This window comes from Acinetobacter haemolyticus (assembly GCF_900406815.1).
Classification (GTDB): Bacteria; Pseudomonadota; Gammaproteobacteria; order Pseudomonadales; family Moraxellaceae; genus Acinetobacter; species Acinetobacter haemolyticus_A.
Genome location: NZ_OVCN01000013.1, coordinates 1 through 57671, shown reverse-complemented (window position 1 = coordinate 57671; position 57671 = coordinate 1). Strand labels below are relative to the sequence as shown.

General features: G+C 39.6%; 53 protein-coding genes, 1 pseudogene and 1 riboswitch (1 of these 55 running past the window's edge). Of the genes and pseudogenes, 21 read left to right on the top strand and 33 right to left on the bottom strand.

What is annotated here, in order from left to right; all coding sequences use genetic code 11:
* From rseP to rimO, 7 genes are all read right to left on the bottom strand, one after another.
* Window positions 1–818, bottom strand: partial view of an RIP metalloprotease RseP gene (gene rseP / locus DK207_RS10580; RefSeq protein ID WP_109441126.1) — the 5' portion only. It extends 538 nt beyond the left edge of the window; the window shows 818 of its 1356 coding nt (coding positions 1–818); the start codon lies at window positions 816–818; the stop codon falls past the left edge of the window.
* Window positions 819–823: 5 nt separating this feature from the next.
* Window positions 824–2020, bottom strand: coding sequence for a 1-deoxy-D-xylulose-5-phosphate reductoisomerase (gene ispC, locus DK207_RS10575; protein WP_109441125.1), 1197 nt, complete (start codon window positions 2018–2020; stop codon window positions 824–826).
* The gene (locus DK207_RS10570) at window positions 2021–2845 is read right to left on the bottom strand and encodes a phosphatidate cytidylyltransferase (RefSeq protein WP_109441124.1); all 825 of its coding nucleotides are present in this window, start codon (window positions 2843–2845) and stop codon (window positions 2021–2023) included.
* A gap of 2 nt (window positions 2846–2847) precedes the next feature.
* Complete coding sequence (gene uppS, locus DK207_RS10565) at window positions 2848–3597, bottom strand: polyprenyl diphosphate synthase (RefSeq protein WP_109441123.1); 750 nt, start codon at window positions 3595–3597, stop codon at window positions 2848–2850.
* 4 nt (window positions 3598–3601) lie between these two features.
* Complete coding sequence (gene frr, locus DK207_RS10560) at window positions 3602–4156, bottom strand: ribosome recycling factor (RefSeq protein ID WP_109441122.1); 555 nt, start codon at window positions 4154–4156, stop codon at window positions 3602–3604.
* Window positions 4157–4252: 96 nt separating this feature from the next.
* Window positions 4253–4981 carry a UMP kinase gene (gene pyrH, locus DK207_RS10555; protein ID WP_004638988.1) on the bottom strand — a complete coding sequence of 243 codons (729 nt, stop codon included), beginning with the start codon at window positions 4979–4981 and terminating at the stop codon, window positions 4253–4255.
* Window positions 4982–5036: 55 nt separating this feature from the next.
* Window positions 5037–6380 carry a 30S ribosomal protein S12 methylthiotransferase RimO gene (gene rimO, locus DK207_RS10550; RefSeq protein WP_109441121.1) on the bottom strand — a complete coding sequence of 448 codons (1344 nt, stop codon included), beginning with the start codon at window positions 6378–6380 and terminating at the stop codon, window positions 5037–5039.
* 329 nt (window positions 6381–6709) lie between these two features.
* Here rimO and glnL point away from each other — a divergent pair, with 329 nt between their 5' ends.
* From glnL to DK207_RS10525, 5 genes are all read left to right on the top strand, one after another.
* On the top strand, window positions 6710–7819 hold the full coding sequence (glnL, locus tag DK207_RS10545; RefSeq protein WP_109441120.1) for a nitrogen regulation protein NR(II): 1110 nt from the start codon (window positions 6710–6712) through the stop codon (window positions 7817–7819).
* Window positions 7806–9305, top strand: coding sequence for a nitrogen regulation protein NR(I) (gene glnG / locus DK207_RS10540; protein WP_109441119.1), 1500 nt, complete (start codon window positions 7806–7808; stop codon window positions 9303–9305). Before glnL ends, glnG begins: the two co-directional genes overlap by 14 nt.
* Window positions 9306–9452: 147 nt before the next feature.
* Window positions 9453–10112, top strand: coding sequence for a TetR/AcrR family transcriptional regulator (locus DK207_RS10535; RefSeq protein WP_109441118.1), 660 nt, complete (start codon window positions 9453–9455; stop codon window positions 10110–10112).
* Window positions 10113–10294: 182 nt separating this feature from the next.
* A complete protein-coding gene (argF, locus tag DK207_RS10530) occupies window positions 10295–11215 on the top strand; it encodes an ornithine carbamoyltransferase (protein WP_109441117.1) in 921 nt (306 codons plus the stop codon).
* Window positions 11216–11352: 137 nt separating this feature from the next.
* Entirely contained in the window at window positions 11353–11877 is a 525-nt protein-coding gene (locus DK207_RS10525) for a protein tyrosine phosphatase family protein (RefSeq protein ID WP_109441116.1), read from the top strand.
* Here the strand turns inward: DK207_RS10525 and ispF are convergent.
* Window positions 11865–12356 carry a 2-C-methyl-D-erythritol 2,4-cyclodiphosphate synthase gene (gene ispF, locus DK207_RS10520; RefSeq protein WP_109441115.1) on the bottom strand — a complete coding sequence of 164 codons (492 nt, stop codon included), beginning with the start codon at window positions 12354–12356 and terminating at the stop codon, window positions 11865–11867. The genes DK207_RS10525 and ispF overlap by 13 nt on opposite strands.
* Window positions 12357–12454: 98 nt before the next feature.
* Between ispF and DK207_RS10515 the strand changes: the two genes are divergently transcribed.
* Window positions 12455–13102: a hypothetical protein gene (locus tag DK207_RS10515; RefSeq protein ID WP_109441114.1), complete on the top strand. Its 648-nt coding sequence runs from the start codon at window positions 12455–12457 to the stop codon at window positions 13100–13102.
* 35 nt (window positions 13103–13137) lie between these two features.
* Here DK207_RS10515 and DK207_RS10510 read toward each other — a convergent pair whose 3' ends face one another.
* The 4 genes from DK207_RS10510 to DK207_RS10495 form a co-directional block, all read right to left on the bottom strand.
* Entirely contained in the window at window positions 13138–14382 is a 1245-nt protein-coding gene (locus DK207_RS10510; protein ID WP_109441113.1) for a D-amino acid dehydrogenase, read from the bottom strand.
* Window positions 14383–14559: 177 nt separating this feature from the next.
* A riboswitch (glycine riboswitch) is annotated at window positions 14560–14649 on the bottom strand.
* 137 nt (window positions 14650–14786) lie between these two features.
* The gene (locus DK207_RS10505) at window positions 14787–15278 is read right to left on the bottom strand and encodes a hypothetical protein (RefSeq protein WP_109441188.1); all 492 of its coding nucleotides are present in this window, start codon (window positions 15276–15278) and stop codon (window positions 14787–14789) included.
* 114 nt (window positions 15279–15392) lie between these two features.
* A complete protein-coding gene (gene fumC, locus DK207_RS10500; RefSeq protein ID WP_109441112.1) occupies window positions 15393–16787 on the bottom strand; it encodes a class II fumarate hydratase in 1395 nt (464 codons plus the stop codon).
* A 145-nt stretch (window positions 16788–16932) separates the two neighbouring features.
* Complete coding sequence (locus tag DK207_RS10495) at window positions 16933–17940, bottom strand: NAD-dependent epimerase/dehydratase family protein (protein ID WP_109441111.1); 1008 nt, start codon at window positions 17938–17940, stop codon at window positions 16933–16935.
* A 63-nt stretch (window positions 17941–18003) separates the two neighbouring features.
* Between DK207_RS10495 and tusD the strand changes: the two genes are divergently transcribed.
* From tusD to DK207_RS10475, 4 genes are read left to right on the top strand one after another with little or no spacing between them, the layout of a single operon-like run.
* Window positions 18004–18372, top strand: coding sequence for a sulfurtransferase complex subunit TusD (gene tusD, locus DK207_RS10490; protein ID WP_109441110.1), 369 nt, complete (start codon window positions 18004–18006; stop codon window positions 18370–18372).
* A 43-nt stretch (window positions 18373–18415) separates the two neighbouring features.
* Complete coding sequence (locus tag DK207_RS10485; RefSeq protein ID WP_109441109.1) at window positions 18416–18766, top strand: hypothetical protein; 351 nt, start codon at window positions 18416–18418, stop codon at window positions 18764–18766.
* A 9-nt stretch (window positions 18767–18775) separates the two neighbouring features.
* A complete protein-coding gene (locus DK207_RS10480) occupies window positions 18776–19060 on the top strand; it encodes a DsrH/TusB family sulfur metabolism protein (protein ID WP_109441108.1) in 285 nt (94 codons plus the stop codon).
* A gap of 33 nt (window positions 19061–19093) precedes the next feature.
* Window positions 19094–19405: a TusE/DsrC/DsvC family sulfur relay protein gene (locus DK207_RS10475; RefSeq protein ID WP_109441107.1), complete on the top strand. Its 312-nt coding sequence runs from the start codon at window positions 19094–19096 to the stop codon at window positions 19403–19405.
* Between the two features lie 5 nt (window positions 19406–19410).
* On the opposite strand, the gene DK207_RS10470 is transcribed toward DK207_RS10475, so the two are convergent.
* Window positions 19411–20274, bottom strand: coding sequence for a DMT family transporter (locus DK207_RS10470; RefSeq protein WP_109441106.1), 864 nt, complete (start codon window positions 20272–20274; stop codon window positions 19411–19413).
* 123 nt (window positions 20275–20397) lie between these two features.
* Between DK207_RS10470 and DK207_RS10465 the strand changes: the two genes are divergently transcribed.
* Window positions 20398–21795: a PLP-dependent aminotransferase family protein gene (locus DK207_RS10465; protein WP_109441105.1), complete on the top strand. Its 1398-nt coding sequence runs from the start codon at window positions 20398–20400 to the stop codon at window positions 21793–21795.
* A 1-nt stretch (window position 21796) separates the two neighbouring features.
* Here the strand turns inward: DK207_RS10465 and DK207_RS10460 are convergent, their stop codons facing one another.
* From DK207_RS10460 to DK207_RS10430, 7 genes are all read right to left on the bottom strand, one after another.
* Entirely contained in the window at window positions 21797–22279 is a 483-nt protein-coding gene (locus DK207_RS10460; RefSeq protein ID WP_109441104.1) for a winged helix-turn-helix transcriptional regulator, read from the bottom strand.
* Window positions 22280–22436: 157 nt separating this feature from the next.
* The gene (locus tag DK207_RS10455; RefSeq protein ID WP_109441103.1) at window positions 22437–23672 is read right to left on the bottom strand and encodes a molybdopterin molybdotransferase MoeA; all 1236 of its coding nucleotides are present in this window, start codon (window positions 23670–23672) and stop codon (window positions 22437–22439) included.
* Window positions 23672–24595, bottom strand: coding sequence for a bifunctional molybdenum cofactor biosynthesis protein MoaC/MoaB (gene moaCB / locus DK207_RS10450; protein WP_109441102.1), 924 nt, complete (start codon window positions 24593–24595; stop codon window positions 23672–23674). The genes DK207_RS10455 and moaCB overlap by 1 nt, the downstream gene beginning before the upstream one ends.
* A 17-nt stretch (window positions 24596–24612) precedes the next feature.
* A complete protein-coding gene (locus DK207_RS10445; RefSeq protein WP_109441101.1) occupies window positions 24613–25125 on the bottom strand; it encodes a molybdenum cofactor biosynthesis protein MoaE in 513 nt (170 codons plus the stop codon).
* Window position 25126: 1 nt separating this feature from the next.
* Window positions 25127–25378: a MoaD/ThiS family protein gene (locus tag DK207_RS10440; protein ID WP_075315532.1), complete on the bottom strand. Its 252-nt coding sequence runs from the start codon at window positions 25376–25378 to the stop codon at window positions 25127–25129.
* 25 nt (window positions 25379–25403) lie between these two features.
* Window positions 25404–26435: a GTP 3',8-cyclase MoaA gene (gene moaA, locus DK207_RS10435; protein ID WP_109441100.1), complete on the bottom strand. Its 1032-nt coding sequence runs from the start codon at window positions 26433–26435 to the stop codon at window positions 25404–25406.
* Between the two features lie 275 nt (window positions 26436–26710).
* On the bottom strand, window positions 26711–28996 hold the full coding sequence (locus DK207_RS10430) for a molybdopterin-dependent oxidoreductase (protein ID WP_109441099.1): 2286 nt from the start codon (window positions 28994–28996) through the stop codon (window positions 26711–26713).
* A 409-nt stretch (window positions 28997–29405) separates the two neighbouring features.
* Between DK207_RS10430 and DK207_RS10425 the strand changes: the two genes are divergently transcribed.
* Window positions 29406–30737 (top strand): D-serine ammonia-lyase, encoded by a 1332-nt coding sequence (locus DK207_RS10425; protein WP_109441098.1) that lies wholly within the window; start codon window positions 29406–29408, stop codon window positions 30735–30737.
* 40 nt (window positions 30738–30777) lie between these two features.
* On the opposite strand, the gene mobA is transcribed toward DK207_RS10425, so the two are convergent.
* The 5 genes from mobA to DK207_RS10400 all read right to left on the bottom strand — a co-directional run bounded on the left by mobA (window position 30778) and on the right by DK207_RS10400 (window position 39828).
* Complete coding sequence (mobA, locus tag DK207_RS10420; RefSeq protein ID WP_109441097.1) at window positions 30778–31407, bottom strand: molybdenum cofactor guanylyltransferase; 630 nt, start codon at window positions 31405–31407, stop codon at window positions 30778–30780.
* Window positions 31404–34184: a nitrate reductase gene (locus DK207_RS10415; RefSeq protein ID WP_109441096.1), complete on the bottom strand. Its 2781-nt coding sequence runs from the start codon at window positions 34182–34184 to the stop codon at window positions 31404–31406. Before DK207_RS10415 ends, mobA begins: the two co-directional genes overlap by 4 nt.
* A gap of 85 nt (window positions 34185–34269) precedes the next feature.
* Window positions 34270–35889, bottom strand: coding sequence for a nitrite reductase small subunit NirD (gene nirD, locus DK207_RS10410; protein WP_109441095.1), 1620 nt, complete (start codon window positions 35887–35889; stop codon window positions 34270–34272).
* A gap of 12 nt (window positions 35890–35901) precedes the next feature.
* Window positions 35902–38448, bottom strand: coding sequence for a nitrite reductase large subunit NirB (nirB, locus tag DK207_RS10405; protein ID WP_109441094.1), 2547 nt, complete (start codon window positions 38446–38448; stop codon window positions 35902–35904).
* Between the two features lie 27 nt (window positions 38449–38475).
* Window positions 38476–39828, bottom strand: coding sequence for an MFS transporter (locus DK207_RS10400; protein WP_109441093.1), 1353 nt, complete (start codon window positions 39826–39828; stop codon window positions 38476–38478).
* A gap of 528 nt (window positions 39829–40356) precedes the next feature.
* On the opposite strand from DK207_RS10400, the gene DK207_RS10395 reads away from it, so the two are divergent.
* The 5 genes from DK207_RS10395 to accC all read left to right on the top strand — a co-directional run bounded on the left by DK207_RS10395 (window position 40357) and on the right by accC (window position 44983).
* A complete protein-coding gene (locus DK207_RS10395; protein WP_109441092.1) occupies window positions 40357–40947 on the top strand; it encodes an ANTAR domain-containing response regulator in 591 nt (196 codons plus the stop codon).
* On the top strand, window positions 40948–41991 hold the full coding sequence (locus DK207_RS10390) for an ABC transporter substrate-binding protein (RefSeq protein WP_109441091.1): 1044 nt from the start codon (window positions 40948–40950) through the stop codon (window positions 41989–41991).
* A 715-nt stretch (window positions 41992–42706) separates the two neighbouring features.
* On the top strand, window positions 42707–43156 hold the full coding sequence (gene aroQ, locus DK207_RS10385) for a type II 3-dehydroquinate dehydratase (RefSeq protein ID WP_109441090.1): 450 nt from the start codon (window positions 42707–42709) through the stop codon (window positions 43154–43156).
* A gap of 25 nt (window positions 43157–43181) precedes the next feature.
* Complete coding sequence (gene accB / locus DK207_RS10380) at window positions 43182–43601, top strand: acetyl-CoA carboxylase biotin carboxyl carrier protein (RefSeq protein ID WP_109441089.1); 420 nt, start codon at window positions 43182–43184, stop codon at window positions 43599–43601.
* Window positions 43602–43618: 17 nt separating this feature from the next.
* On the top strand, window positions 43619–44983 hold the full coding sequence (gene accC, locus DK207_RS10375; RefSeq protein ID WP_109441088.1) for an acetyl-CoA carboxylase biotin carboxylase subunit: 1365 nt from the start codon (window positions 43619–43621) through the stop codon (window positions 44981–44983).
* A 49-nt stretch (window positions 44984–45032) separates the two neighbouring features.
* Here accC and DK207_RS10370 read toward each other — a convergent pair whose 3' ends face one another.
* Window positions 45033–45509: a hypothetical protein gene (locus DK207_RS10370; RefSeq protein ID WP_109441087.1), complete on the bottom strand. Its 477-nt coding sequence runs from the start codon at window positions 45507–45509 to the stop codon at window positions 45033–45035.
* A gap of 197 nt (window positions 45510–45706) precedes the next feature.
* Here DK207_RS10370 and DK207_RS10365 point away from each other — a divergent pair, with 197 nt between their 5' ends.
* A complete protein-coding gene (locus DK207_RS10365) occupies window positions 45707–47197 on the top strand; it encodes an amidase (RefSeq protein ID WP_109441086.1) in 1491 nt (496 codons plus the stop codon).
* A 2-nt stretch (window positions 47198–47199) separates the two neighbouring features.
* Here DK207_RS10365 and DK207_RS10360 read toward each other — a convergent pair whose 3' ends face one another.
* Both DK207_RS10360 and DK207_RS10355 read right to left on the bottom strand, forming a co-directional pair.
* Complete coding sequence (locus DK207_RS10360) at window positions 47200–48372, bottom strand: MFS transporter (protein WP_109441187.1); 1173 nt, start codon at window positions 48370–48372, stop codon at window positions 47200–47202.
* Between the two features lie 333 nt (window positions 48373–48705).
* The gene (locus DK207_RS10355) at window positions 48706–49185 is read right to left on the bottom strand and encodes an SgcJ/EcaC family oxidoreductase (RefSeq protein ID WP_109441085.1); all 480 of its coding nucleotides are present in this window, start codon (window positions 49183–49185) and stop codon (window positions 48706–48708) included.
* A 339-nt stretch (window positions 49186–49524) separates the two neighbouring features.
* Between DK207_RS10355 and DK207_RS10350 the strand changes: the two genes are divergently transcribed.
* Window positions 49525–51195, top strand: a complete 1671-nt coding sequence (locus DK207_RS10350) for an FMN-binding glutamate synthase family protein (RefSeq protein WP_109441084.1) — start codon at window positions 49525–49527, stop codon at window positions 51193–51195.
* A gap of 26 nt (window positions 51196–51221) precedes the next feature.
* Here DK207_RS10350 and DK207_RS10345 read toward each other — a convergent pair whose 3' ends face one another.
* From DK207_RS10345 to DK207_RS10330, 4 genes are read right to left on the bottom strand one after another with little or no spacing between them, the layout of a single operon-like run.
* Complete coding sequence (locus DK207_RS10345) at window positions 51222–52250, bottom strand: alpha/beta hydrolase (protein ID WP_109441083.1); 1029 nt, start codon at window positions 52248–52250, stop codon at window positions 51222–51224.
* On the bottom strand, window positions 52250–53371 hold the full coding sequence (locus DK207_RS10340) for a YdcF family protein (RefSeq protein ID WP_109441082.1): 1122 nt from the start codon (window positions 53369–53371) through the stop codon (window positions 52250–52252). The genes DK207_RS10345 and DK207_RS10340 overlap by 1 nt, the downstream gene beginning before the upstream one ends.
* 14 nt (window positions 53372–53385) lie before the next feature.
* Window positions 53386–54414 (bottom strand): UDP-N-acetylmuramate dehydrogenase, encoded by a 1029-nt coding sequence (gene murB, locus DK207_RS10335; protein ID WP_109441081.1) that lies wholly within the window; start codon window positions 54412–54414, stop codon window positions 53386–53388.
* A 16-nt stretch (window positions 54415–54430) separates the two neighbouring features.
* Window positions 54431–54943 (bottom strand): low molecular weight protein-tyrosine-phosphatase, encoded by a 513-nt coding sequence (locus tag DK207_RS10330; protein ID WP_109441080.1) that lies wholly within the window; start codon window positions 54941–54943, stop codon window positions 54431–54433.
* A 220-nt stretch (window positions 54944–55163) separates the two neighbouring features.
* Between DK207_RS10330 and DK207_RS10325 the strand changes: the two genes are divergently transcribed.
* Together DK207_RS10325 and DK207_RS10320 are read left to right on the top strand one after the other, a co-directional pair.
* Window positions 55164–56324 (top strand): iron-containing alcohol dehydrogenase, encoded by a 1161-nt coding sequence (locus DK207_RS10325; RefSeq protein WP_109441079.1) that lies wholly within the window; start codon window positions 55164–55166, stop codon window positions 56322–56324.
* Window positions 56321–56764, top strand: coding sequence for an acyl-CoA thioesterase (locus DK207_RS10320; RefSeq protein WP_109441078.1), 444 nt, complete (start codon window positions 56321–56323; stop codon window positions 56762–56764). Before DK207_RS10325 ends, DK207_RS10320 begins: the two co-directional genes overlap by 4 nt.
* 44 nt (window positions 56765–56808) lie before the next feature.
* Here DK207_RS10320 and DK207_RS10315 read toward each other — a convergent pair.
* A pseudogene (locus tag DK207_RS10315) lies at window positions 56809–57671 on the bottom strand (DNA polymerase III subunit gamma/tau C-terminal domain-containing protein); the annotation flags it as partial.

Below are 57671 nucleotides of genomic sequence, written 5' to 3'. Positions count from 1 at the left end.
TCAATATTGAGCAATTTTTCAGGCGAGTGTTGTACCACATTAACCACATCAAACCAGTCATTCATTGCCACATTATTAATCGCAACAATTCGATCACCTTCTTTCATCCCTTGACGTATGGCAGCACCATCAGCAGTCAACTCTTTTACCACTGCTGGAATCATCGGTCGATAAGGTAAGAATCCCAATGCATCCAAAGGAGATTGGCTTTGATCTTTAAGAAAGTTTTGGATCGGCAAATTGAATTGTTTTTCAGATCCCTCACGCTCTACAATAACTGAAACTTGTCCAGTCTCACCAATACGGTTAATTAGGGCAAAGTTTAACTTTTCCCAAGTTGGTGTTGATTGGCCATCAACTGCAACCACCTTGTCACCCACCTGTAAATCAACCTGTGCAGCAACAGTATCCGGCATGATCTTGCCAATACGCGTATTCAATTGTTCCTGAGCGGGTAAAAAGAGAACCCAGAACAGTAATACAGCAAAAATCAAGTTAACGAGTGGTCCAGCAGCAACAATCGCAATCCTTTTCCAAGGTGATTGTCGATTAAACGCATAAGGAAGATCCTTTTCGGCAACATTTCCCTCACGCTCGTCAAGCATTTTGACATACCCACCCAAAGGTAGTGCAGAAAGCTGATATTGAATACCTGATTTTTTTGATTGCCATTTCAATAAAGTAGGACCAAAACCAATGGAGTAAACCAAGACTTTAACGCCTAATTTACGAGCAACCCAATAATGACCAAACTCATGAATAGCGATAAGTGGACCAAGTAATAAAATCGCTGCAACAATCATAAAGAGTGCATTCATACGATTTAACCTCCTATATCCACAATATACGTCTCTGCAACTTGTCTAGCGATCATATCAGTATGCAAAATGATGTCTATATTTTCTGCTTTAGCATTTTGTACAACTTGTAAAGTATGTCCAACAACTTCAGGAATCGCTGTAAATCGAATCCTGTGCTGTAAAAATGCCGCAACAGCAATTTCATTAGCAGCATTTAAGATCGTTGGTGCCAAGCCACCCGCACGCATCGCTTGACGTGCTAAATCTAATGCAGGGAACTTAATGATATCAGGTGCCTGAAAGTTAAGCTGTGCTGTATCAAACAAATCTAAAGCAGGAACATCTGTTGCCAAACGCTTTGGCCACGCCAATGCATGTGCAATCGGTGTACACATATCTGGATTACCCATTTGTGCCAAAGTCGAACCATCCACATATTGCACCATGGAATGAATAATACTTTGTGGGTGAACCACGACTGTAACAAAATGTTCAGATATTGAAAACAAATGACACGCTTCTATCAATTCTAGCCCTTTATTCATTAAGGTAGCAGAATCAACAGAGATCTTTTGACCCATCGACCAATTCGGATGCTTACACGCTTGTTGAGGCGTGACTTTTGATAATTGTTCTAATGAATGGTTAAGAAATGGACCACCTGATGCTGTTAATAGAATACGAGACACGCCTAACTGAGGTTGTCCCGTTCTTTCCGCATCTAAATAATCGTGTGGAAGCGATTGAAAAATTGCATTATGTTCAGAGTCTACTGGTAATAACAGTGCATGATGCTGTTTAGCAGCTTGCATCATGATATCACCAGACATCACCAAAGACTCTTTGTTTGCAAGTAATACGCGCTTGCCTGCTTTGACCGCAGCTAGGGTTGGTAAAAGCCCAGCAGCACCAACGATTGCGGCCATCACAATATCAACGTCTGAATGCTCAGCTATTGTGACAAGACCTGCTTCGTCGGTCAAAATTTCAATATTATTTAAATTTTCTTGCTTGAATTTTTGCTGTAACTCCAATGCTTTTTCATTTGGAACCACAACAACTTTCGGATGAAATTGTTTACAAATTTCTAAAAGCTCATCTAAACGACTATAAGCAGAAACTGCAAATATTGAGTATTGATCTGGGTGTTGTTGTAATACTCTTAAAGTACTTTGTCCAATTGAGCCCGTAACACCCAATATACATACAGCTTGTGTCATTTAAAGATCTACACCAATAAGTTTTAAAATATACATTCCTGTAGCGAAAATAGGTGCAGCTGCAAGCAAAGAATCAATACGGTCAAGCACACCACCATGACCTGGCAATACGCGACCAGAATCTTTAATGCCTGCACGGCGCTTGATCATAGATTCAAATAAATCACCTAATACCGATGCGAATACAGTGATAATGGATAACATCAAGAACAGCATCAACTGTACTGCGGTTAGATTTAAATAGAAATATTGAACAACCAGCATGATAATGACAGTTGTTGCGATACCACCATACAAACCTTCGAGTGATTTATTTGGACTGACTGAAGGCGCAAGTTTCTTTTGACCAAACTTCCGACCAACAAAATAAGCACCGCTATCTGCACCCCAAACCAATAGGAACAAATACATTAACCACCACGGCGAACTATGCCAAACCGCATATAGCGCAGTAACCGCAGCCGAAATTAGGATGAAGCCTATAAGATGTAAGGACGGATTGTACCAATTATCAGATTCGGGATAATTCCTCACCCAATAAATACTACCTAGCCAAGTGAGAATAGACGCAGCCCAAAGTAAAAGCGCAACATCATCATAAAATAATGCAAGTGTAGAAATTAGGGCAACAAAACCACCATACACCCATGCTTTGGGTTTTGAGGCAGTCGGTTGGACACGAGGCATGAGTTTAAACCACTCATAACCTGCTACCCCCGCAGCTAAAATCATAAGCACAAACATTGGATAATGTGATTGCGTTGCAAACATGCAACTTAAAACAACTGCAACTAACACCAATGCGGTAATAATCCGCTCAAACATTATTAATTCTCTATTTTCGCTTGTTGAATTTGTTCAGAGGTTTTACCAAAACGTCTTTCTCGCCCTGAGAAAACACGAAATGCGTGATCTAACTCCTTTATGGTAAATTCTGGCCATAAAGTATCGGTAAAATACAACTCTGCATAGGCCGCTTGCCATAGCAAAAAGTTAGACAAACGATAATCACCGCCTGTACGAATCAACAAATCGACAGCTGGTAAATCATTTAGACTGACATATTTATCGAATAAATCAACATTTATCTGATCTGTTTGAATTTTTCCTGCAACCACATCTTCCGCTATAGACTTTGCAGCATGTGCCATATCCCACATACCACCATAACTAATTGCAATAGAAAGCGTCATGGAATCAAAAGCAGCTGTTTTCTGTTCCGCTTCTTGCATCAAATCACGCAACTCTTCTGACAATCTAGAACGATCACCAATAAAACGTAATGCGATGTTGAATTTTTCCATGCGAGGAAGTTGCTCATATATCGTTTCTTTGAGCAATTGCATGAGTAAATCAACCTCAAATTGTGGTCGATTCCAATTTTCACTTGAAAATGCAAAAACGGTTAAAGCACGAACACCAGATCTTTTACAGTGTTCAACGACAGGATCTAGGACATTTTTACCCTCACGATGCCCATCGCCTTTTTGCATTTGCTTTTTTTTAGCAAAACGATTGTTGCCATCCATAATGATGGCAACATGTTGAGGAGGATGATGCTCTTCTGATGAGGACATGAAATCAGACCTTCATCAATTCTGCTTCTTTCGCTGCGAGACGTTTATCAACCTCAGCAACAAACTTATCCGTAATCTTTTGGATTTCATCTGATGCACGACGATCATCATCTTCAGAAATTTCTTTTTCTTTCAATAATGCCTTAATATCACCTAAAACATCGCGACGAATGTTTCGAATCGCCACTTTTGCATTTTCTGCTTCAGTACGCGCAACTTTTTGCATATCGCGACGAGTTTCCTCAGTCAATGCTGCCATTGGTACACGAATGGCGTCAGCCGTAATAGGATTCAATCCCAAACCTGCTTCGCGTATCGCTTTATCAATTGCAGAAACCATTGAACGTTCAAATGGTTGCACGAGCAAGGTACGCGAATCTTCAAGTCCAATGTTTGCTACTTGGTTAAGCGGAACATCAGAACCATAGTAAGGAACCATCACACCATTTAAAATTGATGGGTGAGCACGTCCAGTACGAACCTTGGCAAAACCATGTTCTAACGAGTCAAGCGACTTATTCATACGGTCTTCTGCGTCTTTTTTAAGATCGTTAATCATATGATCTTCCTTACTTATTCATGAGATATTACAAAAAAATTATGCGTAGTATAAAGAGCTTTAAGGCTTACGTACATGAGGGTTTATTAACAAACCTTAATTAGTAACGTGAGTTCCTTCTTTTTCGCCCATTACGACAGAAAGTAATGCACCAGATTTGTTCATATCAAAGACTTGTAATGGCACATTATGGTCACGGCATAAACAAATCGCGGTAAGATCCATCACACCCAGCTTTTCATCCAATACTTGATCAAAAGTCAGATTGTCATATTTTACAGCGTCATCGTATTTACTTGGATCTTTATTATATACACCATCTACTTTGGTTGCTTTCAAGATCAAATTCGCTTCAATCTCAATACCACGTAAGCAAGCAGCTGTATCTGTTGTAAAAAATGGATTACCGGTGCCTGCAACAAAAACACAAACTTCACCTTGGCTTAAATGACGAATTGCATCGCGGCTAGAATATGACTCAACCACTGTACCAATCGACAAAGCCGACATTAACCGGGTTTTAATATTTCGACGAACCAATGCATCACGCATCGCCAAGCCATTCATAACGGTTGCCAACATTCCCATTTGATCGCCTGTTACACGCCCAACCAAGCCATCTTTTTGTAGTTGGCTACCGCGATATAAATTACCACCACCAACAACAATACCGACCTGCACACCTAAACCCACTAAGTGAGCAATTGAAAGGGACATTTGATCCAAAACTTGGGCATCAATACCCATATCTTTATTTCCAGCTAAAGCTTCACCTGAAAGCTTTAGCAAAATTCGCGCATAACGTGGATTCTTAGACGTTGACATACTGTTACTCCAAACCGACCAATCTCAAAAATTATTCTTTATATCTCATTCAACATTAAGCAGACTTAATCGCAATTAACTTAGCAAATAAATCATATTCATCTGCATCTGTAATTTCGACCTCAAGCAAATTACCTGCTTGAATCACACTCTTATCGATATCTTCAACAAAAACATTACCGTCAATCTCTGGCGCATCAGCATACGAGCGCGCGACTGCAACAGGAAATTCTTCTTCCAAACTATCAACCAATACGATCATTCGCTGACCGATACGTTTTTGCAGTTTAGCAGCAGAAATTTCTTGCTGAACTTCCATAAAACGTTCATAACGTTCTTGTTTTATTTCTTCTGGAACATGATCTGGTAAATCATTTGCTGTAGCACCCTCAACTGGTGAATATGTAAAGCAGCCAACACGATCAAGTTGTGCTTCTTTCAACCAATCCAAGAGCATTTGGAAGTCTTCTTCTGTCTCACCAGGGAAACCAACCACGAATGTTGAACGAATCACCAATTCAGGGCATTTTTCACGCCACAATTTAAGGCGCTCTAATGTGTTCTCACTGTGTGCTGGCCGCTTCATCAATTTTAGGATGCGCGGACTGGCGTGCTGAAAAGGAATATCTAAATAAGGTAAAATTTTGCCTTGTGCCATCAAGTCAATCGCAGCATCCACATGTGGATATGGATAGACATAATGTAATCGTACCCAAATACCGAGCTGACCCAGTGCTTCACACATGTCATAGAATTTGGTTTTTACTGGCTGACCATTCCAAAAATCCAACTTGTATTTAGTATCTACACCATAAGCAGAAGTATCTTGAGAAATCACCAAGATTTCTTTTACGCCTGCACGTTTAAGCGCTGCAGCTTCATCCAACACTTGACCTACGGGGCGAGAAACCAAGTCACCACGCATACTTGGGATGATACAGAAAGTACAACGATGGTTGCATCCTTCTGAGATTTTTAAATAAGCATAGTGCTTCGGTGTTAGACGTACACCCTGCTCAGGAACTAAATCAATAAATGGATTGTGTTTTGGGGGTGCTGGTACATACTCATGCACCGCTTCCATCACATCTTGATATGCCGCAGCACCTGTTACTTTTAAAACATTCGGGTGCATTTGGCGGATTTTGTCTTCGTCTTTGCCAAGACAGCCTGTTACGATAACTCGACCATTTTCGCTCATGGCTTCGCCAATCGCATCTAAAGACTCTTGTACTGCAGATTCAATAAAACCACAGGTGTTAATCACAACCAAGTCCGCACCATCATAATCTGATGCAACTTGATAACCTTCAGTCTTTAACTGAGTTAAAATTCGTTCAGAATCTACCAATGCCTTAGGACAACCTAAAGATACAAAACCGACTTTGGGGGTCTTCATGAATCTGCGCTCCACTTGAATCGGCGTATTGTATGTCTTTTCTTGGCTTACGCATAGCAGCAAAGCCATCTCTTTGTGTAATGCACCAAAATACAACCAAAGTTTTGATAAAAATCCCTATATGCACCATTTTGGTACATGATAAAATAATTGAAACATCCTATCTATGTGAAAAATACCGTATAAATGGATGTATTCATCAATAAGCTATTGAAAATTAGCCAATACAAAGTTGGCTTGTATTTTGCATAACATACCTTTAAGAAGTTAATGGCTATCTATTCAAATTGATATTTAATTGCGCCATTTTAAAACAGGACGATTCACAAATGGATCAACATAACACTATCGACTATCGACTCTTGGTCGATAACCTAACAACTGCCATTTTATTGGTCGATAGTCAGCTTAATATTTTTTATTTAAATTCAGCATGTGAAGCATTATTTGATATTAGTTTACTACGTGCCTCAGGTCAGCCTGTGTTAAATCTTTTACATGCACATGATGATCCATTTAATACCCATGAAGCATTATTAAATACCTTAAAAAGCGGACAACATTACACACGTCGCGAAGCTGTAATTAATGTCAATTTTAGATCCATCCATGTGGATTACACCGTTTCACAACTCAATATGAGTAAAAATCAATCTAGTTTGCTCCTAATCGAGTTAAATCCAATTGATCGTATGCTGAAAATATCAAAAGAAGAGAACCTCGTTCAACAGCATCAAGTTGCTCGTCAGCTCGTTCGCGGGGTTGCCCATGAAATCAAGAATCCATTGGCTGGTATTCGCGGTGCAACTCAATTGCTTGCACGCAGTTTAAATGATGATAGCTATGGCGAGTTTACGGACATTATTATTAGTGAAGTAGATCGATTGACCAATCTCGCTGACACTATGCTGGGTTCACGTCAATTGCCTAGTTATGAGCATGTAAATGTACATGAACCCCTAGAACGCGTACGTTCCTTAATTACCAACCAAACCAAGAAAAAAATAAAGATTACTCGCGATTACGATCTTTCGTTACCAGAAGTTATGGCGGATCGCGACCAACTGATTCAGGTCATGCTCAATATTAGTGTCAATGCCGTACAAGCCATGACTGAAAATAAAGATTTCTTTATTGATTCTGAACCTGAACTGATTTTAAGAACCCGAATTCAACGACTTGTCACAATTAATGGTGTATTAAATCGCTCAACCGTTCGAGTCGACATTGAAGACAATGGACCAGGCGTACCAGAAAGTATTCTGGAATCTGTTTTTTATCCACTGGTTACAGGACGTGCTAAAGGTACGGGTCTGGGACTCAGTATTGCACAAAACATCATGCATCAACATAACGGAATGATCGAATGTCAATCCGTTGCTGGAAAAACCGTATTTAGCTTATATCTACCTTGGGAGTCGAACCATGTCACGAAATAAAATTTGGGTAATAGATGACGATCGTGCCATGCGTTGGGTACTTGAAAAAACATTCAAAGAAGAAGGTTTTGACGTCACCAACTTTGAAGAAGCACAAACAGCGCTTGAACGCTTACATGAGGATGCACCAGATGTCATTCTGACTGACATTCGTATGCCAGGAATTGACGGTTTGACATTCTTATCAAAGGTTAAGAACTCACATCCAGATTTACCTGTGATCATCATGACCGCACATTCCGACCTTGAATCTGCTGTTTCGAGTTATCAAACAGGTGCTTTCGAGTATTTACCTAAACCTTTTGATATTGATGAAGCACTCGCACTCGTCAACCGTGCAATCCTACACATCAATAAATTGCAGCAACAAGAAGCCACTAAAGCCATATCGCCCTTACAATCTACCGAAATTATCGGTGAATCTCCTGCAATGCAGGAAGTGTTTCGTGCCATTGGCCGCTTATCTCAATCGCATATCACGGTTCTAATTAATGGTGAGTCTGGTACAGGTAAAGAACTGGTTGCCCATGCTTTACACAAGCACTCCCCGCGTCGCGCCAAACCCTTTATTGCCCTGAATATGGCGGCTATTCCAAAGGACTTAATTGAAACAGAACTGTTTGGACACGAAAAAGGCGCATTCACAGGTGCTAACACCCAGCACCAAGGACGATTTGAACAAGCGAATGGCGGCACTTTATTCCTTGATGAAATTGGCGATATGCCATTTGAAACCCAAACACGCTTGCTCCGTGTTCTTGCAGACGGTGAGTTCTACCGTGTGGGTGGACACATTCCTGTGAAAGTGGATGTACGGATTGTTGCAGCGACTCATCAAGACCTCGAAAAACTTGTGAATGAAGGTCGTTTCCGTGAAGACTTATATCACCGTTTAAATGTTATTCGCATTCACATTCCTAAACTTGCTCATCGTAGCGAAGACATTCCTATGTTGGCACAGCATTTCTTGGCACGCGCTGGCAAAGAACTCGGTGTAAGCCCTAAGATTTTGCGTACTGAAACCACTGACTATATGCAGCAGTTACCATGGCCGGGTAACGTTCGCCAATTAGAAAACACCTGTCGTTGGCTTACAGTGATGATCACTGGGCGTGAAGTTTATCCAGAAGATTTACCTGCTGAACTCAAACAAGTTTCCATTCAAAAGCCATCAAGTGATGGAGCAAGCTCAACAGTTACGAGTAATCCAAACATTATGGAAAGGATTGCTGTACATCATTGGGATGAGTTATTGGCACAATGGGCAATCCAAAAGCTAAAAAATGGTGAAATGAAAATTCTCGATATTGCCACACCCATGTTTGAGCGCACACTGATCACAGCAGCCTTACAACAAACCCGTGGTCGAAAACGTCACGCCGCAGAGCTTTTAGGTTGGGGTCGCAATACGCTGACACGAAAACTTAAAGAACTGGGTATGGACTCAACTGAAGATGATGATGACGAAGAAGTTCGTTCAGCCTAAACTCTAAACTCCCCAAGAAAAAGCGAGCTTCAAATTAGCTCGCTTTTTCTATTTCATTGCAAAACAAGACTTCCAAGAGAACACCATACAATACATATGGTTTTTGCTATAATGATTGTGCCCCCCTCACCAATAGTACCGAATACAATGACAGATATTTGTTACCCAAACTGTGAACAGCCTCAAACCCGCCGTGGTCAAGAACGTCGTCTTGCATTATTACTTTGTGCAACGGATCTATTTCTTGAAAAGGGTTATGATGATGTTTCTTTGGATGACATCGTAAGTCATGCTGGAGGATCAAAAGCCTCGATCTATAAATACTTTGGTAATAAAGAAGGACTTTTTACTGCCATTTGTGATTATAGAAGAGAAGTTTTTTTTAATGGTGTTTGTTTACCTTACTCTCCAGATTCTGTCAGCTTAAGAAATTACTTAACACATACCCTTCAACGTTTTTATCATCACATCATCAAACCAGAAAATATTGCATTTATGCGCATGTTTACTGAGCAAACCCAGAAAGATACTCAGCTAGCAAATTATTTTTATGATAAATGTGCACTGAATATACAAAATACGATTGCATGTGCCCTCCATCAGGCTCATCTCAATAATGATATTATCTGCACCCAACCCTATTACTCAGCAACAATGTATTTTGGTATTTTGCGTGATGTGGAGTGGCGTATTTTAATGGGCTTAGAAGTCCAAGAAAATGATCTTGAAATATTTGATTATATTCAATATTCAGTGGATCTATTTTTAAAAGCTCATCAAAATCCTGAGCCTGCTGCCACCTTATAAATGAATTGCGTTATATCGTCTAAAAAATTCCCGCGGTGGCAACCATAGATAAAAGGCAACAGATCCTTAATTCTTTTGCATTTTTGAATACCTGTAGTATAGTATTCAATTCTTTTTTATTCACCACCCGTTAAACAACAATTAATTATTGTTTTTATTCAATAATTATTGTGGGAGTAGCTATGGCGCTTCGGCATTTTCTAACTTTACGTGACCTATCTTCTCTAGAACTGCAACGCATTTTGGATCGCGCACAAGAACTTAAACGCATGCAGCATAGCAATACGTTGTATCAACCTTTTGCTGGTAAAGTTTTGGGAATGATTTTTGAGAAATCGAGTACACGTACCCGTATCTCTTTTGAAGCAGGTATTTGCCAGTTCGGTGGCAGTGCAATCTTCCTTTCCCCACGTGATACACAACTGGGTCGTGGTGAACCAATCGAAGATTCTGCTCGCGTTATCTCTAGTATGTTAGACATTGTCATGATTCGTACATTTGGTCATGACATTGTTGAACGCTTTGCATCATATTCGAAAGTACCTGTGATCAATGGTCTTACCGATGACCACCATCCTTGCCAACTTCTCGCAGACTTACAAACGTTCCAAGAACATCGTGGCAGTATCGAAGGTAAAACTGTTGCATGGATCGGTGATGGCAACAATATGTGTAACTCATATATTGAAGCAGCGCATATGATGGGTTTTAAACTCAAAATTGCATCACCTGAAGGCTATGAGCCTCAGCCAGAATTCCTAGCGGAGTTTGCAGATTGTGTTGAAGTCTTTAACAAGGCTGAAGATGCAGCCGTCAACGCCGACCTGATTGTCACTGACGTTTGGGCAAGTATGGGGCAAGAAGAAGAGCAAAAACTTCGTGAAAAGGCATTCGCAGATTTTCAGGTTAATGAACAATTGATGGACTTAGCTCATCCTGATTGTTTATTTATGCATTGTTTACCAGCGCATCGTGGTGAAGAGATTTCTGAAAACATGTTAGATCACAAAAATGCTGTGGTATGGGATGAAGCAGAGAATCGCTTACATGCACAAAAAGCATTGATGGAATTTTTGCTCAACGAAAACATGAAAAAAGATTAAGCTTATATTCGCTTACTTTGATCTAACAAACAGCATCCTCGTGATGCTGTTTTTATTTAATGCTTAAATTGAACGCCGCAGCAAAAACACTTATAGTAGTTTATCGACACGATTAAATGCTTGCGATAGCGTACATGATGACTTCATTAGAACAAACACTCACACAAATTCCTAATTTTTCCTTAGTGCATGACCACCTCTTTACTTCTGCTCAACCTTCTACTGAAGAGTTGCAACTGATTAAAGAATATGGATGCAGTACCGTCATCAATCTCGCAACAAGCAAATCTGACAACCATTTGATTAAACAAGACCAGATTTGTTTAGATCTAGGTTTAAATTATATTCATATCCCAATTGACTGGGATGTACCATGCTCAGAACAATGTTTACTGGTTTTAGATTTAATTGATCATCTTGTTCAAAACGAAATCGTTTGGCTGCATTGTGCCAAAAATATGCGTGTGAGTAGCTTGATGTATTTATACCGTCAATTTTATATGAATGTTGATTTACCAACTGCCCAAGCTTTGCTCCATGAAATTTGGGAACCGAATGAAACTTGGACGGGTCTTATTCATAGCATTGCTTTACAGCTTCAAGGTCGTAAAGCAACACTAGAACTTCAACAATCAATGATCAATGCAGATCATTTTGCATGATGTGAAAGCAACACAACTGCACTCGCTAAAATACCTTCCTGACGGCCTGTAAAACCTAGTTTTTCAGTGGTCGTTGCTTTAATACTAATCTGCGTAATATCCACATCTAATACATCAGCAATACTTTGACGCATTTCTAAATTATGTGGTGCTAATTTCGGTCGTTCACACGCAACTGTGATATCTGCATTATTTAAATGATAACCCCGATCTAAGATCAATTGATAAACATGTTTCAGTAAAACACGGCTATCTGCCCCTTTATATTCAGGATCAGTATCTGGGAAATGCTGACCGATATCCCCTAAAGCAAGCGCACCTAATAAGGCATCACACAGCGCATGTAAAATTACATCCCCATCAGAATGTGCTTTTAAACCATGCGTATGCGGAATTTTAATTCCCGCCAAAGTAACAAACTGCCCTTGTTCAAAAGCATGCACATCTATGCCTTGTCCAATTCGAATCTGAGCAACCATATGATTTTCCTTTTAGAATATACTGAACTAATCTTGAATTCAGGCTTTCTATTTCGCTATAGTACAGTGAGCAAATTAGACTGAAAGTATAAGTGATTATGCTGTTGAACACTGTAAGAAATCAATTAAAGAAAACCGGCTGTGTTATCACATTGAGTTGTTTATGCTCAACATTTGCATTTGCTAAAGCAATCGATTGTTCAAATCAGCGTACTGACCTTCAAAATGTTTGTTCCAAGCAATACGAAGAACAACGACTTAAACTGAATGATAAGTTTTTAACGGCTTATTTAGTAACCGATGCACCTGTGCAACTTTTATATGCAACCCAAGAAATGTGGTGGCGTCAGCTACAACAATGCAAATCTAAGACTTGTTACTTACAACAGTTCGATGCGCGCATGGATGATTTGAATTTTTACACATCAATCAACCAAACACTTACACAACATTATTTAAAATACGAACATGGCAGTTTAGCTAAGCAACCTGTACACATCCAAATTCATCAGCTCGATAAAGACCGCCTCAAAATCGAAGGAACGGCCTATCGCAGCCCTAATAATCGATTAGAAACGCAAACGATGTCTTTACTGGCGTATAGTACATCTGATCAAAAAAATCAGATTATAGACAACGAGAAAAAATGTGAATATCAGTTTGACTTTCAACGTGCATTACTCGTGGTCAGAACCGAACAGAAAGGTTGTGAACGCTTTACCGGCATTTATCGTTTGTATGATTAAGCAAAAGCCGATGGATCCATCGGCTTTTTTGAATCTTAACTTGGAAATTTTTGCGCAATTTCTTGGCTGATTACCACTGCTGTAGCAGCCGATAACGTCCACCCTAAATGACCATGTCCAGTATTATAAAATACTCGCGGCTGTTTCCCTTGCTTCACTACAGGTAGCATATTCGGCATCATGGGACGTAAACCTGCCCAAGGAACGACATGTTCTGTTGAGATATCAAAGTTTTGATTCACCCAATTGATTAAAGGCTGAATCCGATCTGCTCGGATGTCACGGTTATAACCATTAAATTCGGCTGTTCCTGCAACGCGAAAACGGTCTGCTCCTAATCGTGAGGTCACGATCTTTGCACTCTCATCCAACAAACTTACCCAAGGCGCATTTTTTACACTTTTCTCGTCCTTAAGTTGAACAGTGATCGAATAGCCTTTTACTGGATAGACATTCACACTATCCCCTAACATATCTGCTAAGTGATAACTGCCCACACCCCCACAGACCAACACTAAATCGGCTTCAATTTCAGTTTGAACATCTGATTCTGGATACATGTTTTCAGAACTGTTTTTACATTGCACGAGGACTTTATCTTGGAGACATTTAACATCGACAACGTCCAAACCAAAACGATATTTTGCACCATATTCTTGTGTCTTTTCCGCCAAACCGACTGAATACTTATGAATATCGCCCGTTGCATCTCCAGCCGTATAATATCCACCATAGTAATCACCTGTTAAATTTGGCTCAATTGCCTTCATTTCCTCAGGTGTAATCGCATTACGTTCAAGCTTACCTTCAACCAATACATCATTCACCTTTTTAGCGATTTCGAAATCCTCTTTGGTATGGTACATGTGCAAAATGCCACGCTTTTCCAAATCAAAGGAAATATTTTCTTTTTCCGCAATTTCAAATAAACGTTGTCTTGCTAATAAGGCAAGACGCACAGTTTCCATGGTATTGGCTTTATAATTTTTGATATGAGCCAGAAACTCAATTAACCAACGATATTTATGCACACTAAAAGATGGATTGAGCAATAATGGTGCATCTTTTTTACTCATCCATTTGATACCCTTCAGCACCGTGGCTTTTTGGTTCCAAACTTCGGCATTACATGCAGATAACTGTCCACCATTGGCAAAAGAGGTTTCCATTGCTGGAAATAGGTGACGATCAATGACAGTGACTTGATAACCCAACTTAATTAATTCATAAGCAGACGTTACACCCGTAATCCCCGCACCAATGACTACAACATGTGGCATAGCAAACTCCTAGAAATGCAGAACATTCCTTAATGCATAGCCCCATCTGTCATGGTACCTGAGAGTTTCGGCAGATGATTACCAATTAATCATTTAGCCTTCCCCTTCGGTGAGTGTATATCGTAGATCAGATTTTATAAGTTTCTACAAATTGAGCACTGCTCTCCAGATTGTATGTCTATTATTACAGTCCTTCTGCCTGAGAGTTTCCGGGGTCGTTGCTCCTTCGGCGAGTTCATTGAAGAACTTCTCTCCCGCAATAATATTTATATCCCTTCTAAGCAATATATATGCCGTTTAAAAAAAAATCCATAAGAAAATCTTGTAAAAGTTTATAGATTTACTAGTGACTTCAATTAAAAATCAAATATAAAAAAAGCAGACCCATTGTCTGCTTTTAGAAATTAGAATTTAGCTTGCAAAATTTGCTCAGAAAATTGCCCTTTCCAAAGCTCGCGCAGGGTCGGTAAATAGAATTTTTCACCAATCATCACCAGCTCAGCATCAATGAGAGCATGAATTTCATGCATAAGAATATAATCTAAAGCAATCATAGATAGCTGTGGCTGAGATTGAGCAATGTATTTACGTCTGGCTTGAGCTTTTTTAACCAGTTCATTGGCAAAATTTTTATCTTTGTAGGTTGTGATTGCACTTAAACGCAATTCGATAATTCCCCAACCTTCTAGTAACTTTTTAAATACCTCAAAGTCTTGAGAGCTTGCTTCCCACGTGACATTTTCCAGATTATTGTCATCAGGCAAGACTGGCAGCAATAAATCAGCTGTGCTTGGAAAAATTTTCTTGAGGTTCAATAAAAACTTAACAGGATTTTCATGTGATAGACCAGAATATTGGATATGGGTTTGAGTATCTGTTAAGTAAATATTAAGCATAATAAAACGTTGGTCTAATGAATCAAACCGATATTGTACGCAGTTCACTTTATAAAAACCACTGATAAAAATAGCCTCTCCTCGTGTGAAAAGGCTACTTTGTACCACAGGATACTATTTACTATTTGGTGAAACCATATTCTCTGGCTTCACCACTTCATCAAATTGTGCTTCAGTGACTAGGCCAAGTTCAACAGCGACCTGTTTTAAGGTTTTGTTTTCTTTATAAGCCGTTTTCGCAACTTTCGCTGAATTCTCATAACCAATTACAGGATTTAACGCGGTAACCAACATCAAAGAGTTATGAAGGAAATAATCTATTTTTTCTCGATTCGGTTCAATACCCACAGCACAGTGATCATTGAAACTATTACAAGCGTCACCAAGTAGCTGAATAGATTGCAGTAAATTATAGGCAATGACTGGCATAAACACATTTAACTCAAAGTTACCTGACGCTCCTGCCACGTTAATGGTAGTGTCATTACCAAGTACCTGAGCCACCACCATTGTCATTGCTTCACTTTGGGTTGGGTTCACTTTTCCAGGCATGATACTTGAACCAGGTTCATTCTCTGGAATACGAATCTCACCAAATCCACAGCGCGGGCCGCTTGCCAACCAACGAATATCATTGGTGATCTTATTTAAACTCGCAGCTAAAGTTTTCAATGCACCTGATGCAAATACAGCCGCATCCCGTCCTGCAAGTGCTTCAAATTTATTCGGGGCTGTAACAAATGGCAACCCTGTAAGAGCGGCTAATTGCTCTGCTGCTTTGACAGCATATTCTGGATGCGCATTCAAGCCAGTACCCACAGCCGTACCGCCTAAAGGGAGCTCATATAAACCAGCAAGGGCTTGATGTAAGCGTTTTAACCCATGTTCCAACTGAGATACATAACCGCTAAACTCTTGACCTAAAGTTAAAGGGGTAGCATCCTGTAAATGAGTACGACCAATCTTAACAATATCGTTAAATTCTTCTGATTTACGTGCTAAGGTCTGTTTTAATTGCTCTACCGCTGGGATTAACAACTCATTTATTTGCAAACTTGCAGCCACGTGAATCGCTGTCGGAAACGAATCGTTTGTTGATTGAGCACGATTGACGTGATCGTTTGGATGCACTGGCTTTTGCGCACCTAATGCCTGACCTAATTTTTGATTTGCAATATTGGCAATCACTTCATTACAGTTCATATTACTTTGCGTACCTGAACCTGTTTGCCATACCACTAATGGGAATTGCGCATCCCATTTACCAGCAATTACTTCTTCAGCCGCATCAACAATATATTGACTTAACTCTTCTGGAAGTTGTTTTAATTCCGCATTGGTAATGGCTGCCGCCTTTTTTACCAGTCCCATTGCGCGAATCATAGTGCGTGGTAAACGCTCCTGACCTATTTTGAAGTTTTGTAAACTTCGTTGCGTTTGCGCACCCCACAAGGCTTCATTTGGTACTTCAATTTCACCCATCGTATCGTGTTCAATTCGCATTTGCATAAAACAACCTCTACTCTATTTGGTTAAAGTTCTCACGGGCTGAAGCAAATAGATGCTTTGGCTAGCGAAATCAATCCATAACGGATCTTTGATTAGCTTGACCATTATCGTAGAACAATGAAATTATGTAAATAAGAATCATTATCTAATTCCCTTTTAGCGTATTGAGATAAAAACGCCACTCATCTTCTAACATTTGGGTCAAAGATCGTTTTGGTTCCCAATTGAGAATCTGTTTTGCCTTCTCAATATTTGCGCCTAATCGTGCCAATTCTTGGTGTTGATAAACCGCAGGTTGAATACGTATTTCAGCTTGAGTAACCTTTCCAATTTGGTCTAATAAAGTTTGAATCGAAGTCAATTGTTTATGCGCAAGATTAAAAGCTTCCAAGCAGCTATTTTGTGTTTCCAACCAATTCATCGTCATCAACACCGCATCACAAACATCCAATACATGCAAGAAACTGCGCTCGACAGTTCCATCATCGGTTTCAGCTTGATTTTGTAGATCAATACATTCTCTTTGCATAGCTGCAACTTGTAATGCCAGCGGTACAATGTTTTTTGGTAATTGAACGACATATTCACCTAATACGCCATGTTCAAATGCACCTACAATATTGGATAAACGTAGGTTTACTATTTTCCATTCATGGTCAACTTTATAAGTATCCGCGATAATATCCTCAACAATTTGCTGAGACCTTATATAAGGATTGGAATAACTATAATTAAATGCAGTCTCTTCTGAAAGCGATGCGTCAGATTGTCCATAGACTGCAATAGTAGATAAGTTTATGAGTTGTCGCACACCCATGCGCTGCATTGCCCTGAGTAAACTCATAATACAACTTACATTATCGTTGTAATATTCAAGAGGCTTTAAAGTAGATTCTTCAAGTGATTTAAAGCTAGCTGTATGGATGACAGTATCGATTGAATATTGCTCAAAGACTTTATTGAGTGCTGGAGTATTTCTGATATCTAATTTTGCAAATGGAATATACATGCCAGAAATATATTCTAGTCGTTCCAAGGTTTGTAAAGTTGAGTTCGCTAAGTTATCGACGATAACGATCTCTTTTCCATGAGCCAGTAAACTCAAAGCAATATGTGAACCGATAAACCCTAAACCACCTGTTACCAAAATCATTGTATAATTACCTTCTTTTTTAATTATGTCCGCATCATTCGTCTACATGACCGTGAATATTCAATGAGTACATTACTGCTAATTACCTCCCCACCAACTTCTGTCATGGCTTGGCATGCATTTGGTCTGGCACAAGCATTACACAATATGCATGAAGAATTTCGTGTCTTCTTCTACCAAGATGGAGTTCAGGTTGCGAATGATTTACAGTGGTTTCCTGACGATCAACGTAACCTAAAACAAGAATGGCAAAAGCTTGGCATTCGACTCCCTGTCTGTGTCAGTGCCGCCCTTGCCCGGGGTATCACTGATGCAAGCAACGCACAACGCCATTCTCTTCAACACCATAATTTAGCCTGTGGCTTTGATTTAGTTGGTCTTGGCGAACTTGCTGATGCAGTGCAAGATTGTTCTCGCTTAATTCAATTTTAATTTAAGTTCTTTAATAGAGTGTTGCTTTTAAAAGGTATATTGTGTGAAATCTGTACTCGTCATCCTAACGCAGCCCAATTTAACCAGTTTGCAAATTAACGAAAGTTTATCTGCAACTATGGTTTTAGCAACCTTTGGGATTTCTGTCAAAGTATTATTAAAAGATGCAGCTCTTAGCTTGCTAGATGATCAACTTGCTTTTGATTCAGTACAGCATGCCTTTAAAATTGCCTCAAATATGGTAGAAAGTTTCGAGTTTTATGATTTAACGCCACTTCTTATCGAAACAAAAAATCAACAACTCAACATTGTTCAAAACTCGGCACAAGAGATTGAATTTATTGAGCTCACCCCAGAGCTAATCCAATCCTTCGATCACGTACTGTATTGGTAAGGAGCCATAATGAAAGAAGCTACACTTTTTTTGATCCAAGCTCCTTATTCTCATATTGAAAGAATATGGAAAGATTTAGGACAAATGGCTCAGGAAAATGATCATATCGTTGTGATGAGTGATGCTGTATTGGGTATCAGTCATATGGTCATTGAGACATATCCTAATTTATATTGTTTAGAAAGTGACTCTGCCCTATTGAGTGAAGCATTTAAAACGCATGTAAAATGCATTAATTATGCTCAATTTGCTGAACTTGTATTGCAGTTTAAACGCTGTATTACCTTGAAATAACATTTTTGACTTTAAATATACTTAGGCTATTTTATGCAATTAGATTTAGATCAAGATGGTCATTTAGTTGATTACACCATTTGGGACCATGATGTAGCTCAAGCATTAGCACAGTCCCTGGATTTAGAATTAACTGAATGGCATTTTGAAATTCTTCACGCTGTTCGTCAGTTTTATCAGCAGTTCGGACATTCACCAGCGACTCGACCACTGATCAAATTTTTAATGAAAACGGTAAGCTCAGAAATAAATAATGCTGTTTTACAACAAAGATTCAATACAGGTTTAGTCGCGCGTCATCTTAGTCGTTTGGCTGGCGTTCCTAAACCTGCAAATTGTTTATAGTTACTTTAAGCAAATTTTTTAGCACATGCGACACAGGCAATCACAGCAATTGTCACTGCAAACATCGTCATACTGACATGTTCATGGAGTAAAACAGCTGCGATTGCTAAACCAAATATCGGTTGCAATAACTGCAACTGTCCAACTGCAGCGATCCCACCTTGGGCTAAGCCTTTATACCAAAAGAAAAAACCGATCAACATGCTAAATATTGAGACGTAGATGAGACCTAACTTTGCTGACCAAGAAATATCAGCAAAACTGTTTGGCATATACAACCATGAAACCACTAACATGAAGGGTAAAGTTAAAAGTAGCGCCCAACAGATCACTTGCCAGCTGCCTAAATGCTTTGAAAGCCTTCCGCCCTCGGCGTATCCAAAACCACAAAGCAAAATCGCCAATAACATGTAAAGATCGCCATAATGAAATAACCAACTGTTTGTTTGAATAAGCATATAACCAAAAACTAAAGCGGCCCCTAAAACTGCAAATAACCAAAATTTTTGGCTCGGTCTTTCTCCTCCTCTCAGCACACCAAAAATAGCCGTTGCTAATGGCAATAATCCAATAAAAACAATGCTATGTGCCGCACTCACATATTGCAACGCAAGTGCTGTAAAAAGTGGAAAACCAATCACAACGCCGATCGAAACATAAAATAATGGTAGCCAATCGGCTTGTTGAGGTAATTTCTGTCGTGATAATGCCAATAACAACACAGCAAAAAGGCCTGCAATAGCAGCTCTTGCGGCCGTTAAAAAAGTAGGACTAAAATCGAGCACAGCAACGCGTGTGGCTGGCAAAGAACCTGCAAAAATAACGACACCGATAAGCCCATTTACCCATCCATTGCTGAAATATTTCATTTAAACTCTCCACATCTATATGAAGAATTTAAACTGTGTTATGGTTAGTTCACCATACACAATACAGTACAATTCTAAATAACTGTACTGTATAAACTAACGATACAGTTTAAGATTATCGCAATGAAAACCACAAAAATAGATTTTGTTATACAACATATCCATGAACAAATTAAAACACGTTCACTCACCCCAGGTTCACGGCTATCTTCTGTTCGCGGCTTAGCCAAGCAACTTAATTTATCCGTTTCTACGATTGTTGAAGCTTACGAAAGACTAGCCTCACAAGGTTTGATCGAATCGAAGACAGGTTCGGGATTCTTTGTTTCTGGGCCAATTTCTCCTTTATCTATTTCGGAAATTCATCCCAAGATTGATCGCAACATAGATCCTTTATGGATTTCAAGACAGTCTTTGGAAGCAAAGCCAGATATGCTTAAACCTGGATGCGGATGGTTACCAGATGATTGGATGCCGCATGAAAATATCCGTAAAGCGATTCGTAAAATTTCTAAGGTAGAGGCAAACGTTTTAACTGATTACTCATCCCCACTTGGTTCTCCTGCACTACGTGAGTTACTTGCCCGTAAAATTCTAAGTAAAGGGATAGAAGCGACACCCAGTCAAATTTTATTAACCGATTCAGGAACACAGGCCATTGATTTAATTTGTCGATATTTTTTAAAACCAAATGATATTGTACTTGTCGATGATCCTTGTTATTTCAATTTCCATGCTTTACTTAAGGTGCATCAAATTCAAATCGTCGGCATTCCCTATACACCTACTGGTCCAGATTTAAAGGCATTTTCGCAAGCGATTAGACAACATAATCCACGATTGTATATAACCAATTCAGGTATTCATAACCCTACAGGCGCGAGGTTAACCGCTTCTACAGCCTATCAATTATTAAAATTAGTTGAACAATCCAACTTAATCGTGATCGAGGACGATATTTTTGCAGATCTAGAATTAGATCCAGCACCTAGACTTGCAGCACTGGATGGTCTGTCAAAAGTGATCCATATTGGTAGTTTTTCTAAAACTTTATCTGGTTCTGTACGTACTGGCTACATCGTAACGAAACATTCATGGATAGAGGATCTCACAGATATAAAAATTGCGACTGGCTTTGGTGGCAGCCATCTATCCGCTGAAATCTTATACGCAGCTTTAACGGACGGGACTTACCGTAAACATTTAGATGAGTTAAAGATACGCTTAGCAAAATCAATGGACTTTACGATTAAACAATTAGAAAAGTTGAAGATTAAACCTTGGATAAAGCCCCAAGCAGGTATTTTTCTATGGTGTGAATTGTCTAAGAATTTAGACACTGCGCGTATTGCCCAAACGTGTCTCGAAAATAACGTCATTTTAGCGCCTGGAAATGCGTTTAGCCAAAGTCAAAATTATAAAAACTTTATCCGCTTTAACGTCGCTCAATGTTCCGATCAAAAAGTTTTTGAAGTTCTATCTCATGCTATTCAACAGGAAATAGAACGTCAACAAACCTAAATCATGCCCTTTTTTGTTTTTGTTCAATATAAGCAAAATAGCCAGGACCTGCTGAAGCACGTACCTCTTTTGCACTGATCGGCTCATTACACTCTGAACAAACCATTTTAGGGATCATTTTATTTCCACAGGTTTTGTGAGTAAATTCAATGGGTTTACCTAAACCCATATCCATCCACTTATCTGCCCATTGGGTCATAGAAAGAATAATAGGATATAGATCCAAACCCTTCTCTGTAAGTTTATACTCGAAACGTTCCTGTCGATCTATATATGGAACCTTAACGAGAACATCATGCTCAACCAAGCGTTTCAGTCGCTCAGAAAGTACATGTCGAGTTAAGCCCAAACTACGTTGAAAATCATCAAAACGGCGAATACCCATAAAAGCATTACGCAAAATGAGCATTGTCCAACGATCTCCAAGAATCGAAAGTGTTCTGGCAACAGAACAGGGCTGATCACCAATTTCTTCCCATTTCATTATTATCACCCAATCTTTTCAACAGATATCGCAGCGATACCTAGAACCGTTATGCTTACAAAATAAGCAAGATATAGAATATACACTAAATCACCTTTCACATCAGTGCAATATCGGAACTTGGCAAATCTCAGGATAATTTAAATTTTTCAAAAATTTAATTTTGAATAAATAAACCTGATAACTGTTGCCCTGCTTCTAGTGAAATATTAGATGGAACACGTATCAGACAATTCGCTTGCATCAAGTTACTGAGCATATGGGATTGTTGTTTTGTCAAACTCTGTAATTTAAGTTGCCCATTTTCAAAATAAGCATGCATTCTCAAGAACCGCTCTCGCGCATCAGATTTTAATGCATGCGTTAATGTGGCACTAAACCATGCTAATGTCTGCGTTTGGCTTTGCAGGGCATCAAGCAACGCTTTTCCATAAATCTGCATAGCAACATAAACTGCCGCAGGATTTCCGGGCAATCCTAATAAGTAACAATGATGAAGACCATGAGGTTGTACATATTCAGCAAAGAAAAGTGGTTTACCTGGTTTTTGCTTCACTTTCCAAAAAACCTGCTGAAATCCTGTCTCAAAAGCACAAGGACGAACAAAATCATAATCCCCGACAGAAACGCCCCCTGTCGTAATGATTACATCATATTTTTGTTTGAGTTGCTCAAAACACGCGCTTACTTGCTCTGCAGTATCCGCAATATGTATGATTTCGACATCCTGCCCATAATCTTTGAACCAAGCCTTTAGAAGTGGACCATTGGCATCAAAAATTTTTCCGCTTTGTAAATCCTCAGGGGTTTTCGCCACCTCATCGCCAGTGATCACCACGGCAACCTTAGGCTGACAGAAAACATCCAGATGTTGTACTCCCGCCATACTGAAAGCTGCAAGTGTGCCAATATTAATTTTTTGCCCAACGTCTGCCAATTTTTGCCCTTGTTGGACTTCCTCACCTGTAAAGCGAATGTCCACATGGGGTTTGATATGCTCACTTAAGCGGATTTGATCAGCGCTTTCAAGGATCACGATTTCTTGTCGAGCGACGTGGGTCGTTCCCTCAGGTATTTTCCCACCTGTAAAAATCCGAATCGCGTGATTTTGTTGCAAAGGGAACTTCGGAACGGCACCCGCTTTGATTTCACCATTCAGCCTGAAACTGGCATTTTGAAGATCATCCAAAGCACAATTGATTGCATAACCATCAACTGCACTTTGAGAGAAGCTTGGTAAATTAACCTCAGAATACACAGCCTTTGCTAGATAACGATTTAAGCAATCTTCTAAAGCCAGTGTCTCCAATGCTAAAGCTTTAGGTTGGGTTTGAATCAAAGCCAATGCTTCATCAATACTGATTAAACCTTTTTCAGCACCGCATCCAGACATTACTCATAGCCTCCCGGATGAGGCAAGTCACGGCATACATCAAAGATATGCACCAAAGCTGGTAATATCGCAGCCATTGATTCACTTGCGCCGCCACGACTACCTGGCAAAGTCACAACCAATGAACGATCAATAAAACCTGCCACACCTCGAGACATTGCTGCATAAGGTGTACGTTTTTGTCCAAATGCTCGAGAAGCTTCCATCAATCCATCTAACTTACGTTCCAATAGCGGCTCAAGCGTATCCACCGTAATGTCGCGTTTACCAATACCCGTTCCACCCACAGTCATGATACAGGCATAAGACTTGGTCAGTTCTAACACTAAATCTTTTAGCTGATCAGATTCATCAGGCAAGATCTGATAATGAATCGGATCAAAACCTGCCTCAGTTAATATATCAACAACGGATTTTCCAGCAGTATCGGGCTTACGACCAGCGGCCACAGTATCTGAAAGAACAATTACAGCAGCAGAAACGGGCTGACGCAATGTTCGTTTAAAATGAGACTTACCACCTTTTTTCTTGAGTAATTTACATTGGTCTAAACACAGCTCATCTGGTTCACAATGTGGCTTTAACATATCGTAAATCGTTAAGCCTGCTAAACTTGCAGCAGTTAAAGCTTCCATTTCAACACCAGTTGGTCCAATTGTTTCAACCGTCGTTAAAATCACTACATAATCATCGTTTAGATCATATTCCACATCCGCACGATAGATCGGTAATGGATGACATAATGGAATCAGCTCATCCGTACGTTTTGCTGCCAAAATACCTGCAATTCGCGCAGTTTTTAAAGCATCACCTTTTTCTGTGTTTCCATCTCGAAGTAACTGAATACAATGTGGTGGTGCATGTAAAATCGCTTGTGCCTCTGCAACACGATAACTTTCAGGTTTCATCCCAACATTTTTCATCTTAACTTCCTAAAACCTTAATCGTGTGTATGCTCATGTGCGCAATGTTGATGGTCATGTTCATGTCTATGTTTTTCTGGGGCAGTCGTATCAGGGCTGTCTTTGCGAATACAACACCCTTCAACATATTGGCTCGTTCCATCCATAAAAAACTCTTCTTTCCAGATCGGCACTTCATGCTTGACCCGCTCCACCGCTTCCTCACACGCCTGAAATGCTTCACGGCGATGAGCAGCATAAGCAATCGCAATAATTGCAGTATCACTCACATCTAAATAGCCGATACGATGCATCACGCGCACATAAGAAACCTGATATTTATCTTTGATTTCCTGTTCGATTTCACGAATCATTTTTTCAGCGACGGGCGTATAAGACGTGTATTTAAGTGCTTTTACCGCTTTACCTTCATGGTGGTTACGTACTGTACCAATGAAAATATCGATGGCACCACATTCTGGAAAATCCTGGATTGGATCAAAACTGTCTAAGTTTAAAACCTGATCTTGGACTCTAGCAAACTCACGCATGTTATCCTCCCGCGACTGGTGATAATAGCACCAGAGTACATGATGAATTTAAGGTCATTTGGCGAGTCACAATATCCTCACCAATTGCACATGCACATTTTTCCATTGCATTACTCGATTCTGGATATAGGGTCACGATCTGTTGTAGAACATCTTTGACCGATTGGTGATGAGCAAACTCAAAACTAAGTGCTTTCGGCAAAAGTCTTTCTATTGCTCCAAAAGCTTCAATTTTCACTTCAATGGTTTGCATTTCTTCTCCACACCATTTTATTAAATTAACCACCTAACATATGCATACTGATTTTACGCAATTGTTGATGTTGAATTGCATGATAGCCTTGAGCTTTTTGCCAGATATAAGGTTTTACCTGCATATCCAGTTGATTAAAATCAAATGTTTGTTGGGTTTTCTGTTCTCGAATTAACTTTAATAAATACGGTTTGATGTTCAAACCTTGCTGAGCGAATAAACAATTGTAGAGTTCGCCTTGAGCAGTTAAACGAATTCGATCACATTCTCCACAAAAAGAATGAGTAATCGTAGAAATGATACCAATGCGATAATTACCATCCAGTTGGTATTGTCTAGCTGGCTCATGCTGTTGCGGAATCAGCTGAATTTCATAATGTGCTGCAAGCTGTTCCAAAATTTCTGCTTCGCTCACCACTGCCTGTTGTGACCAATGCTGATCACCATCTAATGGCATAAACTCAATAAATCGTAGTGGAATATCTTGCTGTTTAGCCCACTTGACCATTGGAACAATTTGATCATCATTTTGGCCTTTCATTAGCACACAATTTATTTTAAATGGCAGTTGAGCTTGTTTAGCGGCTTCTATACCAGCCAAAACAGGTGCTAACTCTTTTTTAGTGAGTGATTTAAATTGGGTTGGATCTAAGCTATCGAGACTAATATTTAAATCATCTAATCCCGCATTTTTCAGGGGTTGCGCATATTTAGTGAGATAGTGAGCGTTGGTGGTGATCGAAATACGTTTTAATCCATGCGCTCGTAAAGCTTGTAAATCAGCAATAAAATGAACCACTCCCTGTCGCATGAGTGGTTCACCACCCGTGATACGGATGTTTTCAATTCCTTGACTGACCATGTACTGGCAAAATAAAAATAATGCTTCAAAACTCAATAAATCTTGCTTTTTCATCCACTCTGGATGCTCGGGCATACAATAAATGCATTTGAAGTTACAACGATCCGTCACGGAAATCCTTAATTTCCGTTTAGTACGACCATACTGATCTTCTAAGATCGGCAAGTTCATGTTGGCTAACTCATACTTCATCATATGCACTCATATTGTGAATTTGCTTTTTACTTTTGCACAAACGCTGTACCTGCTTGGCTGATCCAGTACTGCAAATTTATCTATCCTTAAAGCAATAATTATTCCAATTTTTTGAAACTCAAATTATTCTGAGGCCTATTTCAGTGTACCACTCACATGTTTCTCATATAAATAAACCATCTTCATGGATTTAAAACTTAGCGCGTAAACTCTATTGCACCATTTATTAGCACATTTGAGTAAATGAGACACTTTGGTGCAACTAGACACTGATCTTACTCGGCACTGACAAGCGTTAAACGTACCGGCACATATTTATGATATGGTGTTTTCGACCAAGGATCACAATGGGTCGATGAAGTTAAGCGATTTAATTCTGGACCAATGGCTTCACCATCTTGATATCTAAGACCATAACCATGAGGCAAAGAAACCACACCTTTTCTCATCCCTGAATCAAGTTCAATCACAACCTGAATCTGACCATGCTCAGAAATACAGTATAAGCTGTTCCCTTCCACGACACCAAGTTCTGCTGCATCACTTGGATGTATTCTTAAACGTCCTTCTGCATCGACCTTACGCCATGCTGGATCACGGTAAATTTGGTTTGCGTTATAGCTACGTCGCTCACCCGCTAACAAGATAAATGGAAACTGATCACTTGTTCCGAAAGTTTGCTTATCTAATCTATTCAGCTCTAAAAACATTTCTTGAATATCTAAACGGATTTTATGGTCTTTATAAGCCACCAGTTTCCAGACATCTTTATACTCATGCTCCGATAAAATCACGCCTGAACGTTGGGCCAAGATATGCTGAAACATTTTCACCCCAACATTTAAACGATTACCTTCGTATCCTGCTCTTTTAACAGCTTGGTAATGCTGAGCCGTATATTGCATACACAATGGTAATAATAAAGCTGTTGAGGCCGCTTCATTGGGCAATGTCTGTCCTAGCGTCCGATAAACAATAGATGCGGCAAATGGAACTAATTTTTTATTTCTCGCAAAACTGGCACCAAGTGCAGCAAAATAACCTAAATAAGCTGTCTTCGCAGAATCTTTTTGCGCGATTTTGTTAAGTAAAGAAAAATGTTTGGGAATCACACCCATTGCTTCAAGTAACCGAGTATAAATTTCCGCTTCAGGCAGCGTATTACCTTGGGCTTTAAAAAGTGGATGACGTAAATGGAAACCATTTTTGGGGAATTCCAAATTAAAGCCTGTAAATTCCCACTTTTCGAATTGACTATGTGCGGGTAAAACATAGTGTGCCAATCGTGCAGTTTCGGTCATCGCAACATCAACGACAACCAGGAGTTCTAGCGACTGAAATGCTTGTTCATACGCAGTGGTATCTGCATAGGTGAGCAAGGGATTGCAACTATCTACAAAGACTGCACGAACACGTTTCTCACCTGCTTTTAAAATTTCGTCAGGTAAAATATTCGGCGGGAAGAAACCCGAGATAGGAAACATCTTATGATGGACTGTACGGCGATATTTTGGATTACGTTCATCAGTATTGGTCAAAATCGGAATAAACATGGTATGTAAATTATTGGTACCTTGTTTCCCGAAATGCCCTGCAAGCAAATAAAGTAACTTTTCTAAATATCCGTTTAAGGTCGTGTTTAAAGTATGCTGAATCCCTAAATCAATCCGAACACAACCACGCTGGGCTTTGGCAAAATCACGCACAATTTGATAAATCAACTCAACTGAAACATCTGCCTTCTCAATATATTGCTCAATTGGGATGGCTGAAAATGCTTGTTTAACTTGCTCAAATCCATGCGTATGTTTTTCAATAAACGCTCGATCATACAAATTTTCACGCAACATGATCGCGATCATTGCTGACATCAAATAGGAATCAGTACCTGGTTTTAATTGCACATGGATATCAGCTTGCTTAGCCGTTTCAGTAACTCGGGGATCAAACACCACCATTGTTCGATTTGGATCTTTTTTGATATGTTTTAAAGTATCACGAGCATTCGGGATACCATGTGCTTGAAACGGATTGGTTCCGATAAAAAGAACATAATCCGCATGTTCCACATCTTCTGTGGTATGACATGCTTGGCTACCAAACAAACGACCATTCACCCAAAAATCACCAGTTTTTTCTTGAGCAAGTGAGTTATAGGCATAAAAACTTTTCATTGCATAGAGTAGTTGACGACCATAGGCAGCGCCAAGATGATTCCCTTGCCCCCCGCCACCAACTGATGCAAATGCAGTTCCGCCATGTGCATCACGAATTTTAACTAATTGATCTGCAATTTCTTGGATCGCTTGATCCCAAGAAATTTCTTGAAAGGATCCATCTGCTTGTCTTTTCAGCGGATTGGTTAAACGATCAGCATGTTTTTGATAATGTTGTAAGCGTGCTGCTTTCTGACAAATATACCCTTGTGAAAACGGATGATGTGCATCACCTTTAATTTTCTTGAACTGATTATCTTCAATTTCAACGCTTAACCCACAATTGCGTGAACATAGAATACAAGCAGTCACATCCTGTCTTGCTACAGTAGTCGACATTGGCATTTTATTCTCCCTATTATTTGCAGTCTCATTCCCTAAAGGTCTTTGTTAACCATACATTTTGATTTTTAGAAGCACGCAAGTTTCAATGCATTCCAAATCCTTATCTCCATTATTTTTCTGATTTTTTACTTATCCAAACATAATGTACTCTCTTAACAAATCGTTTGGATTGCGGCTTAAAATCAGTCAAGTTCCAAAATAGAACTTATTTAACTAAAGATCAAGTGCATTAATCCGAAATAAAATTAAGATTTGGTCAAGGTGTGATGTGATGTTATCAACTCGTAAGGCGTGTTGACATAAAACTATAATTTTTATTGATCTAATCGCTGTAATACATGAATATCTAAAAAGAATGAAATTTCTTTAATTATTCCTCTCAATATTAGAACATCCTATGAACAACCCAATGAACTCAAAACAAATTGAAACCCTTGTAGCACAACATCCAATTGTTGGTGATCTCATCCAACTTAAAGAAACAATTTGGTTGAATCCTCAATCAACCTCCTTAGCACAAGGTTTGCCTTTTGTAGGACTTACTCAACAAGACATTGATGATGCACGTGATCGTTTAGCACGCTTTGCTCCCTATCTAATGACTGTATTTCCTGAAACCGAGATAAGCAAAGGGATTATTGAATCCGAGCTTGTTGCTATTCCAAAGATGCAACAAACGCTTGAAGCTCAGTTCAAACAAGATATCACTGGAAAATTATGGTTAAAAAAAGATAGTCATTTGCCCATATCAGGATCGATTAAAGCGCGTGGCGGCATCTATGAAGTACTTTATCATGCAGAGAAACTTGCCATTGAAGCAGGTTTATTAACAGTTGAAGATGATTATTCGAAATTAGACAGCCCAGAATTTAGAGCATTTTTTGGTCAACACAGTATAGCCGTTGGCTCAACTGGAAATTTAGGACTTTCGATCGGTATCATGAGTGCAAAACTTGGCTTCGATGTCACTGTGCATATGTCAGCAGATGCACGCCAATGGAAAAAAGATAAATTACGATCACAGGGTGTTACCGTAATTGAATACGCACAAGATTATGGTGTTGCAGTTGAACAAGGTCGAAAAGCCGCATTAAAAAATCCAAATTGTTTTTTTATTGATGATGAAAATTCAAAAACTTTATTTTTAGGATATGCCGTTGCAGGTGAACGCTTAAAAGCGCAATTAGAATCCCAAAATATTATGGTCGATCAAGACCACCCCTTATTTGTTTATCTACCGTGTGGTGTTGGTGGTGGTCCTGGTGGTGTCGCATTTGGTCTAAAAATGGCTTTAGGCGATCACGTACATTGTATCTTTGCTGAACCGACTCATTCACCATGCATGTTGCTGGGTGTTGCTACAGGGTTACATGATCAAATTTCAGTACAAGATATTGGGATTGATAATATCACCGCAGCAGACGGCTTAGCCGTAGGACGTGCCTCTGGATTTGTAGGTCGTGCTATGGAAAGACTACTCGATGCTTTCTATACACTTGGTGATCAAAGCATGTATAGATTATTGGGACTACTCAATCAATCAGAAGATTTAAAACTGGAACCATCTGCGTTGGCTGGAATGCTAGGTCCAATCTTAATCAGTCAGCACCAAGAATATGCGACTATGCACCATCTGACTGAACAACAACTCAATAATGCCAATCATATTGTTTGGGCGACTGGTGGTGGTATGGTTCCAGCCGAAGAAATGGAAATTTATCTGCAAAAATCTAAAACCTAGACCCTTATTTTAAAAAAATCACATGAAAGCTTTTCACCGATCAGTTTGTAGTAAACATCTGTTTAAAAGCTTTCATTTGCTTGTATTGCTGCAGCTCATCCAAAGAATTGATGCTATGACAAAACAGACTTTGCTTTTGAAAGACAACATGTTGAGCATGTAGTTGCCTAAAAGTCGCTCTTAAACTTAATTTATTTGCCGCAAGCTGGTGTTCTAATATCGACAAACTGGCTCTTTTTAGCAAGCAAAATGGGTACAAGGCATCGCCATTGATATTCACATACGCCACCGCTGCTTGCGGATTTTTCTCTAAGGCACGATGTAGTTTTGCAAGTACTTGATTTGGAATATAAGTCACATCACAAGGAATAAATAACGCATATTCTGCTTGTACATGTGACCATGCACTTTTCATTCCCATTAATGGACCTAAAAAGCCATGTTGATCGTCTGAAAAGCATTCAACATCTGGCTCTATACTTTTATAGATCGAGCTATCACGATGGCTATTGATCCAGATCTGTTGTACTTCTGATTTAAAGTGCTGACAAATTTTTGACAATTGAATCTGATCATCAAACTGTTGCAACAGTTTGTTCATCCCATTCATTCGTCTTGCCTGTCCTCCCGCCAAGATCACGAGATCTGTAACGGGAAAATCTGTATTCATGCTTCCGCCTCCAACTGGCAGGTTTTAATCAAACCTCTGATCTCAGGTAAACAAGAACCACAATTACCACCCGCTTTTAGACAAGCCGTCACTTGCTTCTCATGAGTAATATTCTGCGTTTTAATCGCTTCAATGATCTTATTTTTACCTACTTTAAAGCAGCTACAAACCAATGGTCCATCATTATTTGCGGCTGACATCGGCATACCCGCAAGTAAGGCTTTACGATGTAATGCACTTAAACGCTCACGTTTGAATAAACTCGCCACCCAATCACGATCAGGCAACATATCCGATGGTGCAATATAGAGACTGGCAATTAAAATCCCATCTTTTAAAATGATGCTATGACTCATTTGCGCTGAAACATCTTCGATACTTAACCATTCATAGGTTTCATCTACAAAAGGCAAGAAACTTTTTAAATTCTTCTGCGTCTGATCAAAGTTGTGACGATCTGCAATTTCAAAACGAACTGCTTTGGCTATTTTAACTTTTGCCCACCATGCACAAGTTTGCAATGAGGTTTTGATTTGTTGTTCAAACCCATCTCGAACATACAAAACACCTTGCCATGTCGTATGGAACGGCTGAATTGCAACAGGTGTATGTTTAAACTCAGGTTCGCCTGAAATTGCATCTACAACAGGATTAACTACTTTTCCGACACGTGCATCAGACGCAACTTGCTCCGTCCAATGTATCGGTGCAAAAATTTGACCACGGCGAACGCCTTGAGCCAAAGTGACACGTAAGACACAACTGCCCCATTGTGACTTCACCTCAACCAATGCTTTATCGCGGATACCAAATTTTAAAGCGTCATTCGGGTGAATTTCACAAAATGGTTCAGCTCGATGAGTGGTCAGATTTGCTGATAAACCTGTACGTGTCATCGTATGCCATTGATCACGAATACGTCCTGTATTCAACACTAAAGGATAATCTTCAGAAATTGCATGAACAGGGTCGATTGCAACTGTCGGGATCAGTTTTGCTTTTTTGCTTTTATGGCTAAACAAACCTTGATTAAACAACTGCTCAACCGCTGTACTTTGACCTTTTTCCCAAACGGGCCATTGGATCGGACGTAAATGATCATATTCATCCAAAGATAGATTCATTAATCCTTTTAGATTGAAATAACGAAAGTTTTCAACTTGATCACGTTGATCCAAACTTGCATTTTGATGCGCCGATAACGCAGCATGCTCATTAAAGATGTCACATGCATGATTAAAATCAAAACCAGAAAAACCTAATTTTTTCGCAACTTCAGCAACGGCCCACCAGTCTGCTTTTGCTTGCTTTGGCGCAGGTAAAAAAGCTCTTTGACGTGAAATACGGCGTTCTGAATTGGTCACCGTGCCATCTTTTTCTCCCCAACCTAACGCAGGAAGCAACACATCCGCATAAGCTGTGGTATCGGTATCAGCACAAATGTCTGAAACTACGACAAATTCACATTTATCCAATGCGCGTTTCACTTGATCCGCGTCAGGTAAACTCACTACTGGATTGGTTGCCATAATCCAAAGGGCTTTGATCTTTCCAGATTCTACAGCCTGAAATAAATCAACTGCTTTCAGCCCTGCCTGATTGGCAATCACAGGACTGTTCCAAAAATTTTGTACAAGTGTTTGGTGGGATGGATTATCAATATCCATATGTGCTGCCAACATATTGGCTAAGCCACCAACTTCACGACCACCCATGGCATTCGGTTGACCTGTCATTGAGAATGGCGCAGCACCTAATTTTCCAATTTTACCTGTCAAAAGATGGCAATTGATAATGCTATTGGCTTTATTGACTCCTTGAGAAGATTGATTCACACCCATTGAAAATAAGCTAACGACTTTTTCAGTGGTGGCAAATTTTTCAAAAAAGAATTTTAATTTTTCTGCTGAAATACCTGTACGTTTCACGACTGAGTCAAAATCAGTTTCGGTCTGACTGGATTCTAATAATGCGTCTAGGCCTTCAGTATGTGTATCGACAAAATGTTGATCAATAAAGTTATTCTTATATAAGTACTGCAATAAACCATTAAATAGGGCGACATCTTGTCCAGGCAAAATTGGAAGATGTAAATCCGCTTGTTCACAAGTGCTGGTAAAACGTGGATCAACCACAACGACAAATAAATCTGGATTTTTACTTTTCGCCTGCATGATGCGTTGGTACAGCACAGGATGGCACCATGCAGTATTTGAACCCACCAACACCACCATATCGGTAAATTCAAAATCTTCATAACTCGCTGGCACGATATCCTCACCAAAAGCACGCTTATGCGCTGCAACTGCTGAAGACATACACAGACGTGAATTGGTATCAATATTGGCTGTACCCAGATAGCCTTTCACAAACTTATTGACAACATAATAATCTTCAGTCAATAGCTGCCCTGATACATAAAATGCCACACTTTCACGACCGTATTGATCAATACAAGCTTGGAATTGATCTGCGATTTTTTCTATGGCTGCATCCCATGTCGTTACTTTACGATGATTCTTACGACCAAACATCGGATGCAAAACGCGAGTTTCTAATCCTAAAGTATCCGCTAAATTACTGCCTTTAATACAAAGGCGTCCAAAATTAGATGGATGTTCCAAATCACCAGCAACCTGAACCGTTGTGCCTTGTGCTTTATGATTAACCGTGACATCAACACCACACCCAACCCCACAATAGGGACACGTTGTTTTTGTAATGATTGTTTCTGCTTGATCGGAGCGACTGTGTTCTAAATTTTGAATACTGTTCATGACTGCCCCTTCACCTATTTCATCTATGCCTGAATTTCACGTTCTGTTTGGGTTTAGGCACCGAGGAACCTAAACCCTAAGATGATTAACCTGCTTTCTTCATTGCAAAATCCTTACCAAATAACAATTTATTTCTAAATGTTGAAATTGGTGTTTGATCTGCAATCAATTCCGCATACCACATGCCATCTTCAGTATCACCGAACAAAACAGCACCGATGACTTTATCTTTTTGAATAATGATACGTTTGTAAATTTGTCGTTTTTCATCATTCAAAATAATGTCTTCATAATCTTCTTTCGGTTCAAAATTTCCAGCCGAGAATACATCAACACCACTCACTTTAAGCTGAGTTGGCACGGTTGGTGATTTGAAAGTTAAACTACCGTGTTCTGCCAAGTGTGTCGCACAGATAAATGCTTGTCCCCACAATGGTTCAACAAGACCAAAAGTCTGATTACGATGCTCAATACATTCACCCACTGCATAAATACTTGGGTCAAAGGTTTGCATCGTGTCATTAACCAAAATACCACGATTACAACGCAAACCAGCACTTTGAGCCAAAGCAATATTTGGACGAATACCGACTGCAAACACCACAAGGTCAGCATCCAACACCGTGCCATCTTTCAGACGAACTTGGCTCACATGACCATCTTGACCTATTAAGGCTTCAGTATTTGCCTCAGTAATAATATTGATACCTTTTTGCTCAATACTATGACGCAACATTGAACTCGCACGTCCATCAAGCTGGCGCTCCATGATACGATCCATCAGGTGAAGAACAGTGACATTCATACCGCGCTGGACAAGGCCATAAGCAGCTTCCAACCCAAGCAAACCACCTCCAATCACCACCGCATTTTTCTTGCTTTCAGCGTATTGAATCATGGTGTTGACATCATAAATATCGCGGAAACTAATCACGCCTTTCAAATCCACACCTTGCACAGGCGGGATAAATGGCGATGAACCTGTTGCAATAATCAAACGATCATAATCGACACTTTCGCCGTTTTGCGTATGTACCACTTTACGAGTACGATCAATTTTCACAGCTGGATCATCGGCAATAAATTTGATGCCCTTATCGCTATACCATGCATGTGGGTGCAACATGATGTCATCAATGGTTTTTTCACCAGACAGCACTGGCGAAAGCATGATACGGTTATAGTTACCCCAAGGCTCTTCACCAATAACGGTTACGTCATAACGATCAGGTGCCATGTCGAGTAAATCTTCTAGACAGCGCATTCCAGCCAAACCATTACCGATCAAAACGAGCTTCAATTTTTCTTGCGAAACACCGTTATTGGTAATATAAGTTTTTTGCGGAACAGTACCTACCCAAACTCGACCATTTTCGATTTTGGTTGGAAAAACAGAAAGCTTTTGATCTTTATCTTCTAAGCATCGACCTGTTGCTAAACTGAAGTGTTGCTTATAAATCGGTGAAGCAATAACCCGCTCACCTTGCAAATCACCAATAATACCGCGCGCCATAACATTTGCTTGGCTAAACGGATCTTTATTACTTAACGCATAAATACGTTTTTCGTTCCCTACGCGAAATAAAGCAACTGATTGATCCGCAACAAGTGCACCGACACCTGTATTTGGTGTGATGTCATCAAGATGACACACATCGATCCATTGATTTTCTGGAAGCATATTCATGTCTTTTAGATTTGTCATTTTTGATTCTCCTTATGCTTCTACCATCGGGATACGATCAACTGAACGTTCAGCTTCATTTAATGGACGGATTTGATCACGCACTTCAGTAAATTGAATATATGGATCGGCTTGCTCTTCCGCGCTTGCATTGATGTAAGTTTGGAAACGTTTACGAATCTCAGGATTTTCTACCGCAGTACGCCATTCGTCTTGATACGTTCCAATAACATGCGCCATGCGATTTTCAAGCTCTTCAGCAAGACCTAGAGAATCATCAACAATCACAGCTTTGAGATAATCTAAACCACCTTCCATGTTGTCACGCCATACGCTGGTACGTTGCAAACGGTCAGCAGTTTGGATATAGAACATAAAGAAACGGTCGATATAACGAATCAAAGTTTCAGTATCTAGGTCAGAAGCTAAAAGCTCTGCATGACGTGGTTTCATTCCACCATTACCACATACATAGAGGTTCCAGCCTTTTTCAGTCGCAATCACACCGACATCTTTACCTTGTGCTTCAGCACACTCACGTGTACAGCCTGACACTGCCATTTTTAGTTTATGCGGTGAACGTAAGCCTTTGTAGCGGTTTTCTAATTCAATCGCTAAACCAACAGAATCATCCACACCATAGCGGCACCAAGTGCTACCCACACATGATTTCACAGTACGTAATGATTTACCGTAAGCATGACCTGACTCGAAGCCTGCTGCATTCAACTCTTCCCAAATAAATGGTAACTCGTGTAGTTGAGCACCAAATAAGTCAACACGTTGACCGCCAGTAATTTTGGTATAGAGGTTATATTTTTTAGCAATTTGACCTACAGCAATCAAACCATCTGGCGTGACTTCACCACCTGCCATACGCGGTACAACTGAATATGAACCATCCTTTTGGATATTTCCTAAGTAGTAGTCATTACTGTCTTGTAGGCCTGCGTGCGTTGGCTCCAATACAAAGTCATTCCAGCATGATGCCAAGATATTCGCTGTCATTGGTTTACAAATATCACAACCCAAACCATGACCATGTTGTTGAATCAAATCATCAAATGTCTTGATTTCATTAACACGCACCAAGTGATAAATCTCTTGGCGTGAGTATGGGAAGTGCTCACACACATGGTTATTGACCGTTACACCTTGACGTTGTAACTCAGATTTTAAAACTTGAGTGACTAATGGCGCACAACCACCACATGCCGTTGCTGCTTTAGTACATTTCTTTAAAGCACCGAGTGAAGTTGAACCATCACAAATCGCTTGGCAAATATCTGCTTTTGATACGTTGTTACATGAACAAATCGTCGCGCTGTCTGGAAGCAAATCCACGCCACTGCCACCCGCCTTCGCACCCGAATCAGCAAATCCAGGCATGATCAGACTTTCAGGTGTTTCTGGCAATGCCATACCATTCAACATCATTTGCAGAAGATCGTTATACTCTTTTGCATCACCAACGAGCACTGCACCCAGTAATTTGGTTTTATCTGCATCAACAACGATTTTCTTATAAACCAACGCATCTTCGTCTGCATAGAAATAGCTTAGCGAATTTGGTGTCATGCCATGTGCATCACCAACCGACGCCACATCTACACCCATCAATTTCAACTTAGTGCTCATATCAGCACCAGCGAAACAATGTGTTTCTTCAGCTAAGATATGTTTGGCTGCAATACGCGCCATATCATAGCCAGGTGCCACCAGACCATAAATTTTATTATCCCAAAGCGCACATTCACCAATTGCGTAAATGTTTTCATCAGATGTTTGACAGTAATCATTGATTTTGATACCACCACGCTCTCCAAGCGCTAAACCACAAGAACGTGCTAATTCATCACGTGGACGAATTCCCGCAGAGAATAAAATCACATCCGTTTCAAGCTCACTACCATCAGCAAACTTCATCACATGCTTGGCATTATTACCTGCTTCAATACATTGCGTTGCTTTTTGAGTATGAACTTTTACACCTAAGTTTTCGATTTTACGGCGTAATACTTTACCGCCTAAATCATCAATTTGTACCGCCATTAAACGAGGTGCAAATTCAACTACATGGGTTTCTAGATTTAAATCACGTAAAGCTTTAGCCGCTTCTAACCCAAGTAGACCACCACCGATGACCACACCAGATGTCGCATTCAAGCTTGCAGCACGAATTGCATCTAAATCTTCAATAGTACGGTAAACAAAACAGTTTTCACGATCATTACCCGCGATTGGTGGAACAAAGGCATATGAACCTGTCGCCAATACCAATTTATCATAGTGAATCACATCACCATGATTAGTCGTGATCGTTTGTTCAGTCGTATCAATTGCCGTCGCTTTGGTATTTAAACGAAGATCAATTCCATGTGCATCCGCGAAATCAAAACGAGCAAGTGATAAATCTTTCGCTGATTTACCTGAAAAATATTCAGTCAAATGTACGCGGTCATATGCAATACGTGGTTCTTCAGCAAGGATTGTTATCTCTAATTCATCATCAGCTTTCTCTAAGATGGCTTCGATGAATTTATGACCCACCATACCGTGACCAATCATCACTAATTTCATTGTGTTTCTCCTAAAATCCGATTGCAATTAAGCTGCGCTGTTTTGTTCTGCGTGGCGTTCTAAAAGTGCTTGTTCAAAAAGACGTTGTTCTTTTTCTTTATGCTCTACCGAGAATCGAATAAACATCACAGAACCCGCAGCGATAACAACCAAGCCACCTAAGACCATTAAACATGTTTGGATATCCAACATACCCTTCAATAAGAATCCTGCTGCAACCGCACCTACATTGCCGCCTGCACCGATAATGCCTGCAACACCACCTAAAGCATCACGATCAATGAATGGAACTAATGCATAAGTCGCACCACACGCCATGTGCGTGAACAACGCGAAAACTGTCATACTCAGAATTGCCAGCGTCACGCTGTTCATTTGAGAGAAAAGAATAAGGAATAAGCCTTCACCCAGAATTAAGAGGAATAGAACCTTGGTACGCCCATCTAATCCTTTTTTAAGTGCTACTTTATCCGACACCATGCCACCTAAAGCACGGGCAAATAGCGCAAGCAGACCAAAGATTCCCGCGGCTAAACCCGCTTCTTTTAAACCAAATTCAAAATGAGTGACGTAGTACATCGCGATGATGTTATGAATGAAAATTTCAATTCCAAAGCACGCTGCATAAGAGATAAAGAGAATCCATACGCGATAATTACGTGCCGCATGCATTAAGATTGCTAAACCACCCTTTTTATCGCTACCAACAACGACACCCTGTGCACCAAGCTCTTTAAAGTTGCCTTGAGGACAATCTTGTGTAAATTTCCAATACAAGATCCCAACGATAACCATCATCAAACCAGGCACGATCAGCGCAACACGCCAGCCCATTGCCTGTTCAACACCAAACATCACCAGTGCCGCTAGGACTAAAGGCATAAGTGCTTGAGTTGCTCCACCCCCTGCATTTCCCCAGCCTGCTGAGGCTGCGTTTGCAGTGCCCACAACATTTGGAGCAAACATGATACTGGTGTGATATTGCGTGATCACAAAGCTTGCACCGATTGCACCAATCAATAAGCGGAAGAATAGAAATGACTCATAACTATTGGCTGCTGCCACCCCAAATACAGGAATACTTCCAATCAACAGTAACGCGGTATAAGTGATGCGCGGACCGTATTTATCACACAATGGCCCAACGATAAGTCGAACAACAATCGTGATTGCAACTGCGGCAATATTGATATTGGCAATTTGATCTTTGGTCAAATTGAACTCACCAGCAATTACTGGCATTAACGGTGCACATGCAAACCAAGCAAAGAAACATACGAAGAAAGCAAGCCAACTCATATGGAATGCTCGCATCGCTGGAGTGGAAAAGTTAAATAACTTAATTGATGTGGCTTTTTTAGCCGATAGATCTAAAGACATTGCCATCTCCTATACTGAACGTATACTGCTTCGTTGACACAAATCGTTGTGTAAACAAACCGATCAGATCGGACATCGTTGGCCGTCTTACAATTTTTTTAAAAAAGTCGTCTTTGACTCATTAAAGATTAAGCAAATGCCATGCCATACTTTAAAATAAAACTTTGAATTAATTTTAATCATTGTTTTTTATATATTTTTATTAAAAAAATAACGCCAAATTAGACTACTAACCGTATACTTTTTTACACAAATAGAGAGATGACCCGTTTTAAAGCACAATTCTACTTGCTTCAAAACAAGACTTTTTATGCACCAAAAATGCCCACCTTGATTAAATAGACCAATAAAATCAAAATTATTCTCATAGACACTCAAGCAACGATACAATACAGCGCATCTATAGATCGCTTTGGGAACTTTTGCACTATATTAAAAATTTTCTCATGGCATTAATTTTGCTTAAATAATAAAAGCCCTAGCACTGATTTCATAACGTGCCTATACCGACAATTTGACTTTATAATTATGCCGAAACTCAAAATCGTATTGATAGATGATGATCAAGCACGAGCTGAATACATCAAAGCCTGTTTAATTGAACATGATTTTGATGTGGTTGCGTGTTTTACTCTCGATCACTTAAATATCTTCAAACTTGAGCACCTCCAAGCAGATGTAATTTTGCTAGATATGGATCATCCTCATCGTGACGTAATCGAAAGCTGTGTAAGTAATTTCGACCTACCAACCGTGCTATTTACCAAAAACACCGACAAGGACACCATCAAACAAGCGATTGATGCTGGCATTACTGCCTATATTGTTGATGGCATCGATCCATCACGCTTACATACCATTTTAGATATTTCCATTGAACAATATAAAAAGCACAAAAAACTTGAAGGAGATCTCAAAGAGGCAAAAACAAAACTTGCAGACCGTAAAGATGTTGAAAAAGCCAAAGTCCTGTTAATGCAATTACATGATTTAAGTGAAGATACTGCCTTTCAGTTGCTCAGAAAAAATGCCATGAGCCATCGAATAACCATTGGTGAGATGGCGCGTCGCCTACTCGATGCCCAACAACTTTTAAATAATCAACTAAAGGATGAATAGATGAGCCATTTAGTAGAATTAGAAAAAGTAGAAAAAATAGACTTACAGCTTGGCTATATTCCGCTACTGGACTGTGTGGCCTTATTATGGGCGAAACAACGTGGTTATTTTGAAGATGTCGGATTAAATATCACTTTAGTTAAAGAAGCTTCATGGGCAAGTCTGCGTGATCGGCTCGCTTTTGGACTGCTTGATGCCGCACATTGTTTATCTGCAATGCTACCTGCTGCTGCAGTTGGTGCAGATCAAATCGGCATTCCCTTACAGACGCCGTTAGTTTTGAGCGAAAACCGTGCATTTATCAGTTTGAGTCAAAAACTTTGTTATGAATTAGATATTCACCAGCATGACCCTGTTGAAGTTTCCGCACAAAAACTTGTGCAAAAAATAAAATCCCGTCAAACGCTTTCGCTAGCACATGTATTTCAGCACTCCATTCATCATTATTGTTTAAGGGAGTGGTTAGCACTCGCCGATGAAGCTCTCGCACATTCGATGGATGTCAAAACCCTGGCACCACCCTATATGGTTGAAGCACTTCATACTCACCTGATTGATGGTTTTTGTGTGGGGGAACCCTGGAATACTCAAGCTGAAATCTTCGGCTTGAGTCATATTGTATGTTCGAGTCAAGAAATTATTCCAAATGTAGCCGATAAAGTATTGGCAGTGACCCAAGAATGGGCTCAACAACATCCAAATACTTTGACTGCGCTCACCAGTGCGGTATTAAGAGCACAAAAGGAATTGAAAGAAATAAAAGACTTCTCTCCTGTTTGGCGATTACTTGTAGAGTTCGACATCATTCAGTTCAATTGCTCACCTGAAGTCCATGTTGAAAAATATTTTAAAATTCAAAATATCATTCGGAACTTTATACTGGACGATGCAAAACCAAAGAGCAAAGATTTTGAATGGTTATTTCAACAGATGCAGAAATGGCAAACCCCACAGCCTACTCACAGACCCGAACTGAATTTAGCTCAAGAATGTCTTTTGTTAGAGACATATCAAAAGGCAATGCGCTTCAACAGCAAAATTTAGCTCAAAAAAAAGCTGTCTTTATAGTAAAGACAGCTTTGAAAGACCCAAAAAAGGCTAAGCCAATCAATATAGCCTTTTAAGTCAGATGATCTTAGCGAAACCTAGCATATCTTTTTCGGACATTTTTATGTCATTAACTGCCATCAAAAATATAAAAATACATCACTTTTGCCAATTCAGTGTTTTCCTAAAATGTTTAGGAAATAAACAATTTTTTCTAACATACAAAATCTTTTGACGATCAAAATAACTTTCAAATCAAAACTTTATTTTTATAGTTATCTCGGCAAGCCAAGCCAGACCTCAAATGCCAAATTTCAATATAAAAATTAAAATAAAAACAATTAATTAGTAGAATACGAGGAGTTTAATTTCAGATATTTACTACACTTATCCATTATTCAAAGATGAAGCTAAAATCTTAAATCGAAATCAGTTTTGTACCTCGGTGACTGCTGAGTTACACAAATGCCATGAACCATTTCAGTCGATTCAGTTTAAAATAATGAAACTTTTAAAATATCGAAAAATTTGTCATATTTTAACATTGCCAATTCCTTGCAAAGTTTCCATTATATGCAGCATGCTTGGTATGCAAATTTCTTCATCGATTAAATGAAATTATAAAAAAATTGCAGAATTTTGTGCCATAATAAGCAAACTTTGCAGACATCTTGCAAAAAACATTTGCAGTTTTAAAATTGGAGCAGGCTGAATGGGCTCAACCATTTTGGTGATTCACGGACCGAATTTGAACTTACTAGGAAAGCGCGAACCAGAAGTTTATGGTTATCTCACCCTCGATGATATTAACCAACAGCTCACTGCTCAAGCTAAAAGTGCATCACTCATTTTAGATACATTTCAAAGTAACTGGGAAGGTGCGATTGTCGATCGCATTCATCAAGCACAAAATGAAGGCGTTAAATTTATCATTATTAACCCTGCTGCGCTCACCCATACTTCTGTTGCTATACGCGATGCCCTTCTTGGTGTTGCCATCCCATTTATTGAGGTTCATTTGTCAAATGTTCATGCACGTGAATCATTTCGTCATCACTCATACTTATCAGATAAAGCCATTGGCGTGATTTGTGGCTTAGGTGCGCAAGGTTATTCCTTTGCACTCAACTACGCTATCGAAAAAATTCAATCTTCTAATTAATTTAAACCTTCAGGAATGCTCACTCATGGATATCCGTAAAATCAAGAAGCTCATCGACTTGATGATTGAATCTGACTTACAAGCGATTGAAGTTAAGGAAGGTGATCAATCCATCTCGTTGACTCGCCCAACACCAGTTTATGCGGCAACGCCTGTTGCTGCTCCTGCTGCAACCGCTGCTGCAGCACCTGTTACAAAAACACCACGTGGTGCTGTTGAACCATCCCCAATGGTTGGTGTGTTCTACGCAGCGCCAAGCCCGGGTGAAGCACCTTTTGTAAAAGTTGGCCAAACGGTTTCTGCCGGTGAAACGCTTGGGATCATTGAGGCAATGAAAATCATGAACCCAATCGAAGCAACCCAAAGCGGCGTTATTGAAGAGATCTTGGTGAAAAATGGTGATGTCATTCAATTTGGTCAACCATTATTCCGCTATCGCGCTTAATTAGTCTGGGGATTTCTATGTTGCAAAAAGTATTAATTGCAAACCGTGGTGAAATCGCTTTACGAATTACTCGGGCTTGCAAAACTCTTGGCATTAAAACTGTTGGTATATATTCCGATGCAGACAAGGATTTAATGCACTTACGCTTCGTAGATGAAGCGGTTTGTATTGGACCGGGAACCACAAGTGAAAGCTATTTAAATATTCCTGCAATTATTACTGCCGCAGAAATCACGGGTGCTGACGCAATTCACCCAGGTTATGGCTTCCTCTCTGAAAATGCTGAATTTGCTGAAATTGTAGAAAGTTCTGGTTTTATTTTCATCGGTCCTCGCCCTGAGCATATTCGTCTCATGGGGAACAAAGTCTCTGCGATTATTGCGATGAAAAAAGCGGGCGTACCTACAGTTCCGGGTTGTGATCATGCTGTAACCATCCACAATGCGCTTGCAGAGGCCAAAGAAATTGGTTTCCCTCTCATCGTTAAAGCTGCTGCTGGTGGTGGTGGTCGCGGTATGCGTATCGTTGAACGTGTCGATACATTGCTTGAGTCAGTTCAAGCTGCCCAACGCGATGCCGAGATGTGGTTTGGTGATGACACCGTTTATATGGAACGCTTCTTACAAAAGCCACGCCACGTAGAAGTTCAAGTTCTTGGTGATGGTAATGGTCATGCGATCCATTTATTTGACCGCGACTGCTCGTTACAACGTCGCCATCAAAAAGTATTAGAAGAAGCACCTGCTCCAAATCTTCCAGAACAAGCGCGGGCTGATATTCTTGAAGCTTGTGTAAATGCATGTAAGCTCATGCAATATCGTGGTGCGGGAACATTCGAATTTTTATTTGAAGATGGTGAATTCTTCTTTATCGAGATGAATACACGCGTTCAGGTTGAACATCCTGTTACTGAAATGGTGACTGGGGTTGATATTATCGAACAGCAGCTTCGTATTGCAGGTGGTTTGGGATTAAATCTCGAACAACATGAAATCGAAGTAAAAGGTCATGCGATTGAATGCCGTATTAATGCAGAAGATCCAACCACCTTTTTACCATCTCCTGGCAAAATCAACAGCTTTTATGCGCCAGGCGGAGCAGGTATTCGCCTAGACTCTCATATTTATCAAGACTATAGTATCCCTCCATACTATGACTCAATGATTGCAAAATTGATCGCACATGGCAAAGACCGTAAAACTTCACTTGCACGTATGCGTCAAGCGCTTGATGAAATGATTTTAACAGGTATTAAAACCAATATTCCGTTGCATAAAGATTTGATTTTGAAGGATAAAAACTTCTGCGAACAGGCAATGGATATTCATTACCTTGAAAAGCATTTGCTCAAACAGCTTGAACCAAAAGCTGAATCTGCTTAAATAAAAAAACCTCTTATTCATGAATAAGAGGTTTTTTTACAACCATGTTTTATGGCAAAACACGGCGTAAAGTTGCAAAACATTTATCGCCTTTTTCGTTTGCACAAAAATCAATCGTATGAGGATTCGCCCATTTAACAAAATACTGAGAAACTTCACCTGTTTGATCAACTTGCTGACCAGAACAATCGACTTCATCATTATCATATTTAATTTGAAGAATAAGCGCAGGCAAACGCTCTAGTTGATTGTCAGAAGGTTGATAGTCATACATTCCATAAGACCACTCCTTGCCACTTCTAATTACAACTTCATTGGCACCACGAAAATTATAATACTCAACACATTTTTTATTATTTGGTATTTCCATTCCCCAAAGTCCCATAATTTCAGGACGATTCGTAACACGTATACTATTTGCTGTTGCTATTTGAGGTGTGGTCACTACATCAGTATTCGCTGTTGTCTCAGCCAATGTTAATGTCGAACAAGCACATAAGAATCCAATAATATAAATATTTTTCATAGATTTAATTTAAGTTGTCATCTAAACATTCCTTGGCTTTAACTTAGCATATTTTTAAATAAAAACACTGCTTCATAACCATATCAACACAATATTTTTCTGGGGTAATTTATTTATTCATTTTGCTTTTTTCAGGTATGCTAAGACCAATTTGAACGAAATTTTGCTATAAAAATATACTTTTAGGGATTGAAGCCATGAAATTTGCTGAATACGTCCAATATGATGGTCTTGGTTTAGCCCAGCTTGTAAAAAATAAAGAAATTCAAGCAACAGAGTTATTGGAACTCGCTCTAGAACGAAGTGCTCAAGCCAATCCTAAGCTGAATGCAATTATCATCCCGATGTATGAACAAGCCAAACAACGAGCTAAACAAAATCTAACGGGACCCTTTGCAGGCGTTCCCTTTCTGGTAAAAGACTTATTTCAAGAATATCAAGGTGTACCCACTTCTTATGGCAGCCATTCACTAAAAAGAATTAATTACACTCCTGAGTTTAATGCAGAAATTGTCAACCGCTGGGAAAAGGTAGGAATCGTTACTTTTGGTCGAACCAATACACCAGAGTTTGGAATCAAAGGAATTACTGAACCTGATGCTTGGGGGGCATGTCATAATCCATGGAATTTAAAACATAATAGCGGTGGTTCATCGGGTGGGTCTGCTTCAGCAGTTGCAGGTGGTCTTGTGCCCATTGCAGGAGCTGGTGATGGTGGAGGTTCGATCCGTATCCCTGCATCTTATTGCGGCTTATTTGGACTTAAACCAAGTCGAGGACGCACTCCTTGGGGACCACAATACAGTGAAGCAATGCATGGAGCAGCAATGCAGCATGTGGTGTGCAAAACAGTCCGTGACAGTGCCGCCATGCTCGATGCTGTGCAAGGTCCAGAACAAAGCTCACTATTCTCAATTCAAGCACCCGATCAAAAATATCTGGATATCATTCAACAATCCCCTAAAAGACTTAGAATTGCATTTAACACCCAATCACCTATCGGCACTAAAGTCTCTAAAGATGCGACTCAAGCCATTCAACAGACCGCCAAACTTTTGGAGTCGCTTGGACATATTGTGGTGGAAGATCGTCCTAAAATAGAAGGGATCGCTTTAGCAAAGGACTTTATTACGACATGGTTTAGCCAATTCTCATATATGCAAGCACAAATCAAACAAATGACAGGTTCTACTGATCAAGACTTTGAACTTGATTCGATTGCTTTGGCTGCATTTGGTGCTAAAACAACAGCCACTGAGTATATTCACAACTTAAATAATTGGGGACTTTATAGCACTCAAATGAACATTTTCTTTGAGCAATATGATCTTTATTTAACCCCAACCACGGCTTCCGTGGCACCGAAAAATGGTGAGATTGCCACCCCTGCATGGCAAAAACCCATTCTAAAAGTTTTACTCAAACTTGGAAAAGCACACTATCTAGCGCAAGGAAAATTGGTTGAAAAAATGGTACAAGACAATTTAAGTTGGGTGCCCTTCACACAATTAGCAAATGTCACTGGCTTACCTGCCATGTCCGTACCTTTATATTGGAATAAACATGGCCTGCCCCTTGGTAGTCAATTTATTGCCCCTTTTGGGCGAGAGGATCGCTTGTTACAACTCGCTGCCCAACTTGAGCAAGCTCAACCATGGATGCCCCAATACAAGAAGATAGCACTTTAATGCTATTTATGAGCTGCCGTTTCAAGCTGATTCGGCAGCCAATACACCAAGACCAATCCTAATAACACAACTACTCCTGCGCATAAGAAAATGGTTGCACCAGATAAAAGCACCCAATAATGTCCAGCCAGTAAACTTCCAGATGCCACTCCCAAGCCCCACATTGTGCTATACAAAGCTTGACCTCGCCCTTGTTGTCCTGCTGAAAAATTCTGAAATATGACTTTCATTGCAATTAAATGGAATAAACCAAAGCTGAATGCATGTAAACACTGTGCCAATAATTGCCCGATATAATTTGTCTCAAAGATCCCAACCAGAAACCAACGCACACTTGTCATGATTAAGCAAACGGCAACCAATACCCGCCATGAAAAACGATGAAAGAAAAGCTTGTGAGCCACTGCAAACATAATGATTTCCGCAATTACACCCATTGCCCATAAGCTACCAATCTGCGTGGTGCTATATCCTATTTCATTTAAGTAATTACTATAAAAGCTATAAAAAGGTGCTTGAGAAAATAGCAGAATAAATTCAATGGTAAAAAAAGCTGCAATCATAGGCTGTTTGAGTACTGGCCATAATGGTTCTAATTTTTGCTGTGAGCTCGGTGCATGTTCAGGTTCTTTAATTGTAAATGACCATAAGAAAGCTAAAAAAGAAATAGACAGAAGCAAGATGGGCAACATTGAAATTGGGATAATTTCAAGTAACGCACCGATGGCAAATACACCGACAATAAAACCCACTGAACCCCATTTCCTTACTCGCCCATAAAGTTCCGCTCGTTTATCTCCCAACCAAAATAATGTGACTCCTTCAAATTGGGCTAAAATTGCATTTTGAAAAAAGCTAAAAATCAGCATCAATAATGCAACAGACTGAAAATTATTGGGAATAATAAAAATTAAAAACCAAATGCAAGCTTCCATCCAAGTGGCGATTCGAACGAGAAGCATACGCCGACCCGATTTATCAGCGATCCACCCCCAAATCAATGGTGCAAAAAAACGTGTAATAATCGCGATAGAAGATAAAATTCCAATTTCTTGGTAATTAAAGCCCTGATCTTGGAGATACAGATTCCAATAAGGCATAAAGGTCCCAACGATCGCGTAGTAAAATAGATAAAAACCACCTAATCGTGTTTGGATCGTAAGAAGTTGAGACAAGTTATAGACCTTCACATTTTCAATACACTGAGCTATCAAATCATTTTTGGTAAGCTGAAGCTGTGAATTGTAGCCTAATCAAGCAACTAATAAATCACTTTAGATAAAATATTATAAATAAGACAAAGAAGCAGTAGCCGAATATACTTGGTGATTATAAAGAAAATAGATATAAAGGAACATGTGGTTTTTCTGAAATTGAATATCATCGTTATTAGTTCTAAGAATAATTTTTATATATTTATACTTTCACCTTAAAATTTCGAATTAGAGATAAATATCACTTTACCTCTAATTCACGTAGAAATTTCCCAATCTAAGATTATTTTTTAATTATGCTTCTGGCATCAAAGAAGAGTGATGACTGGTAATTAGCCACTGCTTACCATTCCAATGATAAGTATAACTATAACGTGCTCTTACTGCCTCTCCTGTTTTTGTAAAAGAAAAAGTATAAACCCCTGTATCAAGCGCAGTATTACATCCAATATCAATAAACCTTGTTTCAACTTTTCCTGTAGGTGAGTTTTCCATGAAATGTTTGAAATAATCCTCTTTCTCAGCAGCAGTAAATCTTAACTTATTGGATAAAGTCGGAAGTAAAATGGAATCCTCTGCGTACAGCTGCACAATGCTTTCAGGTTTGCCACTTTGTAAACCTTGATTCCATTTGTCAAATAAAGCACTAATTTCTTGATCATTTGTGTTTTTGCACACTTTTATTTGTTGTGTAGAATAATCTTCATGCTTAGTCATACTCATACAACCGGATAAAACACCGCCTAATAATACTGAAATATAAACCAGTTTCAACTTCCACCTCTTTATTGTTAAATAATTATATTTTCCAACTTATATAATGGTTTTTATTTAAACCATTCAATAAATCAGCCATATTTTACGTTCAGATTTATATTAATAATTGGCATTAAATTTCTTTTTTGTTATTTATCTGTATCATATTAAATTATAATTATATAAATTAATTATCAATAATATAAAACTCAATGATAGCTATTAATTTTTATGAACATAGTGTATTTAAATATATTGTTATTTAGAATCATTATCTCTACTAACAATTCCTCACTTGTAGTTCTCAGCCAGTATTGGCAAGGTTAGGCCTAGTGAAACATCTGGAAACTGAAACACATGGCGAGTCCAGCACAAGCTATACGACACAAACTTCTTAACACTTTCTTTTCAAGACATTCGATTTGGTTCCTGTGTATTTTTATTACTTTAACGATTACATGGTTCAGAATAACCCATACCCCATATACTATTTATTATTTTATATCGGATACCTTGCTTAACGGCTTATGGCTTGTTACTGGCTTACTCAGCTTAGTTGGTTTTTATGACTTACTACAAAAGAAACATGCAATTTTAAGAAACTATCCCATATTAGGGCATTTCCGTTTTATTTTTGAGGATGTGCGTCCTGAAATCAGACAATATTTTATAGAGGCTGATCAAGATGCTCTGCCATTTTCGCGGATGCAAAGAAGCCTCGTTTATCAACGTGCTAAAAATGAAAATGCAGATAAACCGTTCGGCTCTATCATTGATGTATATGAACCCAATTATCGTTTTATCGTGCATTCAATTACACCGTGCTTACCTGCTAACCCCGAAACCTTTCGTGTCCTTATCGGAAACTCTCAGTGTAGTCAGCCATACAGTGCTTCTATTATGAATATTTCCGCAATGAGTTTTGGTAGCTTAAGTGCAAATGCAATTCTTGCTCTTAACCAAGGTGCTCGTTTAGGTAATTTCTATCACGATACAGGCGAAGGAAGTTTAAGTCCTTATCATTTGGAAAATGGTGGTGATATTGTTTGGCAAATTGCCAGTGGTTATTTTGGTTGCCGTACTCCCGAGGGTTTATTTGATCCAGAGAAATTTGCTCAACAGGCTAAAAACCCGCAAATCAAAATGATTGAGGTCAAACTTTCTCAAGGAGCAAAACCTGGTCACGGCGGGATTTTACCCAAGCATAAGATCACGGAAGAAATTGCACGTATTCGTGGCATTTCTAGAGAATATGATTGTGTTTCGCCTTCTCGGCATCCAAGTTTTAATACACCCATTGAAATGATGCACTTCATTCAACAACTACGAGAACTTTCAGGTGGTAAGCCAGTTGGTTTTAAACTATGCATTGGTCAACCATGGCAATTCATGAGTATCGTGAAAGCAATGCTTGAAACTAAAATTATTCCTGATTTTGTTGTTGTGGATGGTTCTGAGGGTGGAACAGGCGCTGCACCCATTGAGTTTAGTGACTATATTGGTACACCTTTGCGCGAAGGTTTACGTTTCGTGCATAACACACTAGTGGGTGCTGGTTTACGTAGTCAAGTCAAAATTGGCGCGAGTGGCAAGATTATCAGTGCCTTCGATATTGCCAGCACTTTTGCACTCGGCGCAGATTGGGTGAACTCAGCGCGAGGTTTTATGTTCGCCGTAGGTTGTATTCAAGCTCAAAGCTGCCACACCAATCAATGCCCTGTAGGTGTAGCCACGCAAGATCCTGACCGCCAAAAGGCTATTCATGTACCAAGCAAAGCTGAACGGGTATTTAGTTTCCATAAAAATACCTTGCACGCACTTTCAGAAATGATTGCAGCAGCAGGTTTACGCCATCCTTCAGATATTAAGGCACATCATTTAGCGCAGCGTATGAATGACCGTGAAATCAAAAACTATGCACAAATCCATTTTTTCTTGAAAGAAAATGAATTACTGCAAGATGATTTACATGATGATGAGAACTTTTATTATCGTATGTGGAAAATAGCAGATGCCAAAAGTTTTTAATCTAAATTAATTTTAAAAAATCACCACTAATAATAGTGGTGATTTGGTTTTGCATGCAGAAAAGCAGGTATTAACCCTGTCAGTGCTGCGCGAATATCAGCGCGCTCATTAATCAACTGATGCGAACCCTCTTCTAGCATCAACAAAGTCTGCAATCTGAATTTACGGCGTATATATTCAATGTTGTAACGCCAATCTACAGTCTGATCGAGCGCACCTTGCGCCAACCATACAGGGATGCGACACGCTGGCCGCAGTTCCATTTCTAACATCCACTTTGACATCGCAAGGATCCAGTCCATTCCCATCATACGAGGTTGCAACGGATCCTTAAGACGGATAAAACGTAAAAACTCTGGATTATGATTATTACGGCGAAAATGCCGCGGCACTTGGCTTTTGATACGGCGAATGATTCCCAAACCCACTGAATTGTGCCACCATGCTGTTTTTGCAGGACGAATCAATGGGGATAACAACAATACTCGATCTACAATTGGATCTTCTCGACGCTCTGCAAACTCCAATAAATGATGCATCCAGATCGCCCCACCCGTACTTTGCCCAATGCCTAGCCACGGTCTAGGTAATTGTTTTGCACCACGCACAGCATCATATACAGCATGCAGGACTTGTTGATAATGATCAAAGTTCTGGATACTGGCAGCAGAACCATCACTTAAACCATGTCCAGGCAAATCATAAGTCAGCACACTAAAACCTTGATCCAAGATCTCTTTGATAATGGGCTGGTAGATTCCACTATGTTCTAAATAGCCATGTAATAAGCATACTGTACCTTGCACCTTGTCTTGTAAGGGCTGGAAGACTTGCACATGCAGACGAAACAAAGGCATTTCCACATAACCTTGCCAGTGTTCACACTCAAGGGAATCTAATCCATATAATTTGCGATAAGCCAACAACGCTTTTGGTGGTTCGCTCGTTTTATTCAGATCTAACACCTCCAGTAACTGAGGGGTTGTCTCACGATTAGGAACAGGCAAGTCAAGTTGCTTTAAAATTGTCGGATTAAGGAAAGGAATATTGGACATTATGGTATCTCCCGACAATCACTTGAACCAAACAGGACATCACGAATCGTAGCAAGTAACTCATAGTTTGCACGTCGACTGTGATCATAATTCTTTTCACTTGGACGCCAACTCGTTAATTTGGTAGGCATCGGCGCAACAACAGGAACTGTCTCGATCCCATTCAAAGCAAACAAACGTCGGGTTCGTGGCATGTGATACTCATCTGTAATGAGAATGACTTTAGGAGCACCACCTTTCTTTTGAAGCAGTAAAGAACTAAAACGCGAGTTTTCACAAGTATTCATACTTCTATTTTCTAGTAATTTGGCTTTAATGCCTCGTTCTTCTAACCAAGCTTGCATATAAGGTGCTTCTACGCCACTCAGAACAATAGGTAAGTTATATTGTTTCTCTATTTCCAAAGTACGCTCTAAACGAAGTCTTGTATAATTATTTACAACAATATCTTTACCATTTGCACCAAGTGTGAGCCCTCCACCTAAAACAACAATTGCATAAGGTTGATTTGTATCTTTTAAATCACCACGATCATCTTGTTTATTTTTTTTAGACTCAAGTAAATCCTTACTCAGTAATGACTCGGATTCTTCATCTATAGGTAATGGTATAGGATAAGTATCGAGAAAATTAAGATATGCATCCATCAAAGCCTGATTCTCGGTAGTTGTATGTTGCAAAAAGTCCGCTGGGCTACTTGCTGCAAGCATATGTTCTTGATCGGAAGCTTGTTCTGGCAAACTTGTTTTTTTGTTTGGATCTTCTGGTGCTTTCTCTTGTTCTTCAACAATCAGCTGTTGTAGCACCTTATAGCGTGCTTGAAGAACTCTAAGATCCTCAGCATCTCGTTGTTTATCCTTATTATCCAACAACTTAAAATATGCTTGCCGCGCGATCCATAAATTTGAACCAGGTTCTAGGCTCTCATGTTCACTCAAAGCCGCCGATTTTTGGCTTTCAGCAGCGACTTCATTTACATTGAACGAGACAAAATGATTTAAACCTTTGACCATTACTTGAGAATAAAAAGGTGAATATAAAAAAAGCACAAAGCAGCCCAATAGCACGAAAAGTATCGTAATGATTCGCACTAAACTGACCATCCAATGCACTTTCTTCATATATCTCCTCAACTCTAATGTGATTGAATTAAACCTTGATCACTGTACAACACAGGTTCAGGTTCAAGCTGAATGCCAAATTTCAGTTTTACATCATGCTGTACCGCTTTGTATGTACGCTGAACATCAACTAAGGTGGCATTTGAGTAATTCACCAAGACTAACGCCTGTTTATGGAACATACCCACTGGACCAAGCTGTTTTCCTTTCCAGCCTGCTTGGTCAATCAACCAACCTGCTGCAACTTTAACACTGCCGTTGCCTTGAGGATAATGTGGAATGTTTGGGAATTGTTGAGTAATTTTGTCAAATTCAATTTGAGTTAAAATCGGATTCTTAAAAAAACTACCTACATTTGGATATTCTTTTGGATCAGGCAACTTGCTTTGACGTATTTGAATTACTTGATTTTGCAAATTTTCAGCAGTCAACTCATCCCCAACTGCTTGTTGAAGATCACCATAATTTAGTTTTAATTCTGGGTGTTTCAACAATTTAAAGACAACACTCACAATGATATAGCGCTGTGGATGATCTTTAAAAATACTATGACGATATGAAAAATGGCAGTCACGAGCCGCAATGGTGTCAAATTGCTTGAGTTCACGATCATAGACCTGAACAGATTCAATAAACTCACCCACCTCCACGCCGTAAGCACCAATATTTTGGACAGGTGAAGCACCCACCAAACCCGGAATTAATGCAAGATTCTGCAGACCAAACCAATTTTGCTTGGTGCTGTATAATACAAAATCATGCCAAACCTGACCTGCCCCAACTTTTACCGTGATACTTTGGTCATCTTCATCCAACACATCTATACCTTGAATATTGAGATGAATTACCAAAGCATGAATACGTTGTGGTAGCAATAAATTACTGCCACCAGACAAAATGAGTACATTCAAATTTTCTTGTTCTGCAAATGCCAAAGCATCAACAATCTCACTCGGTTGATCAATTTGAACATAATGAGAAGCGGTCACATCGAGATTTAAGGTGTTTAAATGTTGAAGTTGAACCTGTTGTTTTACTTGCATATGACATTTAACCCTATTACGCAACGCTCATTTGTTCTTTTAAAATATTTACCCATGCCTGACTACTCGATTCACACTGATCAAGTACTCGCTCGAAACCATCCGCTCCACCATAATATGGGTCTGGGACAGCTTGTTGGGAATATCGAGGATCATGTTCACTCATCAAAGCAATTTTGGCTCGAATTTTATGGGCGCCAAACTCAATGATTGCTTTCGTCATCAGCGATTGAATATTCTCAAAATTTTCATGATCCATCGCAAGAATCAAATCATACTCAAGAAAATCCATCAGGATCATTTGTCTTGCTCGCAATGCCGAAAGGTCATAGCCTCGTTGACTTGCATGGTGCTGACTACGGCGATCTGGAGCTTTATTTGGATGATAATTGCTGGTACCTGCCGAATCGACAATTACATTTAGACCATGCGCATCACAATGATGTCTGAAAACAACCTCTGCTGTTGGTGAACGGCAAATATTTCCTAAACAGACACACAACACCTTATAGGGCGTTTTAGATGGCATAATCACCTCAAAGTTACACAGTCAAAACAGCATCTTATGTTAATTTATTTGTGTGCTGAAACCTATAGCAATATCATATAAAAATGTTGTATTTATTGGGTTTTGTTAACAATTTAACGATGTATTTTGACTATGTCGGATACGTATAAAGAAATACTGACATTCATCAATACCCATGGCAGAATGAAAACCATTCAACCCCAGGCGAAAGGATACAAGTATGAACTCATTTCAATTTCAGACCGTTTCCAACATTATTTCAGGCTTGGGCTCCATTAATGAACTCAGCAATATTTTGCAATCGCAGAATTATCGTAAAGCACTCTTAGTTACTGATGAAGGAATGATTCAGCATCAACTGCATCTCCCTATTCTAAACATTTTAGAGCAAACTGGACTGGATTATATTATTTATTCAGATATTCAAGCTGACCCTCCAGAACACCTAGTATTAGAAGCAGTTGAGTTCGCGAAACAGGAAAAGATTGATATTGTAATCGGTTTTGGCGGTGGCAGCTCGATGGATGTTGCTAAATTAATTGCATTACTCGCACATCCACAACAACAGCAAAATCTCACCGAAATTTATGGGGTAAATCAAGCGAAAGCGCCGCGTTTGGCTTTAATTCTCGTTCCAACTACAGCTGGCACAGGTTCAGAAGTTACTCCAATTTCGATTGTCACTACGGGTGCGACAACCAAAATGGGCGTAGTCTCACCTATACTGTATGCTGATGTGGCTATTTTGGATGCAACCTTTACCCAAGCTTTGCCAGCACATATCACTGCCGCAACAGGAATAGATGCCATGGTACATGCCATAGAGGCCTATACCTCACATCTAAAAAAGAACTTTTATGCAGATATGTTGGCCAAAAATGCTTTATTGCTACTGAATAATAATTTAGCCAAAGTACTTAAGGATGGTTCTGATTTAGAAGCACGCCAAAATATGTTAGTGGGTTCAATGCTCGCTGGTCAGGCATTTGCCAATGCGCCTGTAGGAGCAGTTCATGCGTTAGCATATCCCTTGGGTGGGCATTTTCATCTTTCACATGGACATACGAATGCGCTCGTTCTAGTGGAAGTACTAAAGTTTAATGCGCCTACAGCTAAACAATATTATGCTGAGTTAATGCAACTATTAGACCCTCGAAGCACAGGCTGTACTGATGGACTATGTGATTTATTTATCGATCATATGCAAAATCATTTAGATCACAGTGGTTTGACGCTAAAACTAAAAGATTTGAATATTGCAGAATCACAATTAGCACAACTTGCAAAAGATGCGATGTTACAAACTCGATTATTGCAAAATAATCCGAGAGAAATGACTGAGCAAGATGCATTACAAATTTATCAGGCGATTTATGCATGAGTAAGCCAATATTTAGAACACGTGAACAATTTAAATTCTTTTTTAACATTCAAACTCGTTGGGCGGACAACGATATATACGGTCACGTAAATAATGTGACCTATTATAGTTATTTTGACACGGCCGCAAATTCACTCCTCATCCAAAAAACAGGGTTTGATATTCACAACAGCGAGATTATTGGGCTAGTGGTAGACTCAGCATGCAGTTTCCTACAAGAATTGTCTTTTCCAGAAATGATTGAAGTCGGTGTTGCGATTGGTAAAATTGGCAACTCTTCCTTACGTTACGAGTTAGCAATTTTTAAACAGAATCAACCCCAAACTGCTGCTCAAGGACACTTTGTTCATGTATTCGTTGACCGAAAAAGCCGTAAGAGTATGGCAATTCCTCAAGAGATGCGTGAAATACTCAATCAATATTTACTGATAGAAAAATGACACCAAAGGCAAAGCAACAAGGAAGGCTCTGCCCTTATTAAAACCTAGGGTTTCAACTGAATATTTTGTAACTCAGCATCAAAAGTATCCACTAAACTTTTAATCGTCGGCTCTTGATGCAATAGCTCAACAGCCCGATTAAATGCTTTTTCCTTACGTGAATTTTGCAAAATCAGAGGTGTACTTGAGCTTACATCACCATACTGCACACTGAATTGCGTCTTAGACCATTGTGCTTTCAAGGCCTCTTCTAAACCATGTTGCAGTTGAGACAACATCCCTTCATATTGCTGCGGAATATGAAAAATAGAAGCACCATTAATTTGCCCATGCATGACCCCATGCTGTGCAAGTTCTTGGACCGCCGGTGATAATTGACTGGTTCTAAACCAGTATTCCCATTTCGCTAAATCCCACTCTCCCTCTAATACCTGCATAGGCAGTTTGAGAATGTCCTGAGGCATTAAATCAGTTTGCGCTTCATTATCCTGTTGCGATATCGATTGATCTGACTTCTCTCTATCACTCGCCTCTGTCATAACCGCTTCAGGCATGGTTGCATCAACATGTGGAGTATCCTCCACTAGATCGAAATGATCATCCTGCGTCTGCACAACGAGCTGCTCGCTCGATTGAACTTGGGGATGTGATTCAACGGAGAAAACTAAAACCTCTTCTGACTCTGTGATATTTGCCTGAAGATGCTGCTGATCAGCCGATAAATCCAGCCCGATAAGTTGCCCATCCTCAGCATCAAAAACCATTAGATCAGCATTTTGCGGTTCAGGTTCAGGTTCAGGTTCAGGTTCAGGTTCAGGTTCAGGTTCAGGTTCAGGTTCAGGTTCAGGTTCAGGTTCAGGTTCAGGTTCAGGTTCAGGTTCAGGTTCAGGTTCAGGTTCAGGTTCAG

Coding starts and splice junctions, on each gene's coding strand:
- ispC (WP_109441125.1), bottom strand. CDS start 2,020: ATGACACAAGCTGTATGTATATTGGGTGTTACGGGCTCAATTGGACAA.
- DK207_RS10570 (WP_109441124.1), bottom strand. CDS start 2,845: ATGTTTGAGCGGATTATTACCGCATTGGTGTTAGTTGCAGTTGTTTTA.
- uppS (WP_109441123.1), bottom strand. CDS start 3,597: ATGTCCTCATCAGAAGAGCATCATCCTCCTCAACATGTTGCCATCATT.
- frr (WP_109441122.1), bottom strand. CDS start 4,156: ATGATTAACGATCTTAAAAAAGACGCAGAAGACCGTATGAATAAGTCG.
- pyrH (WP_004638988.1), bottom strand. CDS start 4,981: ATGTCAACGTCTAAGAATCCACGTTATGCGCGAATTTTGCTAAAGCTT.
- rimO (WP_109441121.1), bottom strand. CDS start 6,380: ATGAAGACCCCCAAAGTCGGTTTTGTATCTTTAGGTTGTCCTAAGGCA.
- glnL (WP_109441120.1), top strand. CDS start 6,710: ATGGATCAACATAACACTATCGACTATCGACTCTTGGTCGATAACCTA.
- glnG (WP_109441119.1), top strand. CDS start 7,806: ATGTCACGAAATAAAATTTGGGTAATAGATGACGATCGTGCCATGCGT.
- DK207_RS10535 (WP_109441118.1), top strand. CDS start 9,453: ATGACAGATATTTGTTACCCAAACTGTGAACAGCCTCAAACCCGCCGT.
- argF (WP_109441117.1), top strand. CDS start 10,295: ATGGCGCTTCGGCATTTTCTAACTTTACGTGACCTATCTTCTCTAGAA.
- DK207_RS10525 (WP_109441116.1), top strand. CDS start 11,353: ATGACTTCATTAGAACAAACACTCACACAAATTCCTAATTTTTCCTTA.
- ispF (WP_109441115.1), bottom strand. CDS start 12,356: ATGGTTGCTCAGATTCGAATTGGACAAGGCATAGATGTGCATGCTTTT.
- DK207_RS10515 (WP_109441114.1), top strand. CDS start 12,455: ATGCTGTTGAACACTGTAAGAAATCAATTAAAGAAAACCGGCTGTGTT.
- DK207_RS10510 (WP_109441113.1), bottom strand. CDS start 14,382: ATGCCACATGTTGTAGTCATTGGTGCGGGGATTACGGGTGTAACGTCT.
- DK207_RS10505 (WP_109441188.1), bottom strand. CDS start 15,278: ATGCTTAATATTTACTTAACAGATACTCAAACCCATATCCAATATTCT.
- fumC (WP_109441112.1), bottom strand. CDS start 16,787: ATGCAAATGCGAATTGAACACGATACGATGGGTGAAATTGAAGTACCA.
- DK207_RS10495 (WP_109441111.1), bottom strand. CDS start 17,940: ATGATTTTGGTAACAGGTGGTTTAGGGTTTATCGGTTCACATATTGCT.
- tusD (WP_109441110.1), top strand. CDS start 18,004: ATGAGTACATTACTGCTAATTACCTCCCCACCAACTTCTGTCATGGCT.
- DK207_RS10480 (WP_109441108.1), top strand. CDS start 18,776: ATGAAAGAAGCTACACTTTTTTTGATCCAAGCTCCTTATTCTCATATT.
- DK207_RS10475 (WP_109441107.1), top strand. CDS start 19,094: ATGCAATTAGATTTAGATCAAGATGGTCATTTAGTTGATTACACCATT.
- DK207_RS10470 (WP_109441106.1), bottom strand. CDS start 20,274: ATGAAATATTTCAGCAATGGATGGGTAAATGGGCTTATCGGTGTCGTT.
- DK207_RS10465 (WP_109441105.1), top strand. CDS start 20,398: ATGAAAACCACAAAAATAGATTTTGTTATACAACATATCCATGAACAA.
- DK207_RS10460 (WP_109441104.1), bottom strand. CDS start 22,279: ATGAAATGGGAAGAAATTGGTGATCAGCCCTGTTCTGTTGCCAGAACA.
- DK207_RS10455 (WP_109441103.1), bottom strand. CDS start 23,672: ATGTCTGGATGCGGTGCTGAAAAAGGTTTAATCAGTATTGATGAAGCA.
- moaCB (WP_109441102.1), bottom strand. CDS start 24,595: ATGAAAAATGTTGGGATGAAACCTGAAAGTTATCGTGTTGCAGAGGCA.
- DK207_RS10445 (WP_109441101.1), bottom strand. CDS start 25,125: ATGCGTGAGTTTGCTAGAGTCCAAGATCAGGTTTTAAACTTAGACAGT.
- DK207_RS10440 (WP_075315532.1), bottom strand. CDS start 25,378: ATGCAAACCATTGAAGTGAAAATTGAAGCTTTTGGAGCAATAGAAAGA.
- moaA (WP_109441100.1), bottom strand. CDS start 26,435: ATGATGAAGTATGAGTTAGCCAACATGAACTTGCCGATCTTAGAAGAT.
- DK207_RS10430 (WP_109441099.1), bottom strand. CDS start 28,996: ATGCCAATGTCGACTACTGTAGCAAGACAGGATGTGACTGCTTGTATT.
- DK207_RS10425 (WP_109441098.1), top strand. CDS start 29,406: ATGAACTCAAAACAAATTGAAACCCTTGTAGCACAACATCCAATTGTT.
- mobA (WP_109441097.1), bottom strand. CDS start 31,407: ATGAATACAGATTTTCCCGTTACAGATCTCGTGATCTTGGCGGGAGGA.
- DK207_RS10415 (WP_109441096.1), bottom strand. CDS start 34,184: ATGAACAGTATTCAAAATTTAGAACACAGTCGCTCCGATCAAGCAGAA.
- nirD (WP_109441095.1), bottom strand. CDS start 35,889: ATGACAAATCTAAAAGACATGAATATGCTTCCAGAAAATCAATGGATC.
- nirB (WP_109441094.1), bottom strand. CDS start 38,448: ATGAAATTAGTGATGATTGGTCACGGTATGGTGGGTCATAAATTCATC.
- DK207_RS10400 (WP_109441093.1), bottom strand. CDS start 39,828: ATGTCTTTAGATCTATCGGCTAAAAAAGCCACATCAATTAAGTTATTT.
- DK207_RS10395 (WP_109441092.1), top strand. CDS start 40,357: ATGCCGAAACTCAAAATCGTATTGATAGATGATGATCAAGCACGAGCT.
- DK207_RS10390 (WP_109441091.1), top strand. CDS start 40,948: ATGAGCCATTTAGTAGAATTAGAAAAAGTAGAAAAAATAGACTTACAG.
- aroQ (WP_109441090.1), top strand. CDS start 42,707: ATGGGCTCAACCATTTTGGTGATTCACGGACCGAATTTGAACTTACTA.
- accB (WP_109441089.1), top strand. CDS start 43,182: ATGGATATCCGTAAAATCAAGAAGCTCATCGACTTGATGATTGAATCT.
- accC (WP_109441088.1), top strand. CDS start 43,619: ATGTTGCAAAAAGTATTAATTGCAAACCGTGGTGAAATCGCTTTACGA.
- DK207_RS10370 (WP_109441087.1), bottom strand. CDS start 45,509: ATGAAAAATATTTATATTATTGGATTCTTATGTGCTTGTTCGACATTA.
- DK207_RS10365 (WP_109441086.1), top strand. CDS start 45,707: ATGAAATTTGCTGAATACGTCCAATATGATGGTCTTGGTTTAGCCCAG.
- DK207_RS10350 (WP_109441084.1), top strand. CDS start 49,525: ATGGCGAGTCCAGCACAAGCTATACGACACAAACTTCTTAACACTTTC.
- DK207_RS10345 (WP_109441083.1), bottom strand. CDS start 52,250: ATGTCCAATATTCCTTTCCTTAATCCGACAATTTTAAAGCAACTTGAC.
- DK207_RS10340 (WP_109441082.1), bottom strand. CDS start 53,371: ATGAAGAAAGTGCATTGGATGGTCAGTTTAGTGCGAATCATTACGATA.
- murB (WP_109441081.1), bottom strand. CDS start 54,414: ATGCAAGTAAAACAACAGGTTCAACTTCAACATTTAAACACCTTAAAT.
- DK207_RS10330 (WP_109441080.1), bottom strand. CDS start 54,943: ATGCCATCTAAAACGCCCTATAAGGTGTTGTGTGTCTGTTTAGGAAAT.
- DK207_RS10325 (WP_109441079.1), top strand. CDS start 55,164: ATGAACTCATTTCAATTTCAGACCGTTTCCAACATTATTTCAGGCTTG.
- DK207_RS10320 (WP_109441078.1), top strand. CDS start 56,321: ATGAGTAAGCCAATATTTAGAACACGTGAACAATTTAAATTCTTTTTT.